We start from the raw sequence: 56,626 nt of genomic DNA, 5'->3' as shown, positions 1-56,626 counted from the left end.
GCGGCAGGCCGCCGCGTCCCAGGACCCGGCGTCCACGGACGCCCCCGGAACACCGGCCGGCACGACCGGATCCTCCGACTCCGAATCCCCCGCGGGGCCCGAGGACGCCTCGGGCGCTTCGGGCCCAGGGGGGCCCGAGGGCGCGCAGGGAGCCGGGCTTTCCGACGGTGAGGACGGGGAGACCGGGGAGGCCGGGGGCGGGCGGTGTGAGGACTCCGGGGCCATCGAGCGCGTCTCCGTGGACGAACCGCTGCTGCCCGCACGCGTGCACCGCCCCTCCGACCTGCTGCGGCTGCTCACCGGCGTCCTGGCGATCGCCGTCGTCCTCGCCATCGCCGCGTTCGCGCACGGCACCACGTCCGGCCTCGAGGACGACATCACCAAGGGCACCACCGGCACCCCCGACGTCCTGATCCGGCTCGCCGGGCTCGCCTCCAGCATCGCCGTCCTCGTGCTGCCCGTCGCCTTCGCGATCGAACGGCTGATCAAACGCGACGGGCTGCGGATCGCGGACGGTGTGCTCGCCGCCGTCCTCGCGCACGGCGTGGCGCTCGCCACCGACCTGTGGGTCGCCAAATCGGCGCCCGGCTCGATCACCGAGGCGCTGACCCAGCAGTCCGCGTCCGGCACCCTCACCGACCCCGTGCACGGCTACCTCGCCCCCGTCATCGCCTACATGACGGCCGTCGGCATGGCCCGCAGACCACGGTGGCGGGTGGCGCTGTGGGCGGTGCTGCTGCTCAACTCCTTCGCGGTTCTCGTCGGCGGCCAGACCACCCCGTTCTCGATCATGGTGACGATCCTCATCGGCTGGACCGTCGCGTACGGAACGCTCTACGCGGTCGGCTCGCCCAATGTGCGGCCCACCGGGCAGACCCTCCTCGCGGGCCTGCGCCACGTCGGCTTCAACCCGGTGACCGCGCTGCGCGCCGAGGACGTACCGGACTCGATGGAGCAGGGCGAGCGGGGCCGGCGCTATCTCGTCACCCTGGAGGACGGCCCGCCGCTCGACGTCACGGTCGTCGACCGCGAACAGCAGGCACAGGGCTTCTTCTACCGGGTCTGGCGCCGTCTGACGCTGCGCTCCATCACCACCCGCCGCTCGATCCAGTCGCTGCGGCAGGCCCTGGAGCAGGAGGCGCTGCTCGCGTACGCGGCCATCGCGGCCGGGGCCAACGCGCCCAAACTGATCGCCACCTCCGAACTCGGCCCGGACGCCGTGATGCTGGTCTACGAGCACACCGGCGGGCGCTCCCTGGACTCCCTTGACGACAAGGAGATCACCGACGACCTGCTGCGCGAGACGTGGCGGCAGGTCGAGGCGCTCCAGTCGCGGCGGATCGCGCACCGCAGGCTGGCCGGGGACGCGATCCTGGTGGATCGTTCCGGCAGTGTGATCGTGACGGATCTGCGCGGCGGCGAGATCGCGGCCGGCGACATCGTGCTCCGGATGGACGTCGCCCAGCTGCTCACCACGCTCGGCCTGCGGGTCGGCGCCGAGCGTTCGGTCGCGTCCGCGCTCGATGTGCTCGGCCCCGACGCGGTCGCCGACAGCCTTCCGCTGCTCCAGCCCATCGCGCTGAGCCGCTCCACCCGCGCGACGCTGCGCAGGCTCGGGCGCGAGCAGGCGCAGCGCGAGCGCGAGGCGGTGCTCGACGCGTCGGACGCGGCGCGCGAGGCGAAGGCCGCGGAGGCCGCCGCGGCGAAGGAGGCGGCGGCGCACCCCGAGGCCGTGGCCGCCCCGGAGGACCGCAAGGCGGTCAAGGCCGAGAAGAAGGCCGAGAAGGTGGCCATCGACGAGGCGCTCGACGAGGCGCACGAGGACGATCTGCTCACCCAGATCCGCCACCAGGTGCTGCTGATCCGGCCGCTGGCCCCGGTGGAGCCGGTGCGTCTTGAACGCATCAAGGTGAAGACGCTGATCAGTTTCGTGGCGGGCGCCTTCGCGGCGTACTTCCTGCTGGTGCAGCTCACCAACATCAAGTTCGGCGAGCTGGTCGCGAACGCCCAGTGGGGCTGGGTCGCGGCCGCCGCGCTGTTCTCGGCGCTGTCCTATCCGGCCGCCGCGGCCAGCCTGCTCGGCTTCGTACCGGAGCGGGTGCCGTTCTGGCGGGCGGTGGTCGCGCAGGTCGCGGGGTCGTTCGTGAAGCTGGTGGCGCCGGCCGCGGTCGGCGGTGTCGCCCTCAACACGCGCTTCCTGCAGCGTGCGGGGGTGCGGCCGGGGCTCGCGGTGGCGAGTGTGGGCGCGTCGCAGCTCTTCGGGCTGGCCTCGCACATCTCGCTGCTGCTGATCTTCGGGTACGTGACCGGTACCGAGCAGACCTCGGAGCTGTCGCCGTCCCGCACGGTGATCGCGGGGCTGCTCACGGCGGCCGTCCTGATCCTGGTCGTGACCGCGGTGCCGTTCCTGCGCAAGTTCGTGGTGAGCCGGGTCCGCTCGCTGTTCGCGGGGGTGGTGCCGCGCATGCTGGACGTGCTCCAGCGTCCGCAGAAGCTGGTCACGGGGATCGGCGGCATGCTGCTCCTGACCGGCGTGTTCGTGATGTGCCTCGACGCGTCGATCCGGGCGTTCGGTACGGGCAGTGACCACACGCTGAGCTACGCGAGCGTGGCGGTGGTCTTCCTGACGGCCAACGCGCTCGGCTCGGCGGCGCCGACGCCGGGCGGTGTCGGCGCGGTCGAGCTGGCGCTGTCCACCGCGCTCACGATCGCCGGCATGACGGCCGAGACCGCGACGTCGGCGGTGCTGCTGTACCGCCTCCTCACCTTCTGGCTGCCGGTGCTGCCGGGGTGGCTGTGCTTCAACTACTTGACGAGGAAGGGCCAGCTGTAGCACCCCGGGCGCGGAGGGTCGCTTGCACGGGGGCCACCCGCGCGGGCGCGGGCTTCCTCAGAACGCCCCCACCACAACCCCGAGCAACATCACCGACCCCGCCACCTCGACCGCCCCCACAACCCCCACCCGTACCCCCCGCCCCGGCAGGGCGACGGCTCGCGTCAGGTACAGGGTGAACGGGATCGCCAGCCAGGGGCTGAGCAGGAGGGCCAGGGGCAGCGCCGTCGCGTGGTACGCGACCGAACCCCGGTAGTACGCCCGGGAGTTCCGCTCGCGGATCATCGTCTTCACGTACGGCACCGTCCCCGCGAAGTACAGCAGGCAGGCGAGCGCGGGAGCGACTCCCGAGCCCCATGACCCGCCGCCCAGACGCAGAGCGACCAGCAGCATCGCGCACGCCGGGACGACCGCCGCGAGCCCGTTCCACAGGGAACGCTCCCGATTGCGGTACGCGTAAAGGAAGTTGACCGCGACGAACGGCACCGCGCACGCCGCCGCGAGCAGCAGCCAGGAGTGGCGGGCCGCGAGCGGGACTCCGCACACCGCCGCGCCCGCGCCGAAGCACAGCGCGGGCCGGACATGGCGGCGCGGCGCCCGCGGGTTGCGGGATATCCGGGTCAGCCGCAGCCACTGCTGGCCGTGATGGACCGCGAGGTACCCGAGCAGCCATGTCGCGAAGAGCGGCAGCTGCGCCCAGCGCGGGTCCCCGAGGAACGTACCCGCGAGGAACGGCACGGCGAGCATCGCCCACGCCCCGTGCTGGTTCGGCAGCCACCGGCTCCGCCCGGCGCCACCACCCCGGCCGAATCCCACGGCATCCTCCGCTGTCCCGAAATGGCCAAAAGTACTGGACGCCGTACGGACCCGGCGCGTTTCCCAGTTTCTCAGCCCGCACCCGGGACATTTGCGGAATTAGGTCACCGCCGGGTGGGACCAAAGACCCCGAGTTCCAAGAAACCCCGGGCGTAGTGTCGTTGGTGGCCGTCCGGAGGCGTCCGCTTTTCCCGACAGTCCGTCCGGAAAGGCCCGCTCAAATTCTTTTCTCCGGGCCACAGGAGTTTCCGTTGCAACAGAAGGCGAAGGCGCAGCAGAAAGCGCACCAGAAGGCGCAGCACCGGCACGACGCCGCCGACGCGCTGGTGCGCGCGGGCAGCTTCTTCACCCGCGCCGAGGTCTCCGACGACCTGCGCACCGTGCACCGTACGGGCGGCCGGCACGCGGAGTCCTTCTACCGGGACCGCTGGAGCCACGACAAGGTCGTGTACTCGACGCACGGCGTGAACTGCACGGGCTCCTGCCGGTGGAAGGTGTACGTCAAGGACGGCATCATCACCTGGGAGACGCAGGCCACCGACTACCCCTCCGTCGGCCCCGACCGCCCCGAGTACGAGCCCCGCGGCTGCCCCCGCGGCGCCTCCTTCTCGTGGTACAGCTACTCCCCCACCCGCGTCCGGTACCCGCATGTGCGCGGCGAGCTCCTGAAGATGTACCGCGAGGCCAAGGCGCGCCTCGGCGATCCGGTCCTGGCGTGGGCCGACATCCAGGGCGATCCCGAGCGGCGCCGCCGCTACCAGAAGGCGCGCGGCAAGGGCGGTCTCGTACGCGCCAGTTGGGAGGAGGCCGTCGAGATCGTCGCGGCCGCCCACGTCCACACCATCAAGGAGCACGGCCCGGACCGGGTCGCGGGCTTCTCCCCCATCCCGGCGATGTCGATGGCCTCGCACGCGGCGGGCGCCCGCTTCCACTCGCTCATCGGCGCGCCGATGCTCTCCTTCTACGACTGGTACGCGGACCTGCCCGTCGCGTCCCCGCAGGTCTTCGGCGACCAGACGGACGTTCCGGAGTCCGGCGACTGGTGGGACGCGGCGTATCTGATGATGTGGGGCTCCAACGTCCCCGTCACCCGCACCCCCGACGCGCACTGGATGACCGAGGCGCGCTATCGCGGCCAGAAGGTCGTCACCGTCTCCCCGGATTACGCGGACAACACGAAATTCGCCGACGAGTGGATGCACCCGCACCCCGGGACGGACGGCGCACTGGCCCTCGCCATGGGCCATGTGATTCTCAAGGAATTCTTCGTGGAGCGGCAGACGCCTTTCTTCACGGATTACGTGCGGAAGTACACCGATCTTCCTTTCCTGGTCTCCCTGAAGGAGACCGAGGAAGGGCTCGTGCCGCACAAGTTCGTGACCGCCGCCGATCTCGGTGACGAGACGGAGAACGCTCAGTGGAAGACGGTGCTCGTCGACGACGCCACGGGTGAACCGACCGTGCCCAACGGCACGTTGGGACACCGCTGGGGCTCGACGCCCGAGTGGAACCTGGACCTGGGCGACACCGTGCCCCGGCTCACCCTCCTGGGCGAGAGCGGCGGCGAGAGCGCCGAGGTCGTGCTGCCCCGCTTCGAGGAGACCGGCGAGGGCGCCGAGGGTGTCGTACGCCGTGGCGTCCCGGTCCGTCGCGTCGGCGGGCGCCCCGTCACGACGGTGTTCGACCTGATGCTGGCGCAGTACGGGGTGGGCCGCGCGGGCCTGCCCGGCGTCTGGCCCACGTCGTACGAGGACGCGACGACGCCCGGCACGCCCGCCTGGCAGGAGACCCTCACCTCCGTACCGGCGGCCCAAGCGGCGCGCGTGGCACGGGAGTTCGCGGACACCGCCGAGAGGTCCGGGGGCCGCTGCATGATCCTGATGGGGGCCGGCACCAACCACTGGTTCCACTCCGAGACCATCTACCGCGCCTTCCTCGCCCTGCTCACCCTGACCGGCTGCCAGGGCCGCAACGGGGGCGGCTGGGGGCATTACGTCGGGCAGGAGAAGTGCCGCCCGGTCACCGGCTGGGCCACCCTGGCGAGCGCATCGGACTGGACCCGGCCGCCCCGCCACATGATCGGCGCGGGCTGGTTCTACCTCCACACCGACCAGTGGCGCTACGACACGCTGCCCACCGAGGCGCTGGCCTCGCCGCTGGGCGACGGGCGGTTCGAGGGCATGACCGGCGCCGACTGCCTGGCCGCCTCGGCCCGCATGGGCTGGATGCCGTCGTACCCGACCTTCGACCGCAACCCCCTGGAGCTCGGCGAGGCCGACGACCCCGTCCAGCACGTCGTGGACGAGCTGAAGGCGGGCCGGCTCGGCTTCGCCGGCGAGGACCCGGACGCACCGCGCAACTGGCCGCGCGTCCTGAACGTATGGCGCGCCAACCTGCTCGGCTCCAGCTCCAAGGGCAACGAGTACTTCCTCAAGCATCTGCTCGGCACCCACTCCAACCTGCCCGACGACGGCCCCCGTTGCGCCCCGCGCGACGTGGCCTGGCACCAGGACGACGTGGAGGGCAAGCTCGACCTGCTGCTCGCGATGGACTTCCGGATGACGTCGACGACGCTGCTCAGCGATGTCGTGCTGCCCGCCGCGACCTGGTACGAGAAGCACGACCTGTCCTCGACCGACATGCACCCCTTCCTGCACGCCTTCACCCCGGCCGTGGACCCGCCCTGGCAGGCCCGCTCCGACTACGACGCCTTCCACGCGCTGGCCGAGCGCTTCGGCGAGCTGGCCAAGGAGCACCTCGGGGTGCGCAAGGACGTGGTCGCCACCGCCCTTCAGCACGACACCCCCGGCGGTGAGATGGCGCAGCCCGGCGGGGTGGCGCTCGACTGGTCGAAGGGCGAGTGCGACCCGGTGCCGGGGCGCACCATGTACAACCTGGCCGTGGTCGAGCGGGACTACGGCGCCGTCGGCGAGAAGTTCGCCGCGCTCGGCCCCCTCGTCGACACGCTGGGTGTCACCACCAAGGCGATCACCTTCGACGTAGCCGAGGAGATCACGTACCTGGGCGAGAAGAACGGCCTGGTGCGGACGGGGGTCGCCGAGGGGCGGCCTCGTCTGGACACCGCGCAGCGCGCCTGCGAGGCGATCCTCTCGCTGTCCGGCACCTCCAACGGGCGCCTCGCGACGCAGGGGTTCGAGACCCTGGAGAAGAGGACCGGGCAGCACATGGCGCATCTGGCCGCCGAGGCCGAGGGCAAGCGCATCACGTTCGCGGACACCCAGGCGCGGCCGGTTCCGGTGATCACCTCGCCGGAGTGGTCGGGCAGCGAGTCCGGCGGGCGGCGCTACACCGCGTTCACCGTCAACACCGAACACCTCAAGCCCTGGCACACCTTGACGGGGCGTCAGCACTTCTTCCTCGACCACGACTGGATCCACGAGGTCGGCGAGGCGCTGCCCGTCTACAAGCCGCCGCTCGACATGCACCGCCTGTACGGGGAGCCGGAGCTGGGCTCCACCGACGGCACGCAGGTCGCGGTCCGCTACCTCACGCCGCACAACAAGTGGGCGATCCACAGCCAGTACCAGGACAACCTGTACATGATGACGCTCGGCCGGGGCGGCCAGACCATCTGGATGTCACCGCGGGACGCCGACGCGATCGGCGTGGCCGACAACGACTGGATCGAGGCCGTCAACCGCAACGGCGTGGTCACCGCCCGCGCGATCGTCTCGCACAAGATGCCCGCCGGCACCGTCTACATGAACCACGCGCAGGAGCGCACGGTCGGCGTGCCGAAGACGGAGAAGACCGGCAGGCGCGGCGGCATCCACAACTCGCTCACCCGGATCATGCTCAAGCCCACCCATCTCGTGGGCGGCTACGCCCAGTTGACGTGGGCGTTCAACTATCTCGGCCCGACCGGCAACCAGCGCGACGAGGTCACCGTCATCCGCCGCCGCACCCAGGAGGTCCAGTACTGATGCGTGTGATGGCCCAGATCGCCATGGTCATGAACCTCGACAAGTGCATCGGCTGCCACACCTGCTCGGTCACCTGCAAGCAGGCCTGGACCAACCGGCAGGGCACCGAGTACGTCTGGTTCAACAACGTCGAGACCCTCCCGGGCCAGGGCTATCCGCGCCGCTGGGAGGACCAGGAGAAGTGGAAGGGCGGCTGGGAGCGCACCCGCTCCGGCAAGCTGCGCCTGCGCGCGGGCAGCCGGCTCAAGCGGCTCGGGAACATCTTCGCCAACCCCCAGCTACCGGAGATCGACGACTACTACCAGCCGTGGACGTACGAGTACAAGAACCTCATCGATGCCCCGGCGGGCGACGACCTGCCGGTCGCACGGCCCGTGTCCAGCCTGACCGGTGAGCCCGTCGACACGATCGAGTGGGGCCCCAACTGGGACGACAACCTGGGCGGCGCGCCCCAGAACGCGCCGCTCGACCCGGTCGTGGAGAAGATCCGCGACGAGGTCGGCGAGAAGATCCGCTTCGAGTTCGAGCAGAGCTTCATGTTCTACCTGCCGCGCGTGTGCGAGCACTGCCTGAACCCGGCGTGCGTCTCGTCGTGCCCGTCGGGCGCGATGTACAAGCGCGAGGAGGACGGCATCGTCCTCGTCGACCAGGACCAGTGCCGCGGCTGGCGGATGTGCGTGACGGGCTGCCCGTACAAGAAGGTGTACTTCAACCACGCCACCGGCAAGGCCGAGAAGTGCACGTTCTGCTTCCCGCGGATCGAGGTCGGCCTGCCGACCGTCTGCTCGGAGACCTGCGTGGGCCGGATGCGCTACCTCGGCGTCATGCTGTACGACGCGGACAAGGTGGCCGAAGCCGCGGCCGTGGAGGACGAACACGACCTGTATCCGAGCCAGTTGGAGTGTTTCCTCGACCCGGACGACCCGGCGGTCGTCGCCGCGGCCCAGGCCTCGGGCATCACCCGCGAATGGATCGAGGCGGCCCGCCGCTCTCCGGTGTACGACCTGATCGCCACCTACCAGGTCGCGCTGCCGCTCCATCCGGAGTACCGCACGATGCCGATGGTCTGGTACGTGCCGCCGCTCTCCCCCGTCGTCGAGGCGGTCGCCGCGAGCGGCCACGACGGTGAGGACGCGGGGAACCTGTTCGGCGCGATCGATGCCCTGCGGATACCCGTGGAGTACCTGGCCGAGATCCTCACCGCGGGCGACCCCCACCCCGTGGAGGCGGTGCTGCACCGGATGGCCGCCATGCGCGCCTACATGCGCCGCGTCAACCTCGGCGAGGCGCGCGACGAGTCCATCGCCACGGCCGTCGGGCTCACCGGCACCGAGATGGAGGACCTGTTCCGGCTGCTCGCGATCGCCAAGTACGAGGACCGGTACGTGGTGCCCAGCGCGGCCCGCGCCGACGCCGACGCCCTCGCCGACTCCCACCCGCTCGACGCCGCCTGCCCGGTCGGCGACATCGCGCAGGACCGCGTCCTGCTGAACCTCTCCCCCACCCGGAGAATCGCATGAACCCCGAGACCTCAGCCGTCCTGCGTCTGGTCGCGGCCCGCTGCCTGCGCTACCCGGACGAGATGCTCCACGCCCAACTCCCGCTGCTGCGCGAGGCATTGCTCCGTTTCCCGGGGCCGGCCGCCGAGCGGCTCCAGGTGTTCGTGGAGACCGCGGCGGCCACCGATCCGCTGGACCTGGCCGCGCACTACACGTCGACGTTCGACACCCGCAACCGGCGCTGTCTGTATCTGACGTGGTGGACCGACGGCGACACCCGGCGCCGCGGCCTCTCGCTCGTCCGGCTCAAGCGGATCTACCGCGACCACGGCCTGGAGTTCAGCCACGAGGAGCTGCCCGACTTCCTGCCGGCCGCGCTCGAATTCGCCGGGCGGCACGAGGAGTCCGGCACCCGGCTGCTCCAGGAGCACCGGGCCGGCCTCGAACTGCTGCGGCTCGCCCTGACCGAGGCCGGCACCCCGTACGCCGATGTGCTCGAAGCGGTCTGCGCGACTCTGCCCGGCGCCTCACCCACGACGAAGGCCGAGGCGAAGGCGCTGGCCAAGGCGGGGCCGCCCCAGGAAACGGTCGGCCTCGAACCCCTCGGGCCCGGCGTCGAACTCCCCTGGCCCGGCTTCCCCGAGAGGAAGGCATCCTGATGGACCTGCTCCTGTGGGGCGTACTGCCCTATGTGTCGATCGCGCTGCTGGTCGCGGGTGTCCTGTGGCGGGCCCGCTACGACCGGTTCGGCTGGACCACCCACTCCAGCCAGGTCCACGAGTCGCGGCTGCTGCGCATCGGTTCGCCGCTCTTCCACTTCGGGATGGCCTTCGTCGTCCTCGGCCATGTGGTGGGCCTGGTGATCCCGCAGAGCTGGACCGACGCGGCCGGGGTCGACGACCACACCTACCATCTGCTCGCCGTGTCGACGGGCGCGGTCGCGGGGATCGCCGCGGCGGCCGGCATCGGCCTCCTCGTGTACCGCCGCCTGAAGGTCCCGGCGGTGCGCCGGGCGACCCTGCGCAGCGACCACCTGATGTACACGTTCCTGCTCGGCGCGATGGTGCTCGGCCTCACCGCGACGATCCTCAACTCGACGGGGGCGACCGGCGATTACAACTACCGCGGGGGCATTTCCCTCTGGTTCCGGTCGCTGTTCACCTTCCAACCGGACTACCACCTGATGGGCGCGGCCCCGCTCGCCTTCCAGCTGCACATCCTGTTCGGCTTCACCCTGTTCGCGCTGATCCCGTACTCGCGCCTCGTGCACATCTTCAGCGCACCCGTGCAGTATCTGTTCCGCCCGTACGTCGTCTACCGCCGCCGCGACCCCGCGCTGACCGCCAACCGGGCGGACCGGCGCGGCTGGGAGCGGGTGCGATGAGCGAGCGCCGCACCCTGGTGCGCAGGCCCCGGCACGCCCTGGCGGAGCGGCCCTTCATCGTGATCTGGGAGGCCACCCGCGCCTGTCCGCTGGCCTGTCTGCACTGCCGGGCCGAGGCGCAGCCGGACCGCGATCCGGGCGAGCTCGACGGGACGGACGCCCGGCGCCTCATGGACCAGATCGCCGCGTTCGGCAAGCCGAGTCCGCTGTTCGTCATCACCGGCGGCGACCCCTTCCAGCGCCCCGACCTCAACGACCTGGTGGCGTACGGGACGTCACTGGGGCTCAGGGTCGCGGTGTCGCCGTCCGGCACGCCGACCCTGACCCGCGCCCGTCTGACGGCGGTGCGGGACGCGGGCGCGGTGGCGCTCTCGCTCTCCCTCGACGGGTCGACGGCCGAACGGCACGACGCCTTCCGGGGCGTGGACGGCGTCTTCGACTGGACCCTGGACGGCTGGCGCACCGCCCGCGCGCTGGGCCTCAAGGTGCAGATCAACACCACCGTGACCCGCGCCGCCCTGCCGGACCTCGCCGACATCGCGGCCCTGGTCCGGCGCGAGGGCGCGATGCTCTGGTCCGGCTTCGTCCTGGTGCCGACCGGGCGCGGCGCCGACCTGGGGGCGCCCGCCCCGCACGAGATCGAGGACGTCCTGCACTTCCTGTACGACTGCGGCTCGGTCATCGCCACCAAGACGACGGAGGGCCACCACTTCCGGCGGGTCGCGCTGCAGCGCGCGATCCTGGCCCGCCACGAAGAGCAGCCGGAACTGGGCCCGCTCTATCGCCAACTGTCCGCCAGGGCACAGGAGTTGGGCTTCTTCGACGGTGCGCGGCGCCCGGTGCGCAGGCCACCGATGGACGTGTCGTCGGGCCGCGGCTTCGTCTTCGTTTCACACACCGGCGAGGTCCACCCCAGCGGTTTCCTGCCGGTCACCGCGGGCAATGTGAAGCACCATCCACTGGCCGAGATCTACCGCGGCTCGGCCCTCTTCACGACGCTCCGCGACCCCGCCCTGCTGCGCGGCGCGTGCGGGCGCTGCGAGTTCAACACCGTGTGCGGCGGCTCGCGTTCACGGGCGTACGGCCTGACCGGCGATGTGCTCGCCGCCGACCCGGGGTGCGCGTACGAGCCCGGCACCTTCCCCCATCAGGACGAACTCCGAGAGCTGGTTCCATGAGATCGACGCGATCGGTCATCGTCATCGGCGGCGGCATCAGCGGCCTCGCCGCCGCCTGGCAGCTGCGCGGCCGCGCCGACGTCACGGTCCTGGAGAGCGAGGCCCGCATCGGCGGCAAGCTCCGCACCGGCACGCTCGCCGGGGTGCCCGTCGACGAGGGCGCCGAGTCCGTGATGGCGCTGCGGCCGGAGGCCGTCGACCTCGCCACGGCGGTCGGGCTCGGCCCCGCGCTCACCGACCCGGCGCCCGCGCCGGTCACGGTGTGGACGCGCGGCGCGCTGCGCGCGATGCCCGCCGGGCACATGCTCGGCATCCCGTCCGACCCGGCGGCGCTCGCCGGTACGGGCCTGCTGTCGGACGAGGGCCTCGCGCGGCTGCGCGACGAGCCGGAGCGGCCGGCGGGGCCCATCACCGAGGATGTCGCCATCTCCGACTACCTCATCGGCCGGATCGGCCGGGAAGCGGTGGACCGGCTGGTCGAACCGCTGCTCGGCGGTGTGTACGCGGGCCGCACCGACCGGCTCTCCCTGCGCTCGGCGATGCCGGGCGTGGCCAGGGTCGCCGAGCGCGGCGAGCCGCTCCTCGCGGCCCTGCGCGGCCGCCCGCGCCCCCGGGGTTCCCTGGTGCGCGGCATCGCGGGCGGCACCGGGCGGCTGCCGCTCGCGGTCGCCGCGGAGAGCGGGGCCCGCGTCCTGACCGGCACGACCGTACGCGCCGTCGAACGCACCGCGTCCGGCGGCTGGCGGGTCCAGGCGGCCACCGCCGACGGTCCGCTGCTGCTCGGCGCCGACGCGGTGATCCTCGCCGTGCCCGCCTTCGCGGCGGCGACCCTGCTCCGCCCGTTGGCGCCGGACGCCCACATCGGGCTCTCGGCGATCCCCTACGCGAGCACGGCCGTGGTGACGATGGCCTTCGCGCGCGAACGGTCCGGGCTCGCGGGGCTGCCCACCGGCAACGGCTTCCTGGTGCCGCCGGTGGACGGCCACACCGTGAAGGCGGCCACCTTCCTCTCCAACAAATGGGACTGGCAGGCGAAGGCGGCGCCCGGCCACTTCCTGCTGCGCGCCTCGGTGGGCAGGGCCGGCGAGGAACACCTCCTGGAGCGCACGGACCGCCATCTCGTCCGCGCCGCCCTCCACGACCTGCACCACGCGGTGGGCGCGATCGGCGAGCCGGTCGCGGCCCGCGTCACCCGCTGGGATCGCGGCCTGCCGCAGTACACGGTCGGCCACGCCGAGCGCACGGCCCGGATCCGCGAGGACCTCGCCCGCCTGTCCGGCCTCGCCGTGTGCGGCGCCGCGTACGAGGGCGTCGGCATCGCGGCGTGCGTGGCGACGGGGCTGGCCGCGGCGCTGCGGGTCTCGGAGGGCTGACCCGGCGGCCCGGTGACGGCGCCACCCGCATGGCGCCCCGCTCGCGCACCCCGGGGGCCCGGCCCGCAGGATGGGGGAATGGAACACCACCGTGCCCCTCGCAAGCGGACGCGCGCGACCGCGTTCGGCGCCGCCGCCCTCCTGCTCGCCGCCGGCTGTTCCAGCGGCGACAAGGACGACAACGGGCTCAGCTCCAGCGCCGCCGACCCGGCCAAGCTCGCCTCGCAGAAGCTGAGCTGGAAGCCGTGCGCGGCGCCCACCGCGGCGGAGGGCACGGGCTCGGCCCCGTCGGCGCCGCCCGGCGGCGGCGAGTGGAAGTGCGCCACCATGAAGGTGCCGCTCGACTACGCCGACCCGAAGGCCGGCACCGTCGACCTGGCCCTGATCCGCGCCGAGGCCACCGACAAGGCCCACCGCATCGGCTCGCTCGTCTTCAACTTCGGCGGCCCCGGCGGCTCCGGCGTGACCACCCTGCCCGCCGCCGCGACCGACTACAAGGGGCTGCGTGCCCGTTACGACCTGGTGAGCTTCGACCCGCGCGGGGTGGGCGCGAGCGCGCCGGTGCGCTGCGAGAACGACTCCCAGCTCGACACCTACTTCGCGCAGGACGCCACGCCCGACACCCCCGCCCAGGAGAAGTCGTACGTCGAGAGCCTCAAGTCGTTCGCGACGGCCTGCCAGGACAACTCCGGCACGGTGCTCCCCCACGTCGGGACCACCAACGCGGCCCGCGACATGGACCTGATGCGCCAGGTGCTCGGCGACCAGAAGCTCCACTACATGGGCATCTCGTACGGCACCGAACTCGGCGGCGTCTACGCCCATCTGTTCCCCAAGAACGTGGGGCGGGCCGTCTTCGACGGCGTCGTCGACCCCACGAACGATGTCGAGCAGGGCGCCCTCGGCCAGGCCAAGGGGTTCCAGCTCGCCCTCGACAACTTCGCCCAGGACTGCGTGAACCGCGGTGACCAGTGCCTGCTGCGCGGCTCCACCGCCAAGGAGGTCGAGGGCACCATCGTCAAGCTGCTCGCCCAGCTCGGACAGAAGCCCATCCCGGCCGGCAACAGCGGGCGGCAGCTCACCCAGACCCAGGCCACCAACGGCATCGCGCAGGCCCTGTACTCCAAGGAGTACTGGCAGCTGCTCGAACAGGGCGTGGACGACGCGGAGGGCGGCGACGGCGCCCTGCTGCTCGTCCTGTCGGACTCCATGAACGGGCGCGCCAAGGACGGCTCGTACAGCAACATCCAGGCGGCCAACGCGGCCATCAACTGCGTTGACTTCAAACAGCGTTACACGGTGGACCAGGCGAAGGCGAAGCTTCCGGAGTTCCGCGCGGCGTCGCCCGTCTTCGGCGACTTCATGGCGTGGGGACTGCTCGGCTGCTCCGAGTGGCCGGTCGCCGGCCAGTGGACCACGCCGGACGTGAGCGCGCCGGGCGCACCGCCCATCGTGGTCGTCGGCAACACCGGGGACCCGGCGACGCCGTACGAGGGCGCCAAGAACATGGTGGACAAGCTGGGCCCGGGGGTCGGCGTGGAACTCACGTACAAGGGCCAGGGGCACGGGGCGTACGACAGCGGCAACAAGTGCGTGCAGAACGCGGTCAACGCGTACCTCCTGGAGGGGAGGGTGCCTTCTGCGGGGGCCGTCTGCGCGTGACCCGGCGCCGGTCATTGCGGGGGTGGGCAGCGCGTGACCGGGGTGCCCCCGGGGCGGGGGCCGTTCGCGCAGTTCCCCGCGCCCCTTATGGGCCCCCGGCGTCGTGCGCTCGGGTCGCCGGACATGCCGCTGGGGCCGGCCCCGCACAGGGAGTGCGGGCCGGCCCCAGGGGGAGCCGTAGGCGCCTCAGTAGATCGGCTTCTCCGGTTCGATCTGGTTGACCCAGCCGATCACGCCGCCGCCCACGTGGACCGCGTCCGAGAAGCCCGCCGACTTGAGGACCGCGAGGACCTCCGCGGAGCGGACGCCCGTCTTGCAGTGCAGGACGATGCGCTTGTCCTGGGGCATCGACTGGAGGGCCGTGCCCATCAGGAACTCGTTCTTCGGGATCAGCTTGGCGCCCGGGATCGAGACGATCTCGTACTCGTTCGGCTCGCGGACGTCGATGATCTCGATCTTCTCGTCCGCGTCGATCCACTCCTTGAGCTGCTTGGGAGTGATCGTCGAACCCATGGCCGCTTCCTGGGCCTCCTCGGACACGACGCCGCAGAAGGCCTCGTAGTCGATGAGTTCGGTGACGGTCGGGTTCTCGCCGCAGACCGCGCAGTTCGGGTCCTTGCGGACCTTGACCTGGCGGTACTGCATCTCCAGGGCGTCGTAGATCATCAGACGGCCGACCAGCGGCTCGCCGATGCCCGCGAGGAGCTTGATCGCCTCGTTGACCTGGATGGAACCGATGGACGCGCAGAGCACGCCCAGCACGCCGCCCTCGGCGCAGCTCGGAACCATGCCCGGCGGCGGGGGCTCCGGGTAGAGGCAGCGGTAGCAGGGGCCGTGCTCGGACCAGAACACCGAGGCCTGGCCGTCGAAGCGGTAGATCGAACCCCACACGTACGGCTTGTTGAGCAGCACGCACGCGTCGTTGACCAGGTAACGGGTCGCGAAGTTGTCCGTGCCGTCGACGATCAGGTCGTACTGGCTGAAGATGTCCATCACGTTCTCGGCTTCGAGCCGCTCTTCGTGCAGGACCACGTTCACGTACGGGTTGATGCCGAGCACGGAGTCACGCGCGGACTCCGCCTTGGAGCGGCCGATGTCGGCCTGGCTGTGGATGATCTGGCGCTGGAGGTTCGACTCGTCGACCTCGTCGAACTCCACGATGCCGAGCGTGCCGACACCGGCGGCGGCCAGGTACATCAGGGCCGGGGAGCCGAGACCGCCGGCGCCCACGGCGAGCACCTTCGCGTTCTTCAGCCGCTTCTGCCCGTCCATCCCGACGTCGGGGATGATCAGGTGGCGCGAATACCTGCGGACCTCGTCTACGGTGAGCTCAGCTGCTGGCTCGACCAGGGGTGGCAGCGACACGGAAACTCCGTCGGTCGGTATGTCAGTACGGTTGTTCTCTCCGTAACACTGCCACGCTCCCCCTCATTCCGAGATACCGGGTCCGATCCGCGAGACGATTTCGTCCCAGTAGCCGGGCAGTGTCTCAAATGGGTCGATACGCCCCTTTCCCCGCGGGGCCCGATCGGGGCGGTCCGTGAAGTAGATCGTGCCCGCGCCCTGCCAGCGGGCGATCCGCAGCGCCTCTTCCAGGTGGGTCCTCGGCACCCCGTGCACCAGGTGGCAGAAGCGCTCCGGCGGATGGTCGGCGGTCCATTCCGCCACCTGCGACCAGCGGTATTCGCTCCACGGTCCGGTGAAGGTGACCAGCTGGTCGGCGAGCTCGGCGTAACCGGGGCACGGGTGGGCGCCGTGGCCGAAGACCAGGTGGGCGCCCTCGCGCAGGGCGCGCAGGGTCTCCGCGGTGCGCCGCATGCCGAGAAGGTCGTCTCGATCCGTGGGACAGCGGTCCAGGTAGAAGCCGTCGACCCGGTACCAGTCGAGGTAGCGCTGGGCCTCGGAGATCTGGTCGCCGAAGGCCCGGGTGCCGTGCGCCGCGTCGAGGTGGCCGAGCACCCGGATCCCGGCGTTGCGGAGCTTGCCCGCCGCTTCGAGGCAGTGCGGGTCGGGACGGCTGCCGGGCCCGCCCCTGGCGCCGCCCGCCACGTTGAGCACGGCCCAGTGCAACGGCGTTCCCGGACGGGTGAGTTCGGCCCATTCGACGGGGGCGACGAGAGGATGGGCGTACCCGGGGACACCGAGGCCGAGCCGGTCGGCGCCGGTGGCCGCCTTCTGCCGGGCGGTCCGGGTCAGATTCGGCATGCCGCCTCCATCCAGATGTCGGCGAGGGATTCCTCCAGGTTGATCCGGGGCCGCCAGCCGAGCCGGTCGCGGGCGGTGCGCACATCGGCCTGCTGCCAGCTGCCGCAGCCGTCGGGGTACGGCGAGGGCGCGGCGAGGTGGTCGAGCACGGCCTCGCCGGAGCGCGGGGATCCGATGAGGCCGGGCCGCATGACTGGCGGGCCGTCCAGCTCGTGCAGGGCGCCCGCGTAACCGGCGACCCTGGCGAGGACGGCGGCGGCGTCGCGGAGCTTCACCGAGCGCCCGGTGCCGATGTTGACGACGCCCTGGGCTGCGGAGAGCGAGGCGGCGTGTACGGCCCGCGCCACATCGCGTACGTCCACGAAGTCCCGCTGCACGCCGAGGCCGCCGAGCTTCAGCTCGCCGTCGCCGGACTGCATGGCGCGGCGCATCGCCTCGGCGAGCCGGCCGAGCGGCGAGCCGGCCGGGGTGCCGGGCCCTACGGGCGAGAAGACGCGCAGGACGATCGCATCGAGCCCGGAGCCGAGGACCAGTTCGGTCGCGGCGAGCTTGGAGACGCCGTACGGGCCGCCGGGGCGCGGCACCGCGTCCTCGGCGGTCGAGGAGCCGGGCTGCGAGGGACCGTATTCGGAGGCGCAGCCGATCTGCACGAGGCGGGCGCCGCAGCCGCTGCGGCGCAGGGCCTCGCAGACGGTGGCGACGGCGACGGTGTTGTGCCGCGTCAGTTCGCGTGCGCCGCCGCGGATCGCTCCGGCGCAGTTGACGACGACCCCGGGGTGGACGGCGTCCAGGAAGCGGGTGAGGGCTCCCGGGCTGCCGGTGGCGAGGTCGAACCGTACGTCGGCGTCGTCGCCGCGTCCGAGCGCGGTGAGCTGGACGGCGGGGTCGGCGAGCAGGCGGTCGGCGACGAACCGGCCGAGGTATCCGTTGGCTCCGAGCAGCAGCACCCTCATCGCGCGGTCCTTCCGTGCGTGCGGCGGGAGGCCGGTGGCAGGGCGGTCATGTGTCGTTCTCCTTCAATGCCTCGTCGCCTGCTCCGTGGGGCGGTCAGGCGGGTTCGGCGCTTCGGTGGGGTGGGCGCGTCGGTCGACGGGCGCCTCACTGGTCGCAGTGGGCCGAGGCGCGGGCGAGTACCGCGGTGGCCCGGACGAGCAGGGCGAGGGCGGCGGCGCCGCACACGGCGGCGGGCAGCACGCCGGCGCCCCAGTTCTGGACGGCGGTCGCGACGGGCCGGCCGACGAGGGAGAGACCGGGCAGCCGCCCGGCGAACACGCTGCACAGCGCGAGGAGTTCGGCGCCGGCCGCGGCGGCGAGCACCTTGGCGGCGGCGCGGGCGAAACCGTGCGCGGCGAGCAGACGGGCGAGCCAGAGCAGCATGCCGAGCGCGAAGGCGCCGGTCACATAAGGCGCGCTGTAGGCGAGTTGAGCGCCTGCCAGACATACGCCCAGCCCGACGGCGAACAGCGCCGCGGTCGCCAGGAGCAGCGGTCTGGACCGTCCGGCGAACTCGGCGAGGCCCCGGCTCGACGCGAGCTTGCGGCGGGTCCGCACGGAGAAGAGGTGCGCGCACCAGATCCCGGGGGCGACGGCCAGCGCGAGGCCGGTGGCCGCCGCGGGGTTCAGTGGCCAGCCGCCGTCGGGGCCGCCGCGCACCGCGTCGGCGAGCAGTCCGTCACCGCCGATCGCGTACGCCGTCAGCCAGCCGGCGCAGAGCCGGACGGCGAGTCCGGCGCGGGGGGCGGTGCGCAGGGGGGCGCGGCGCAGCGCCAGGGTGAGGGCCGCGACGAAGGCCACGGCGCCGAGGGCGCCGACCGCGGGGCGGATGCCCGCGGGGGTGGCTTCGGTGCCGGTGACGGCGAGGACACCGAGGGCGCCGGGCAGCAGCGCCCAGACCGCCCAGCCGACGGGTGCGGTCGCCAACTCCGGTGTGGGCAGGGTGGTTTCGGTGTCGCGCGGCACACGGGCGTAGAGCTCTTCGGCGAGCGAGAAGACGTCGCGGTGCCGGAAGCGGGCGGCGGTGCGGTCGGTGACGCCGTGCGCTTCGAGGCCGGCCGCGATCTCCAACGGGTCGACGGCCCGCTCGCACAGCGCACGATGGCGGTGCATCAGCGCCTTGACCGGGTCGGCGGGGCCGCGCCGCGCGGGGGCGCCGCGTCCCGCGCCGCGCGGGGCGGGCTCGGGGGTGCGGGTCTCCTGCGGGGGGCGGGGCTTTTCGGCGGCGGCCCGCCGGTCCTCCGGAGCGGCGAGGGCGTCCTGCGGCGGGCCGTCCCAGGCGGTTCCGGTGGCCGGGGCCGAGGGGGTGTCGCTCACGCGCCCGCCCCTTCCGCCGCCGTGTCGAGACGTTCCTGCGCGAGCACGCCGAGGGGGCCGACCGCCCAGCCGGGCCCGTGGCCGCCGGGCGCGGCGGGGACGCGGGCCGCGGTCGGTGCCGCCCAGCGTCCCGGCACATGGGCTTCGGCCGGGTGCGCGAAGGGCTGGGGCGCGACGGCCTCGCGGGCGCTCTCGCGGTGGACCGGGTTGTGGGACATGAGCTCCAGGTAAATGCCGCGAAATGCCGCGAGGTTCTGCTCGACGGTGAACAGTTCGAGCGCGCGGGCTCGGGCGGCGGCGCCGAGACGCGCCCGCCGCTCGGGGTCGCGCAGCAGCGCGAGGCAGGCGTCGGCGAGGGCGCGGGGGTTGCGCGGGGGCACGACGAGGCCCGTGCCGCCGATCACTTCGACGACGGCGCCGCTGTCGGTGGAGACGGTGGCCCGGCCGCAGAACATCGCCTCGACGAGGCTCAGCGGGAATCCCTCGACGACGCTGGACAGGACGACGACGCTTCCCGTGGCGTACGCGTCGGCGAGTTCCGGCGCCTCGGGTCCGCCGATCTCCTCGAACGACACGGGGTTGTCGCCGACCGCGTGCGGGTCGGCGGCCTCGTCGGGGAAGAGCTGGGCGGCGAGCGCGCGGCAGTGGGCGAGGTAGCCGGCGGACCCGGCGTCCTGCGCGGGCGCCGAGAACAGCCTCAGGCGCGCGGCGGGTTCGGCCTTGCGGACCTCGGCGAAGGCGTGCAGCAGAGCGATGAGGTCCTTGGCGGGCTCGATCCGGCCGACCCAGACCAGGGTGTGCGGGTCTCCGCCGTACGCGCCCTCGCCGACCGCGTGGAACCGGTCGGCCGCCATGCCGGGGTAGACGGTCCGCAGCTTGGCGCGGTCGGCACCGCAGCGCTCCTGCCAGCGCCGGGCGTGGGTGTTTCCGGGGGTGATCAGCTCGGCCCGCGCGTACACCTCGACGGCGAGGCGGCGCTCGAATCCGGACTGCAACGCCCGGACAGGGGCGGAGAGTTGGGCACTCGCCAGGTACTGGGTGCGCAGCTGCACGCCGTACTCGGTGACCAGCAGCGGGATTCCGCAGAAGCGTTTGGCCAGGAGGCCGGGCAGCGCCGCACGGCCGCCGGACGCGGCATGGCTGAGGTCGACCGAGCCGAGGGCGTCCTCGCCGTACCAGTCGAGCGACAGCGGGCGCAGGGTGCGTTCGAGGAAGGCCGCGAAGGCGAGGTGGTCGGGGACCCGGGCGGCGCGCACGGCCCGGTTCGCGCCGGGCGCACGGCAGGCGGCCTCCAGCATGCGGACGGCCGTCTCGGAGCGCAGCTCGGCGCCGAGTCCGCCGTGTTCGCGGGCGAGGGCGGCGAGTCCGTAGAGCCCGTCGGCGAAGGCGCGGGCGGGGGTGTCGGCGGGGTCCGTCCCGGCGTCGCCGCCCCTCTCCTCGGTGCACACGGCGGCGGCGAGGCGGCCGAAGTGGGCGGCGAACGCCCGGCGTTCGCGCCGTCCGTAGGCGCGCTCGCTCCGGCCGCGGCCGGTGCGGGTCTCCGGTGCGGACCACAGCGGGGCGGTCCGCACCCGGCGCACCTGGGGCGGCAGCGCGACGAGGCCGCGCGTTTCCTGATCCCGGCTCCGGCTCAGCGCGAATATGTCGAACTCGTGCCGCGCGAGCCCGCGCACGAGCCGGTCGCACCACAGTCCGGACTCGCCGGTCGTGTACGGATAACCGCCGTCCGTGAGCAGTCCGATCCGCATGTGCGCACCCCCGATCTCCCTTGTGGGCGGCCACCGTTGGCAACGGCGACTCGCAGCGGGATGAACGTAAGCGGATATGCCGATGGCGCGACGGACGGTTGTCCATCGCGCCACCAGAAGGGGTGAATGCACGTAACTTTCCCGACCCGGTGGCGTTCAGTGGCGCTACGGGTCGTCCCGGTCACTCTGGGCTACGCCACGGGTACCTCCTCGCGCGGCGGCGTGCGGCGTGCGGCCCGGCGGGCGGCGGCCCTTGCGGGGTCGAGGGAGGGGACGGCGGCGAGCAGCTGCCGGGTGTACGGGTCCTTCGGCGCCCCGTACACCACGTCCGCCTCCCCCTCCTCCACGATCCGGCCCCGGCGCATCACGGCCACGCGGTCGCTGACCTGCCGCACGACGGCGAGGTCGTGGGCTATGAAGACCAGCGCGAGGCCGAGTTCCCGCTGCAACTCGCCGAGCAGCGCGATGACCTGGGCCTGGGTGGTGACGTCGAGCGCCGACACGGGTTCGTCGCAGACGATGAGCCGCGGCTCGGCGGCGAGGGCCCGCGCGATGCCCACGCGCTGGCGCTGGCCGCCGCTGAACTCGTGCGGGTAGCCGTCGTACCGGTCCGGGTCGAGCCCTACCCGGGTGAGGAGTTCGGCGACGCGGGCGCGGATGCGGGCCTCGTCGCGCCCGCCGGCGGCGCGCAGGGGGTCGGCGACGGATTCGCCGATCGAGCGGCGGGGGTTGAGGGAGGAGACGGGGTCCTGGAAGACCATCTGCACGGAGCCGGTACGGGTGACGCGCCCGGCGCTCGGTTCCAGGAGCCCGACGAGCATGCGGCCGAGGGTGGTCTTGCCGCTGCCGCTCTCGCCGACGATGCCGAGGGTCTGTCCGGGGTGGAGGGTGAGGGTGACGTCGTCGACCGCCCGGAACGCGGCCCGGCCCCGCCCGAACGCCCGGCTGACGCCGAGGGCTTCGATGACGGGTCTGCCTGCCGGAGCTCCGCCCCGGACCCCGTTCGCGCCTGACGGGCGCTCGTCCTCGAACGCCGGACGGGCCGGGGACGCCGGATGGCCGGGCCCCGCCGGGGGCTGGGCCGGGGGCTGAGCCGGGGACAGTTGCGGGACTGCCGCCAGGAGTGCCCGCGTGTACGGCTCTCTCGGCGCCGTCAGGACCGTCTCGACCGGTCCCCGCTCCACCTCCCTGCCCGCCCGCATCACCAGCACATCGGACACGCTCTCCGCCGCCACTCCCACGTCGTGGGTGACCAGGAGCAGGCCGAGGCCCGTCTCGCGGCGCAGGTCGTGCAGGAGGTCCAGGATCTGCGCCTGGACGGTCACGTCGAGCGCGGTCGTCGGTTCGTCGGCGATCAGCAGCCGCGGCTCGCACGCCAGCGCCATCGCGATGAGCGCCCGCTGCCGCATGCCGCCGCTGAACTCGTGCGGCCGCGCCCGGGACTTGCGGGCCGCGTCGGGGATCCCGACCCGGTCGAGGACCGAGACCGCGCGCGCTCGGGCCGCCCGCCGCGAGCCGCCCTTGTGCACCCGGTACACCTCGGCGATCTGGTCGCCGATCGTGTAGTAGGGGTCGAGCGAGGAGAGCGGGTCCTGGAAGACCATGGCCGCCAACCCGCCGCGCAGTGCGCGGAGTTCGGCGTCGGAGGCCGACCCGACATCCACCCCGGCCACCCGGACCGCGCCGGTGACCCGCGCCCCCGTGCCCCGGTGGAGGCCGAGCAGCGCGTACGCCGACGCGCTCTTGCCGGAGCCGGATTCACCGACGACCCCCAGCGCCGCGCCGGGCCGGAGTGTGAAGGAGAGGCCGTCGACGGCGCGTACCCCGCCGAAGGAGATGCCGAGGTCGGTCACTTCGACCAGCGGCTCCGCATCAGGAATCGGCGTCATGAGAGCACCACCCGTCGGTCCGCCATCGCGTACAGGACGTCCGCGACGGTATTGGCGAGCACCACGAAGAATCCGGTGGTCAGGACCACGCCGACCACCACCGGCAGGTCGACCGTGCGCACCGACTCCACGAGCTGGCGCCCGATGCCGGGGATGCCGAAGAGCGTTTCGGTGAGCACCGCGCTGCCGAACATCGTGCCCGCGTCGAGTGCGCTGAGCGCGATGACCGGGGCGACCGCGCCGCGCAGCGCGTGCCGCCCGACGATCGCCCGCTCGGTGAGCCCGTACGCCCGGAACGTGCGCACATGGTCCTCGGCGAGCGTCTCCAGCATCGAACTCCGCGTCAGGCGCGCGTACTTGGCCGATTCGATCAGTGCGAGCGAGAACCACGGCAGGAGCAGGCCCCAGAACCACTGCTCGGGGTTGTCGGTGAACGGCACGTACTGCGGGAACGGCAGCCACTGCAGGGTGGAGCAGAGGACGATGATCAGCAGCAGCCCGATGACGAACACCGGAGTGGAGGTGCCGGCCAGGGTCAGCCAGGTGAGCAGCCGCTCGACGGCTCCGCCGCGCTTCCACGCGGAGAGCACTCCCGTTCCGACCCCGATCAGCAGCCACAGCGCGAACGCGCCGACCACCAGCGAGCCGGTGACGGGGAGCTTGCCGAGGATGAGGTCGGTGACCTGTGCGTCGGTGCGGTAGGACTGCCCGAGGCAGGGTGCGGAGCAGTGCACCATCGCGGTGCCGGAGGAGAAGTCGCGGCCGGCGAAGATGCCCTGGATGAAGTGGGCGTACTGGAGGTACAGCGGGTCGCCGAGCCCCAACTTGTCGTGCACCAGGGCGACTTGCGCCGGTGAGCAGCGTTCGCCGCAGACGATCTGGGCGACGTTGCCGGGGGCGACGTAGAAGACCGCGTACACGATGACCGAGAGGGCGAGGAGCACGAAGACGGCTCCGGCGACCCGTTTCAGGAGGAAGGTCGCGAGTCCCGTGGAGTTCATCAACGTGCCGTTTCCTTGCGGGACTTGGGGGTTCCGGCCCGCAGGCGCGACGCGGCTCTCGGGTCGAGGGCCGTGCGCACTCCCTCGCCGATCACCGTCAGGGAGAGGACGGTGATGAAGAGGAGCCCGGCCGGCAGGAGCAGATAGGTCGGGGCGGCCTGGTACCAGGTGTTGGCGTCGGTGAGCATCTGGCCCCAGGACGGGGTGGGCGGCTTGATGCCCACCCCGAGGAAGGACAGGGCCGCCTCGGCCACCACGTTGCCGGGGACGAGCAGCACGGCGTAGGTGATCACGGGGGCCGCGAGCGCGGGGAGCAGCTCGCGGCGGGCGATCGCCCAGCTGCCCCAGCCGCTGAGCCGGGCCGCCGATACGTGGTCGAGGGTCTTGAGCGACAGGGCGGCGGCCCGCACGATCTTCGAGGTGCCGAACCAGCCGAGCCCGGCGATGATCAGCGTGATCAGGACGGGGCGCGGGACGGACGCGGGGGCCACGGCGAGCAGTCCGAGGGTGATGACGAGCATGGGCAGGGCGGCCGCGACGTCGGTGACGCGGCTGACGATCTGGTCGGCCCAGCTCCCGCCGAGCGCGGCGAACAGGCCGAGCCCGACGCCGAGCGCGACCTGGATGAGGGTGGCCACGAAGGCGACGCCGAGCGAGACGCGGGCGCCGTGGACGAGGCGGGCGAACAGGTCGCGGCCGGTCCCCGGTTCGACGCCGAGCCAGTGCGAGCCGCTGATCCCGCCGAACGGGCCGATGGGCACGCCGCCGCTCGCCGAGTCGACGAGGGCGGGGTGGTAGGCGTTGGGGTCCTGGCCTTCGAGCGCGGTGAGCAGGGGCGCGGCGAGCGCCACGAGGACGAGCAGGGCGAAGACGGCCGCCGCGGCGGTGACCGCGCGCTGGGCGCGCAGCCGCCGCCAGAAGAGACGGCCGCCGGGAGCGGGCGCGGCGACGCCCGCCCCGGTGGCCAACAGGGTTTCTGACATGGCTACTTGACCGCTGTCTGCGAGATGTCGAGCACGCCGGTCCAGTCGCTGATGACGACGTTCTTGACGTCCTTGCCGACGAGGCGCTTGTAGACGGGGTGGAACAGCGGCACGACCACGGCCCGGTCGCCGATCCTCTTGTCGAGCGCGCCCCAGCGGGGCGCCGCCGCGGCGAGGTCGGTGAGCTTGTTGATCTCGTCGATCTCGGTGTTGACGGACGGCTCGTTCAGGAAGCCGGTGTTGAAGTTGGCGCCGTCCTTGACGATCTGGCGGCCGTCGAAGATGGGCGCGAGGAAGGGGCCGCCGGAGGGCCAGTCGGCGCCCCAGCCGCGCAGGAAGAAGCCGGGCTCCTTGGTCACGCTCGCGACGGTGTCGTTGTAGTCGTTGCCTTCGAGGCCCTGGAGCTTGACGGTGATGCCCGCCTTCTTCAGGGCGTCCTGGAGGGCGGTGGCGACCTCGGGCCCCTTGGGGCCGCCCTTGGCGTTGGAGTGGGTGAGCGTGACGGTCAGGCCGTCGGCGTAACCGGCCTCCTTGAGCAGCTCCTTGGCCTTGTCCGCGTTGCCGGAGGGGCCCGCAGGGAAGGGGTCGTACGGGGTGTACCCGAAGGCCTTCTGGTCCGGCAGGAAGGTGGTCGCGGGCTCGGCGAGCGAGGAGCCGCCGACGGCGTTGACGACGGAGGTGCGGTCGACGGCGTACGCGATGGCCTGGCGGACCTTGGGGTTGTCGAACGGCTTCACGTTCGGGTTGAACGCGATGTAGTTGGTGTAGCCGAAGTGGCCGGTGCCGACGCGCGCGGCGAGCTGCTTGTCGCCGCCGACCTTGGCGAGTTCGGCGGGGCCGAGGTTGGTGTCGGTGGTGACGGCGGCGGCGTCCGGGCCCTGGGACGCGGAGAGCCGCTGGTTGATGACGGCCTGATCGAGCCCGGAGCGCACGTCGATGGTGTCGGGGTAGGCCTTGCGCTCGCTGTCGGTGGCCTCGGACCAGTGGGGGTTGCGGGCCAGGACGAGGTGCTCGCCGTCGTTCTCGTTCTTGACCACCTTGTAGGGGCCCGACGAGACGGGGTGCTCCTCGTACTTGGTGCCGTCGTCCTTGGCCTTGGGGACGGGTGCGAACTGGGTCTGGGTGGCGAGGAAGGGGAACTCGCCCTCGGGCTTGTTCAGATGGAACACGATGGTTCTGGCGTCGGGCGTCTCGATGGAGCCGAGGCCCTTGCCGCCGTCCTTGTAGGGGCCCGCGTAGGTGGCGCCGCCGACCAGCCAGTCCCTCAAGTACGGTGCGCCGCCGGAGAGTTCGGCCGCGAAGGAGCGCTCGATGCCGTACTTGATGTCGGCGGTGGTGATCGGGCTGCCGTCCTCGTAGGTGAGGCCGTCCTTGAGCGTGTACGTCCACACGGTGGCGTCGGCGTTGGGCCTGCCGGTGTCGGTGGCGAGGTCGGGGACGACCTTGGTGCCCTCGGCGCCGTTCTCGCGGTTGCGGGTGGTCAGGGTGCGGAAGACGAGCGAGGGCACGTTGCCGCCGCCCGAGGTGTAGAGCCTGGCCGGGTCGAAGTCGGTCTGCGCCTCGTTGTTGAGGACGCTGAGCGTGCCGCCATTGTGGGGCGTGCCGGACGCGCCGGACGCGGCACTGCCGACGCCGCCGCCCTCGGGGCCGCAGGCGACGGCGCCCACGGCGAGGACCACGGCTATCGCGGCCGCTCTGGCGACATTTCCTGGGGAAAGGGACGTGTGACGCATCGGAAGGAGACCTCTCGGTGGCTGCGGGGCAGGCGGCGGACGCGGGCGCCGCAGCGCCGGACCCGTACCGAAAGGGGGTGGCGGGGAGGGGGTGGCTGCGCCCGTGTGCGGAGGCCGTGCGGGAAGCACGGCGATACCCGGGCGCAAAAAGGGAAAAGGAAGGAGTCGAACGCGCTCGGGACTGCGTCAGCTACAGAGAACGTCGGCCACGCTGTGCCCGGTCACGCCGATGAGCGCCAGCTCGATGGCGGCGCGTTCGGTGGTGGCGTGACGGTGCGACATGCCGAGAAATATGAACGAACCGCTGTTCACTGTCAATCGGGAACGAGACGGCCGTCCCACATCGTGGACATGTCGCACCGCGTCGGCATCGGACAGCCGTCAACTCGTGGGATAGACCCAGGGGTTGGGCCGGCAGGCGATGCCGTCGATGTCGAGGGACTTGGTCTGCTGCTGCATCACCGGGGCGAGCGCGCCGGGCGTGCGGCAGCTCACGTGGTTGTGCCCGAGGCGGTGGCCCACCTCGTGGTTGATGAGCATCTGCCGGTACGCGACCATCGCCTTGCCCCAGCCGAAGGTCTCCGAGCCCTGCGCCCAGCGGAACGCGTTGATCATCACGCGGTCGGTGGCGGCGGAGTCGCAGGAGACGTTGTCCTCCGTGGTGTCCAGGCCCGACTTCTGGCACCACACGCCGGTGGTGCCGGGGCTCGCCAGGGTGACCACGAAGTCCGGCTTGCCCGACGAGATCCGCTCGAAGGTCATCGCCCCGTTGTGCGACCAGCTGCGGTCGTCGTTGAGCGTCTTCTGCACCGCCTCGGCGAACAGGGCGCCGTCGAGGCCGAGCCCCTTCTCCAGATCGACCCGGTAGCGGTACTTGCGCCCCTTGCCCGGGGCGGCGGCCGCGCCCGGCACCGTCTCGAAGTCGCCGGGGCCCTTGAGCTTGGCGTCGAGCGGGAACTGCTGGGCCATCTTCTGGTCGTACGTCAGGACCGCGGGGGCGGCCTGCGGGGTGGAGCGCCCGCTGCCGCGCGACGCGGAGCCGTCGTCGTCCCGCCCCTTGTCGGCCGCCGACTGTCCCGCGGCGTCGTGCCGGTTGTCGTCGGACGTGACCTGGCCCGCGACGACGACCGCGAGCACGGTGGTCACCGCGGCGGCCGCGATCCCGGTGAACGTCCTCCCCTTGGACACCTTGGAGGCCTTGGCCGCGCCGGTCTCCTGGGACCCCTTCGCCTTCGCGGCGGGCGCGTTCGGACCGTCGCGCAGGGGCACCGGGACCGTCGGGACGGCGACGGTGTTCGACGCCGCGGCGGACCGGGTGTCGGGGCCGTCGAAGGCCTCGGTGTAGGAGCGGCGCGGGCCCGGGATGCGCGGAGTTCCGCCGTCGCGGGAATCACGCTGGGCCGGGCGGGGCGTGCCGCGCCGGTCGCCGTAGCGGGCCGCCGCGCCGCCCGGACCGTCCTCGTGGTGCTGGGGGTGCCCGCCGCGCACCCGGGGGGTGCCGGAGGCGGGGGTGCCCGCCGTGTCGTGGTGTCCGTCGTGGGCGTCGTCCGCCCGTCGTCTGCGCCGGCCGCTGCCGGAGGCGCCGGCCGGCTCGGCCTCGGGGGCCTGGGGCGCCTGGGGTATCGGCGCCGCTTCGCCGGACTCCTTGGGTCGGCTGTGTCGTCCCACGCCCCGGATCAGCTCCTGTTTCCTCGGTCGTGGCGGCGTGCGCCGCCGCTGCTGTCGTCCATCAGCTCCCGCACGGCCTTCGCGACCGTCGCGGGGTACTCCATCATCGCCACGTGCCCGGCGTCGGGCAGGGTCAGCAGCCGCGCGTCACGGAAGGCGGCCGCCGCGCGACGGGCCATCCGGAACGAGACGAGCTGGTCACGCCTCCCGTACACGAGCAGCGTCGGCGCGAGCACGCGCTCGGCCTGCCGCCACAGGCTGTGCTGGCCGCCCAGGGTGTACGCGTCCACGATGCCACGCGCCGAGCGCGCCATCGCGTCCCAGAAGTACGGCAGTTGGAGGCGGCGCTCCATCTCCTTGACCGCCGCGTCGAACCCCTCGGGGCTCACCCGCTCCGGGTCTCCGTAGCAGAGCGCCATGACCCCGCGGGTACGGTCCTCCGCGGTCCAGTCCCGGCTCAGCTTCGCGAAGAGGGAGGCCACGCCGGGCAGCGCGACCAGCGCCGTCGGCCAGGCGCTGCGCTGGACGCGGATCTCGGGCAGCGCCGGCGAGACGAGCGTCAGGGTGCGCACCAGGTCGGGGCGGACGGCCGCGACCCGGGTCGAGACGGCGCCGCCGAGCGAGTTCCCGATGAGGTGGACGGGGCCGCGGCCGGAGGCGTCGAGCAGGCGGATCACGGCGCGGGCCTGCGCGGTGATCGAGTAGTTGCCGTCGTCGGGCGGCGGGGAGTCCCCGAAGCCGGGCAGATCGAGGGCCTCGCCGTCGACCCGGTCCGCGAGGAGCGGCATCAGCGCCGACCAGTTCTGCGAGGAGCCGCCGAGCCCGTGGACGTACAGCGCGGGTTCGAGGCCGGGGGTGGTGCCGGGCCGGGACCGGACGGTCAGGGAGAGGCCGGGCAGGCTCACGGAGCGCAGCTCCTCGCCCTCGGCGACCCCGACCGCGCTCACCCGTGGCGCCAGGGCGGCAGCGGCGGGGGTTTCCGGCAGCTCGGTCGAAGACATGCGGGCAATGTTACGAGACGATCACACCGTGGTTCATGTGTTCGCCGTCACAGGCCGTATAGCGGTGTGTCCGGGGAACTCCTAGGCTCGTAAGGAAGCCCCCGAATCACTCGAAGAGGACGAAAAGGGAGCAGTCATGCCGGTCGATCCCAGCGATCCGGAAACCTTCCAGGAAGAAGCCGACGCCCCCGCGGAGCTGTCCGGAGAGACCCCCGAGGCGGACGCGGCCGAGCAGCACACGGACGTACGGCAGAGCCACGACGACCCGCTGACCCGCCTCGACCCCGATGCCGCCAATGAGGCGGACGCCGTCGAACAGGCCCGCGTGGTCGCCCTCGACGAGGACGACTACCGGTGAATTGGCCGGGTTCCTCCCGATACCTCCGGCTACCCAGCGCGTCCGGTCCGTGAAATTCTGCGTTCGCACCGCGCACAGCCGGGTTACCCAAAAGTACGATGGCGACGCGCGTGCATCGCGCACCAGAACAACTTTGGGAGGCGGCGTGACAGCCATCGAGCAGACCGAGGCGGCGCGCCCGCGAGGCACGCGCCTGCCGCGCCGGGCCCGCCGCAATCAGCTTCTGGGCGCGGCCCAGGAAGTCTTCGTCGCGCAGGGTTACCACGCGGCCGCCATGGACGACATCGCGGAGCGCGCCGGCGTCTCCAAGCCGGTGCTCTACCAGCACTTTCCCGGCAAGCTTGAGCTGTACCTGGCCCTGTTGGACCAGCACTGCGAGTCGCTGCTCCACGCCGTACGCACCGCGCTCGCGTCGACCTCGGACAACAAGCTCAGGGTCGCCGCGACGATGGACGCCTACTTCGCGTACGTCGAGGACGAGGGCGGCGCGTTCCGGCTGGTCTTCGAGTCGGACCTGACCAACGAGCCGGCCGTGCGCGAGCGCGTGGACCGGGTCAGCCTCCAGTGCGCGGAGGCCATCTCGGACGTCATCGCCGAGGACACCGGCCTGTCCAAGGACGAGTCGATGCTGCTCGCCGTGGGGCTCGGCGGTGTCTCCCAGGTGGTGGCCCGTTACTGGCTCTCCAGCGAGTCGACCATCCCCCGCGACAAGGCGGTCGAACTGCTCACCTCGCTCGCCTGGCGCGGCATCGCGGGCTTCCCGCTGCACGGCATCGAGGGCCACTGAACCGGCCGCGGCGCGGTCATTCCTGAATTCTGTTCGCTCCTGGCGTTCAGGGGCGGGCCATTTCAGGCCCGCTCGCCGGGCTAATGTGTGCAGCGTACGGCGCGGCTGACCGCGCACCGCACGAGGTCGGAGGGACATAGCCGTGGAGGTCAAGATCGGCGTGCAGCACGCACCCCGGGAGATCGTTCTGGAGAGCGGGCAGTCCGCCGAAGAGGTCGAGAGCGCGGTTGCCGACGCCCTCGCCGGCAAGGCGCAGCTGCTCAGCCTCGCGGACGACAAGGGCCGCAGGGTCCTGGTGCCTGCCGACAAGATCGCTTATGTGGAGATCGGCGAACCGGCCGTCCGTCGGGTGGGCTTCGGCGCGCTGTAGTACACCGGACACCGCGGAAGGGGTGCCCCCAGTCGAGGACTGGGGGCACCCCTTCCGCATGCCCGCGCCCGTGCCTGGGCCGTTGCTTCCTCCCAGTGAGGGGAGGGTTGCGTTCCGCGAGCGTCGGGTAGGACGGGTGTGACCGGTTCCGCCCTGGCCACACCCCCTGGGAGGCGACGTACATGCTTCTGGAAGCCCTCGGCTCCGCACTGCTGGGATTCGCGCTCGCGTGGGCCGCCGCGACCCGCCTCGCCCACCGGCTGCCCGACCGCCGCACCGTCCTCGCCGTGGGGCCGCTCGCCGGTCTCTTCGGCGCTTTCCTGACCCACTCGGCGATCGGCCCCGGCCACGGCGTGACCACCGTGCTCGGCGCGGTCTTCGTCGCGACCGTCCTGCTGTCGCTGCTGCTGCGCCCCACGCGCCGCCTGCGCCGCTCGGCGGCGTAGGCGGCACCGGCCGGTTGACGGCGCGTCAGGGCTCAGGCGGCGAGGCCCAGGGCCGCCATCCGCTTGGTGTGGGCCTTGGTGATCCGCGTGAACATCTCGCCCACGGCCGCGAGGTCGAAGCCCGCGGCCACGCCGTCCACGCCGCCGACCAGCATCGTGGAGAGCGCGTCGCGCTCGGCCACCACCCGCTGGGCCTGCGAGAGCGCCTCGCCCATCAGACGGCGCGCCCACAGCGCGAGCCGGCCGCCGACCCTCGGGTCCGCCTCGATCGCGGCGCGCACCTTCTCCACGGCGAAGTTGCCGTGTCCGGTGTCGTCGAGCACCGCGAGCACCAGTGAGCGGGTGTCGGAGTCCAGGTGGTTGGCGACCTCGCGGTAGAAGTCGCTCGCGATCGAGTCCCCCACGTACGCCTTGACCAGGCCTTCGAGCCAGTCCGACGGGGCGGTCTGCTGGTGGAAGTCGTCGAGCGCCTTGGCGAAGGGCTCCATCGCGGCCGTCGGCTCCGCGTCGATCTGCGCGAGCCGGTTCCGCAGCCGCTCGAAGTGGAGGAACTCGGCGGAGGCCATCTTCGCCAGCTCCGCCTTGTCGGCGAGGGTGGGCGCCAGCTTCGCGTCGTCGGCGAGCCGCTCGAAGGCGGCGAGCTCGCCGTAGGCGAGGGCGCCGAGGAGGTCCACGACCGCCGCCCGGTACTGGGGAAGCGCGGAGGCCGTCGCCCAGTCCTGGGCGGCGATCCCGGTGCGCTCGGGTTCCGGGGTGGTTTCTTCGGCCGCAGTGGCGTTGTCAGACGTCTCCATAAGCCGCACAATAGCCCGCCCGGGGCACGCTGTAAGGGCCTACTCGATCACACCCGTCGCACCCGCCCCGTGAATTCTCCCGACACACATGCGCGAATCCGGGGTACAGTGGTAATGCGCCTGCCGAGTATGTCGACGGGCCGCACGAATGAGGATGCCCGGTCGGTTCCCCGGTCGGCTCCGACCCGACAGCCCTTCGCGGGGCACGTTTCCCCACGTGCCACCCAAGAGGGATCCCTCAGCGGCACGCGCGCTTGAGCGACGGCAGTGGTCCCGCGCCCCCCGGCAACCCGATCGAATCTGATCCCGCCGGACGACATGGGCACGGTACGACCCGCCGCGTTCGCCTCCGTGCCGCGTCTCACAGAAGAGGCAGCACCCTGACTACGTTCCGAGAGCTCGGGATCCTTCCCGAGACCGCCGAAGCCCTTGAAGCCGTCGGCATCGTGTCCCCGTTCCCCATCCAGGAGCTCACGCTCCCCGTCGCGCTCTCCGGCGCCGACATCATCGGGCAGGCCAAGACCGGCACCGGCAAGACGCTCGGCTTCGGCCTCCCGCTCCTGGAGCGCGTGACCGTGCCGGCCGACGTCGAGGCCGGCCGGGCCACCACCGCCCAGCTCACCAACACCCCGCAGGCCCTCGTCGTCGTCCCGACGCGCGAGCTGTGCCAGCAGGTGACCAACGACCTGTTGACCGCCGGCAAGGTGCGCAACGTGCGCGTGCTCGCCATCTACGGCGGCCGGGCGTACGAGCCCCAGGTCGAGGCGCTCAAGAAGGGCGTCGACGTGATCGTCGGCACCCCGGGCCGCCTGCTCGACCTCGCCGGGCAGAAGAAGCTCGACCTCTCCCACGTCAAGGCGCTCGTCCTCGACGAGGCCGACGAGATGCTCGACCTCGGCTTCCTGCCGGACGTCGAGAAGATCATCCAGCACCTGCCGCCGAAGCGTCAGACGATGCTGTTCTCGGCGACCATGCCGGGCGCCGTCATCGGCCTCGCCCGCCGCTACATGTCGCAGCCCACGCACATCCGCGCCACGTCGCCGGACGACGAGGGCACGACCGTCGCCAACACCGAGCAGTTCGTCTACCGCGCCCACTCCATGGACAAGCCGGAGATGGTCGCGCGCATCCTGCAGGCCGAGGGCCGCGGGCTCGCGATGATCTTCTGCCGCACCAAGCGCACCGCCGCCGACATCGCCGAGCAGCTCGCCAAGCGCGGCTTCGCCTCCGGCGCGGTCCACGGCGACCTCGGCCAGGGCGCCCGCGAGCAGGCGCTGCGCGCCTTCCGCAACGGCAAGGTCGACGTGCTGGTCTGCACCGACGTCGCCGCGCGCGGCATCGACGTCGAGGGCGTCACGCACGTCATCAACTACCAGTCGCCCGAGGAGGAGAAGACCTACCTCCACCGCATCGGCCGCACCGGCCGCGCGGGCAAGAAGGGCATCGCGATCACGCTGGTCGACTGGGACGACATCCCGCGCTGGCAGCTGATCAACAAGGCGCTCGACCTGAAGTTCCCGGACCCGCCGGAGACGTACTCCACGTCGCCGCACCTCTTCGAGGAGCTGAAGATCCCGGCGGGCACGAAGGGCGTGCTGCCCCGTGGCGCCCGCACCCGCGCCGGGCTCGCCGCCGAAGAGGTCGAGGACCTCGGCGAGACCGGTGGGCGCGGCCGCAAGTCCGCCGCTGCGGCCCCCGTCGTCACCGAGGAGCGCCCGGAGCGTACGCGGACGCCGCGTCAGCGTCGCCGCACCCGGGGCGGTTCGCAGGCCGAGGCCGTCGAGACCGTGCCCGCGCCCGCCGCGGCCCCGGCCGTCGACGCCGTCGAGACCGGTACGGAGCCGCGCACCCCGCGCCGCCGTCGCCGTACCCGTGTGGGCGCCCCGTCGTCCGCGCCGCAGGCCGCCGCCGCGCCGGTGGCCCAGGCCGCCGCTCCGGCCGCCCGGGTCGCCGTCGCCGAGCCGGTCGCAGCGCGGGCCAAGGCCGAGCCCGCCGCGGCTCCGGTCAAGGCGCAGTCGCGTCGCCGTTCCGCGCCGGTCGTCGAGCCCGTCGCCGCTTCCGTCGAGGCCAAGGCGCGCCGTCGTCGGGTCCGCAAGGCCGACCCGGCCTCCGAGGTCGGATTCATGACGCCCGAGTCGGCCGCGCTCGAACTGGCCAGGGCGGCGAAGGCCGCGACCACCGCCGCGATGACCGTCGTCGCGGAGGCCCCGGTCGCCGTGGCGCCGGTGGAGGAAGCGCCGGCGAAGACGCGGCGCACGCGGGCCAAGAAGGCCGCCGAGGCCGTCGTCGAGACGGTCGAGGCACCGGTGGCCGTCGAGGCCGAGGCCCCGGCTGCCAAGCCGCGCCGCACCCGCGCCAAAAAGGCCGTCGAGGCCGCTCCCGAGGCGGTCGTCGAAACGGCCGTCGAGGCCGAGGCTCCCGTGAAGCCGCGTCGCACGCGCAAGAAGGCCGCCGAGGCCGTCGTCGAGACGGTCGAAGCGCCGGTGGCCGTCGAGGCCGAGGCCCCGGCTGCCAAGCCGCGCCGCACCCGCGCCAAGAAGGTCGCGGAGGCCGCCCCCGAAGCGGTCGTCGAGGCGGCCGTCGAGGCCGAGGCCCCGGCTGCCAAGCCGCGCCGCACCCGCGCCAAGAAGGCCGTGGCGTCCGCCCCCGAGGCGGCCGTCGAGGCCGAGGAGGCTCCGGTGAAGCCGCGTCGCACGCGCAAGAAGGCCGCCGAGGCCGTCGTCGAGGCCGTCGAGGCGCCGGCGGACGCCGAAGCCCCGGCCAAGCCCCGTCGCAGCCGCGCCAAGAAGGCGGCGGTCGCGCCCGAGGCGTAACCCGCACCACCAGCACCACGCGAACGGCCCGGTTCCCCTCGATGGGGGCCGGGCCGTTCGCGTGCCGGGCTCACGCGGCGAGAGGGCTCCTGGGCAGGGCGGATACGCTCTACTCATGAGTAAGCCGCGCTCCCTCGACCTCCCGGCGCGTACGCGTGCGTACCGGCTTCGCACCCCGCGTCAGGAGTTCGCCGTACTCGATTCGCGGCCCGACGGGCAGCCGCGCGGGACCGTGCTCCTGGTGCCCGGGTACACCGGCAGCAAGGAGGACTTCCTCGCGCTGCTCGATCCGCTGGCGGACGCCGGGTACCGGGCGGTGGCGGTCGACGGGCGCGGGCAGTTCGAGAGCCCGGGGCCGCGGTGGCCCGCCGGGTACACGCCGCGCGCCCTCGGCGGCGACGTCCTCGCGCAGGCCGCGGCGCTGGGCGACGGCCCCGTCCATCTCGTGGGGCACTCCTTCGGCGGGTTCGTCGCCCGGTCGGCGGCCCGGCTCGATCCCTCCGCGTTCCGCTCGCTGACGCTGCTCGCGTCGGGGCCGGGGCGGGTCGCGCCCGAACAGCGCACCAAGATCCGGCTGTTGCAGGCGGCGCTGCCGGTACTGCCCGCGTCGTGGGTGTGGTCGGTGACGCAGTGGCTGGACGGCAGGGACCCGGCGTTCGTACCGGACCCGCCGGAGATCGTGGCGTTTCTCGGCCGCCGCTGGTTCAGCACTCAGCCCGCCCAACTCATCGCCACCGGACGGCAGTTGAGGATCGAACCGGACCGCACCGAGGGGCTCGCGAAGCTGCCGCTGCCGCTCCATGTGGCGTACGGGGACGGCGAAATGGTGTGGTCCCTCAGCGAGTTGGCCCACATGGCGCGCAGCACCGGCGCCCGGCACACCGTGATCCGCGGCGCCGACCACTCCCCCAACGTCTCCCATCCCCAGGAACTGACCGCCGCCCTCACCGAGTTCTGGGCCGGTGTCACGGCCGGCTCGGGTGCGGCCTAGCGACCCGGTTCAGCGCCCGGCCGCAGCCTGCCGCAGCAGCGCGACGGCCGTCTCGGAAGGGGAGCCGGCGGGCGTGGTGCACACGGTGAGCACCTGCTCCGGCGAGCGGGCGACCGACAGGGCCTGCTGGGTCACGGTCACCGTGCCGACGACGGGGTGGCGCAGTTCGTAGCAGGTGGCCTCGCACGGCGTCACCCGATGGTCGCGCCACAGCTTCACGAACGCCTCGCTCTTCATGGTCAGTTCGCCGATCAGCTCGGCGAGCAGCGCGTCGTCGGGGTACCGGCCGACGGCGACGCGCAGATTGCCGACCACCGCGCGCGCCTTGCGCTTCCAGTCGGCGTACAGCGCCCGGCAGTGCGGGTCGAGGAAGAGCATGCGGCTCATGTTCGGGCGGCGGGCCGGGTCGTCCGGGGCGCGGACGTCGAGGTGGCCGGCGAGCAGGGCGTGTCCGAGCGTGTTCCAGGCCAGGACGTCGGTGCGGCGGCCGAGCACGATCGCGGGGACGCCGTCGACCGCGCGGAGCAGGTCGCGCGTCTCGTCGGCGAGCTTCTCGGGCCGCGGGCGGCGCATCCGGGGCGTGTGGCGGGCGGCTTCGGCGAGCCGGTCGAGGTGTTCGCGTTCGTGGCCGTCGAGCAGGAGGGCGCGTCCGATCGCGTCGAGCACCTCGGCGGAGGCGCCGCGCGACAGGCCCTGTTCGAGCCGGGCGTAGTACGAGACGCTGACGCCGGCCAGCTGGGCCAGCTCCTCACGCCGCAGGCCCGCCACCCGTCTGCGGGGGCCGAAGTCGCGCAGGCCGACGTCCTCGGGGCGCAGCCGCGCCCGTCGGGCCAGGAGGAAGGTGCCGAGGGGGCCGGGTCCGTTCATCGCCCCAGTCTCGCCGGGCGCTCCGTCCGCAGCCACACCCTGCGAGGGGTAGGACGAGCCGGGTGTGGCACCCGCCCGCCGCCGCCTCCAGGCTCGGTTTTGTTCGACTGCCCGTACGGAACCGAGGACGTACCCATGATCCATCCCCCGGAGCAGCTCACCTTCGGCGACGTCGGTGTCACCCGCGTCAAGGAGTTCTACGGCTCGGCCGAGATGGCGCCCGGCGAGTTCTTCCCCGACAGCCCCGACGGCTCGTGGGACGAGCACCGTGCCTGGCTGGCGCCCGACTTCTGGGACCCGGCCACCGACGAGTGCCACACCGCGATCCAGTCCTGGCTGCTGCGCAGCGAGGGGCGCACCATCCTCGTCGACACGGGGGTGGGCAACCACAAGGACCGGCCCTACGCGCCGGTGTGGAACCGCCTGGACACGCCCTATCTCGACCACCTCGCCGCCGCCGGGGTGCGGCCCGAGGACGTCGACCTGGTGATCAACACCCATCTCCACATCGACCACGTCGGCTGGAACACCCGCCTCGAAGGCCGGAGTTGGGTGCCGACCTTCCCGAACGCCACCTATCTGATCAACCGGCGCGACTTCGCGTTCTGGGACCCGGCCAACGACCACCGGTCCGTGCTGGGCCGCGGGAACCAGAACGTGTTCGAGGACAGTGTGACGCCGGTCCACCGGGCCGGACTCATCCACCTGTGGGACGGCTCGTACCGGATCGACAAGAACCTGCGGCTCGATCTCGCCGCGGGGCACACGCCCGGCTCGTCCGTCCTCACCCTGGAGTCCGGTGGCGAGCGGGCCCTGTTCGTCGGAGATCTGGTGCACACCGCGCTGCAGATCGCGGAGCCGGGGACCAACTCCTGTTTCTGCGAGGACCCGGTGGAGTCCCGCGCGACCCGGCACCGGCTGCTCGGCCGTGCCGCCGACACCAACACGCTCGTCTTCCCCGCGCACTTCGGCGGCCGGGGCGCCGCCGAGGTCGTGCGCGACGGGTCGAAGTTCGCGATCAAGGAGTGGGCGCCCTTCACGCGCCTGTCCTGACGCCCGCACACCCCGCCCGCCCCTTGCAGAAAGGAAGGGCCCTCGTGCCCCACCCCACAGATCCGGTGGCCGAAACCCCGGCCGGCGCCGTGCGCGGCATCCGGGACGCCTCCGGCGAGCGCTACCTCGCCCTCCCCTACGCGGCCGCGCCCACCGGCGCCGCCCGCTTCGCGCCGCCCGTGCCGCACCCGCGCTGGCCCGGGGTACGGGACGCCACGCGGCCCGCGCCCACGGCGCCCCAGCCGGTCCGCGACTTCGGCCCGCTCGACATGAGCCCCTACTTCGGGCCGGGCTGGGTGCCCGCCGACGCGTATCTGACCGTCGATGTCCACACGCCCGCCGCCGACGGCGGGCGCCGCCCCGTCATGGTCTTCGTGCACGGGGGCGGGTTCGTCGCCGGGTCGAGCCGCGCCGCGCTCTACGACGGCGGTGCGTTCGTCCGCGACGGTGTGGTCCTCGTGACGGTCGCCTACCGGCTCGGCATCCCCGGGTTCCTCGACCTGCCGGACGCGGCGGCCAACCGCGGGCTGCTCGACGTGCTCGCCGCGCTCGGCTGGGTCCGGGACAGCGTCGCCGCGTTCGGCGGCGACCCCGGGAACGTCACGCTCTTCGGGCAGTCGGCGGGGGCCACGCTGGTGGGCGCGCTGCTCGCGACGCCGGCGGCGAGGGGGCTCTTCCGGCGGGCGATCGTGCAGAGCGGCAACGGCGCCGGCGCGTTCACCCCGGAGCAGGCGCGCCGGGTCACCGTCGCGGTGGCCGCCGCGCTGGGTGTCGAACCGGGTGCCGAGGCGTTCGCCCCGGTCCCGGACGAGCGTTTCCTCGCGGTGCTGCCCGCGCTGGCCGGCCTCGACCTCGCCACCGCCACCGCCGGGGACCCGCTGGCCGGGCTGAGCCCCTTCGCCCCGGTGCTCCCGGTGCAGCCCGTCGATGCCCTGGCCGAGGGCCCGGCCGCCGACGTCGATCTGCTCATCGGCACCACCACCGAGGAGGGCAGGCTGTACGTCGTGCCGCAGGGGGCGCTGGAGTCCACCACGGAGGCCGAGCTGACCGCCGTCGCGGCCCGGACCCACGCCGACCCGGCGGCCGTGCTCGCCGGGCTCCGTGCGGCGCGGCCGGAGGCGACACCGGGCGAGCTGCGGGCCGCGGTGCTCGGGCAGGCCCTGTTCTCGGAGGGTACGGCGCGCATGGCGCGGGCCCACGCGCGGATCTCGGGCGGTCGCACGCACCTGTACTCGTTCGGATACCGCTCGCCGGGGCTGGGCGGGCGGCTCGGCGCGGCCCACACCGTGGAGCTGCCCTTCGTCTTCGACGTCGCCGACGAACCCTGGCTGCACGGGGAGGCCGGGCTGCTGGGGTCCGGCCCGGCTCCGGTGGGCCTTGCGGCCCGGACCCACGGGGCGTGGGTGGCGTTCGCCCGCACCGGGGATCCGGGCTGGGCGCCCTTCGACCCCCTCCACCCGGCGCCCCACCCCCTCGCCGGCTGAGCCGGCCCTCCAGGGGCGCGGGGAACTGCGCGGGACGCGGGCACGGTCCGCGGACGTAGGCGGGGCTCCCAGGGCTTGGCGCTCTGCCGAGGGGCGGCCCCCCGCGGCGGAGCCCTCAGTACTGGCCCTGCAGGTGGTGCCAGAACCCGTCGCGCAGGGCCCGCCGCAGGTCGGCATGGCCGCGCAGGGAGTACTGGAGGAGGCGTTCCGCCTCGATGAGGAGGTCCTGGTCGACCGGGCCCGGGAGGTAGGGATGGCCGGGCAGGAGGTCGGCGAGCGCGGCGCGCCCCCGCTCGGAGAGCCACGTCGCGGCGATCCGCGCACCGACGAAGCGCACGTCCTCGCGGCTGGGCGCGGGGCCCTCCTGCTCGTACAGGGTGACGGGCCGGCGCGTCACGTACGGCTTGCAGAAGTCGAGGTCGAACGTGCGCTGGCTGTCGACCTCCCAGAGCAGGGGCTCCGCCTGGTTGCGGCCCTCGGCCGCCTCGATGCCCCAGAGGTGGACGCGGGCGCCGTAGCCCTGCGCCGCCTCGACGGCGGAGACGAGGTCCTCGTCGCCGCCGATCAGCGCGGCGTCACTGATCGCGCGGTGCCTGGCCAGGGACTCCAGGTCGGAACGGATCAGCGAGTCGACGCCCTTCTGCTGGTTGTTGGCGTTGAGGTTGCCGAGTCTGACTTTGACGTCGGGGAGTTCGGCGATCGACTGCTGCTCGGTGGTGTGGATGCGGCGGCGGGCGCCGTCGTACCAGTACACGCGGAGCAGCCGGCTGTCCGCGAAGATCGTGCGCGCCTTGTCGATGAGGGCCTCGATGAGTCCCTCTGCGTCGAGGTCGAAGGAGCGGCGGTCCTCGGTGCCGGTGACGAGGAGGCCCGCGGCCGCGTAGACATAGCCCGCGTCGACGAAGATCGCGTGCGTGGAGGGGGTCTTCGCGACCTCGGCGAGCATGCGCTGGAGCAGCTCGTTGGTGCGGTCCAGCTTGCGGTCGAGCCGGTCCGCGAGGCCGTGGAGCGCTGGGGGTTCCTGGGAGTCGTCCATACGCCGTCCATTGTCCGCGCCGTTACGGACGGGGCACAACCGGGCACAAGCAGTCCGACACGAGGCCGATCCTTAGCCACGCGAAAAATTTCCTTAGCGTAGGGAATGTTTGCTGGAGGCAACTCGTTGTCCCTTACGGAACGCGTTGCACAGCAGCCACGCAATCCACACGTAACGGGCGGGCAACCGCCCCGACGCCTCGCGGGAGCAGGCTGAGCATCAGCCCCCCGCACCAGTAGTTCTCCTAGCAGGAGGATCAGACGAAGGGAGAAGCCTTGCGCTTCGAAATCATGCGCCTGGACGACGTCGACGGTATCGCCGTTGACACCACCGTCGTGGACGCCGCCTCCGTCAACCGGATCGTGCAGCAGGCCGCCGCAATGGGCCAGCGCATCTACATCCGCCCGGCCGAATCCGCGGCCTCGTAACGCGTCCGAAGCAGTACGCGTCGAGGCAGTGCGCGTCAGAGGTAGCGCTCCCGCTCGCCCGGTGAAGACCGGCGGCGGGTGCCGTATGTGAAGAGCGCCCCCGTACACGGATGTACGGGGGCGCTTCCGCATGTACGGGGGCGTGGGCCTCAGGCGCCGTGGATGACCTGGGTGACGCCGTTGATGATCTGCTGCACCGCGAGGGCGGAGAGCATCATGCCGGCGAGCCGGGTCACCAGGACGACGCCGCCGTCCTTGATCACGCGGATGATCAGCAGCGAGTACCGCATGGTCACGTACAGCACGACGTGGATGGCGATGATCGCGGCCCAGACCGAGACCTGGCCGGAGAACGAGTCGTGGTTCTGCACCGCGAGGATCACCTGGACGATCGCGCCGGGGCCGGCGAGCAGCGGCATGCCGAGCGGCACGAGCGCGACGTTGACGTCCTTGGTCTGCTGGGGCTCGTCGGTCTTGCCGGTGAGCAGGTCGAGCGCGATCAGGAGCAGCAGCAGGCCGCCCGCGATCATCAGCGCGGGCACGTCGATGTGCAGATAGCTGAGGATCTGGTGCCCGACGAGGCCGAAGAGCGTGATCACTCCGAGTGCGACGGCGGCGGCCTGCCAGGCCATCCTGCGCTGGACCTTGGCGGCCCGGCCCGCGGTGAGCGCGAGGAAGATCGGCGTGATCCCGGGGGGATCCATGATGACGAACAGGGTGAGGAAGAGGGAGCCGAAAACGGCAGCGTCGAACACGGTGAGCCTTGCAGGATGAGGGGTGTACGGAGGGAGGGCCGGGCGCCGCGTGGCGCGCGGGACGGCCGGGCACGGCCCCCGGGGTCGCACGGCGGCGGCCGGGGGTGAGTGAAGGGGGGGTGCGGGGTGATACCCCGCGGGCGGGAGGGCGGCTCCCGCTACGGGCGGTCGCTTCCGCCCGCGCCGGGCACGGGGAAGGCCCCGGTGGCGCGGCGGGTGATCTCGCCGTAGATCTCGGGGTCGGTGGTGCACTGGCCGAGCCGTACGGTCTTGCGGCTGCCGTGGTAGTCGCTGGAGCCGGTGGTCAGCAGCCCCAGGTCGCCCGCGAGGGCGCGCAGCCGGGTCCGGGTGGGGGCGTCGTGGTCGGTGTGGTCGACCTCGATGCCGTCGAGCCCGGCGGCGGCCAGTTCCGCTATGACCGACTCGGGCACGACCTGGCCGCGCTTGTGGGCGAGCGGGTGCGCGAAGACGGTGACGCCGCCCGCGGCCTTGACGAGGCGGATCGCGTCGAACGGGTCGAGCTCGTGCTTGCCGACGTAGGCGCGGCCACCGTCGGCGAGCCACTCCGGCACGAACGCGTCGGAGACGGAGGCGACCACGCCGAGTTCGACGAGCGCCTCCGCGACGTGCGGGCGGCCGACCGAGCCGTCGCCCGCGATCCGCGCGACCCGCTCCCAGGTGAGGGGCACGCCGAGTTCCTGGAGCTTGGCGACCATGCCCTGGGCGCGCGGCACCCGGTCGTCGCGCACGAGCTCGCGCTCGCGGGAGAGCTCGGGCTCCTCGGGGTCGAAGAGGTAGGCCAGCATGTGCAGGCCGATGCCGTCGACGCGGCAGGAGAGTTCGGCGCCGGTGACGAGGGTGAGGTCGAGGTCGGGGAGGGCGGCGATGGCCTCGGCGTATCCCCGGGTGGTGTCGTGGTCGGTCAGCGCGACGACGTCGAGCCCCGCGGCCGCCGCGTTGCGGACCAGTTCGGCGGGGGTGTCCGTGCCGTCCGACGCCGTGGAGTGGGTGTGCAGATCGATGCGCACGACGCGTACTCCAGGGCATAAGGGCGGATCAGGGGACAGTCAAGGATAACCGCCCGCCCGCGCCCCGCCGCCCGCGTGGGCGCGCCGCCGGGACGGGGCGCGCGGGGCGCGGGCGGGGCCGGACGCGCCGGGGAGGTGGCGCGCGGGGACGTCAGGACAGGATGCGCGGGGTGAGGGCCCCGCACGGCACGAGTTCGACTTCGGCGCCCGCGTCGCGCAGGTCGGTCAGGACGAGTTCGTCGTACATCAGCAGACCCGACTGCTCGGGCCACACGATCGCCCACAGCCACAGGCCGCACGCCTCGCCCGCGAAGACCGCGCGGTCGTCCGGGGTCCGGGTGACGTGCCACAGCGGGGTGGGGCGGCCGGCCGCGAGGACCTTGGTGTGCGGGGGCTTGTCGACGTTCATGTACGGGCCGGGGTCGGGTCCCTCGATGCCCGCGAAACGGGCGCCGAGCCCGACGCCCAGCTCCTCCGCGACCAGGATCAGCTCCCCCAGACCGCCGAGGGGCCCCGGGCCCGAGCACGCGACGGCGGTGGCGCGGCCTCCGCTGCGGTCGTCACCCGCGTACCCGACGCCGGTGAACAGCCAGCCGACCGGGAGCGGCCAGGGCATCCACACCGGCACCTGTGATCTGCGGACGACGACTTCGAGGCCCTCGACGCTCGGCGGCAGGATCGGCTGGAGCGGCTGGACCGGGCCGTGGACATCGCACTGCCAGGTGTCGGCGAAGAGACCGGGCGCCCTGACCCGGCCTCCGCACTTCGGGCAACTGGGTTCGCCCCTCATAAGGCCCCACGCTCCTCCCCGGCCGTCGCCCCGTCAAGGACGATCACCCGTCCGGAGGCCGCCGGGTTCGTCGCACGGAGGCACGAAAAAGTAGTTTCACGTTGCAGTCATTAGCCTTGCTAAGTTATCGTGTGTATTGCACAACGATCTTGTGATCACCCCTCAAGGGAACTCAAGGGAAGCGGGAGCGGCCATGCGGCAAGTAAAGGACCCACTCGACGAAGGCGCGGGCGCGGGAGCCGGCAGTCTGCTGCGTCAGCCCAAGGCGGTCTGGGCGACCGCGGGCGCCTCCGTCGTCGCCTTCATGGGCATCGGACTGGTCGACCCGATTCTGCCCTCCATCGCCAAGGGCCTGGACGCCACGCCGAGCCAGGTGTCCCTGCTCTTCACCTCGTACTTCCTGATCACCGCCGTCGCGATGCTGGTCACGGGGTTCGTGTCCAGCCGGATCGGCGGCAAGAAGACCCTGCTTGTGGGGCTCGCCCTGGTGGTCGTCTTCGCGGCGCTCGCCGGCACGTCGAACTCGGTGGGCGAACTCGTCGGCTTCCGGGCCGGCTGGGGGCTGGGCAACGCGCTGTTCGTCTCCACGGCGCTCGCCGTCATCGTGGGCGCGGCGGCCGGCGGCAGCGCGGCGGCGATCCTGCTCTACGAGTCCGCGCTCGGACTCGGCATGGCGTGCGGGCCGCTGCTCGGCGCGATCCTCGGCGACATGAAGTGGCGCTACCCCTTCTTCGGCACCGCGGCGCTCATGGCGATCGGCTTCATCGCGATCACGGCGTTCCTGAAGGAGCAGCCGAAGCCGGCGCGCAAGACCTCGCTGCTCGACCCGATCAAGGCGCTCGGCCACGGCGGGCTCGCCTCGGCGGCCGCGTCCGCCTTCTTCTACAACTACGCGTTCTTCACGGTCCTCGCCTTCACCCCGTTCGTCCTGAACATGTCGCCGTACAAGTCGGGTGGCGTCTTCTTCGCCTGGGGCGTGCTGCTCGCGGTGTTCTCGGTGCTCGTCGCGCCGCGGCTCCAGGAGCGGTTCGGCTCCCTGAAGGTGCTCGGCGGATCGCTGGTGCTGCTCGCGGCGGACCTGGTCGTGCTCGGCTATGGCAGCCACACGACGGCGGTGGCGGCGACGGTCGCCTCCGGCGCGTTCATCGGCCTCAACAACACCGTCTACACGGAGTTGGCGCTCGGCGTCTCGGACGCGCCCCGGCCGGTGGCGAGCGCGGGCTACAACTTCGTCCGCTGGTTCGCGGCGGCCGCGGCGCCGTACTTCGCACCGAAGATCGAGGAGTGGAGCGACATCCACGTCCCGTTCGTGGTGGCGGCGGTGGCGGCGGTCGTCGGCGCGGTGATCGTGTGGGTGCGGCGGGCGTCGCTCACGCACGAGGCGGAGGAGCTGCGGCCGGCGCATGCGGCCGAGGACGGGGTCTCGGCGTTCGCGAACTGAGCCCCCGGCCCGGCTGCCCGACCCCGGCCTGTGGAGGCCACCCCAGCTTGTCCGGCCGCCCGACCCCGGCCTACGGAGCCACCCCAGCTTGTCCGGCTGCCCGACCCCGGCCCAGCAGAGGCCACCCCAGCCCGTCCGGCGATTGAGGACGAGGGCCGTTCAGGCCCGAACCGGGGTCTGGGGCGGAGCCCCAGGCAACCCCGCCTTCGGATGCGGACCGTGCCCGCTTCTCGCGCAGTTCCCCGCGCCCCTGGCGGCATGGGTGCCGGGCAGCATGCCCATCCTCAGCCCGCCCGACTGCTCGACCCCGGCCCATGCGGGCCACCTCAGCCCGTCCGGCGATTGAGGACGAGCGCCTTTCGGGCGCGAACAGGGTCTGGGGCGGAGCCCCGGGCAACCCCGCTTCCGTCTGCGGACCGTGCCTGCGTCTCGCGCAGTTCCCCGCGCCCCTAGGTGGGTCGGCCTGGGCGGCATGCCCACCCCGGGCAACCCCAGCCCGTCCGGCGATTGAGGACGAGCGCCCTCAAGGCGCGACACGGGGTCTGGGGCGGAGCCCCAGGTGTGGCGGGGTCAGGTCAGGGGGACCGACGGGCGGAGCGGGTCGCGGAGGTCCGTGCCCTGGGCGAGCCAGCGCTCCTGCAGCTCCTCCGCCCCCCGCACCCGCTTCCACGCCGCCTCATTCGCAGTCATCGGCAACAACGGCAGGAACCGGACCGGATCCATCGGCTCGTCCAGCTCCAGGTCTTCGACGAGGCCGCCCGGCTCGGCCACCAGGACCGAGGTGAAGGGGGCGCCGGGCCACAGCGCCTCGCCGGTGTCGAGCGAGGCGCCCGGGGCCACCACCACACCCTCCACCTGGGGCGACGCGGCGAGCACGGCGAGCGCGCGGAGCACCTTGTCGGTATCGGCGAGCCCGGCCCGCACGGACAGGATCAGCTCGGCCCGCGGGCCCTTGACCGGGTCGGCGAGCGCGGCGGTCGGATCGGCCATCGGCTGGGCGGACATGCCGAGGGTCGCGTACCGGACGATGTCGCCCTCGGTGAACCGCAGCACCTCGATCCGGTCCGTACCGAGAAAGGTGACCGCGGCGCGCGCGTCCGGCTCGCCCAGCGCGGTGCGCAGCCGGGCCTCAACCAGAGCAAGAACATCAACCATGGGCCGAGCATAGAAGGCGTATGCAAGCGGCAAAGAGGGGGCTTGCGCAACGGTGGGCTGATAGTCTTGGCCGCTGTTCGGGACAGCAGGAAGTTCCCCACGGGGGACCGGCTGGAGGAGGTGGGGCTGCGATGGATCGAAGTCGGCCTGGCAGTACCAACCGCTCTTCCGCACGGCTGCGTTGTTCCCGGTGATCTGAATCTCTCGGTGATCCGAGAGCCTCTTTACCCGGCCTCCGCGCCCGGAAACACCTGAGTCTCATGGCGTTTCGCCCAACGGAAGAGCACATCGCCTCGCCTTGTCCGTTTCAGTAGCGAACGCCGTCCGCGCGTGCCCCTGTGGTGCCGCCCGCTTTGCGAACGTGTGCAATTGACGCCTTACGGGGCCCTTCGCCCCTCGGTCTCCTTCGCCGCAGCACGTCCTCATTCCGGGCAGTTCCAGAGCGTCACGCCCTGCGACGGCCCTCCGTGAAGGAGTCCTGCCATGTCGATGATCCGTGACCTGCGCGCCGTGGTCCGCCCCGCACTGCGCAAGACCAGCACCCCGTACAACGGCTACGACACCACCCGCGACCCGTCGGCGAGCAGCGCCGTCGTGGACTGCGCGGTCTACCGCGACGGGCGGCGCGTGCAGTCCCCGCAGTGCGTCCCGGCGCCGGCCGGCGCGTCCACGCAAGAGCCGGTGTGCCTGACGCCGCGTGAGGCGATGCGCCGGGTGCGCGAGGACGGGGGCTTCGCGTGGATCGGCCTGCACGAGCCGACCGAGGCCGAATTCGCCGGTATCGCGGCCGAGTTCGGGCTCCACCCGCTCGCCGTGGAGGACGCGGTCCACGCGCACCAGCGGCCGAAGCTGGAGCGGTACGACGACACCCTGTTCACCGTCTTCAAGACGATCCACTACGTGGAGCACGCCGAGCTCACCGCGACCAGCGAGGTCGTCGAGACCGGCGAGGTGATGTGCTTCACCGGCCGGGACTTCGTCATCACCGTGCGGCACGGCGGCCAGGGCTCGCTGCGCGCGCTGCGCAACCGGCTCCAGAGCGACCCCGAACTCCTCGCCAAGGGCCCCTCCGCCGTCCTCCACGCCATCGCCGACCAGGTGGTCGACGGATATCTGGCGGTCGTGGACGCGGTGCAGGACGACATCGACGAGGTCGAGATCGAGGTGTTCTCGGCCCCGGCCAAGGGCAGCCCGCGCGGCGTGGACGCCGGCCGGATCTACCAACTCAAGCGCGAGGTGCTGGAGTTCAAGCGCGCGGTCTCGCCGCTGCTCCGTCCCATGCAGCTCCTGAGCGAGCGCCCGATGCGCCTGGTCGACCCGGACATCCAGAAGTACTTCCGTGACGTGGCCGACCACCTCGCCCGCGTACAGGAACAGGTCGTCGGCTTCGACGAACTGCTCAACTCGATCCTCCAGGCCAACCTCGCCCAGGCCTCCGTCGCGCAGAACGAGGACATGCGCAAGATCACGTCCTGGGCCGCCATCATCGCCGTCCCGACGATGGTCTGCGGCGTGTACGGCATGAACTTCGACCACATGCCGGAGCTGCACTGGAAGTACGGCTACCCGATCTCGATGGGCCTGGTGGCCGTGGCCTGCCTCGTCATCCACCGCACCCTGAAGCGCAACGGCTGGCTCTGAGAGGTCAGTTGGCGCGGCCCGCCCGGACGACGAGGGCGAGTCCGGCCATGATCACCAGCAGCGCCGGGTAGGCGAGCGCCGGGGGCTGCTGGCCGAGCCAGAGCGCGGCGATGAGGGCGGCGCCGGGGGTCTCCAGCAGGATCGCCGTGGAGGTGACGGACGCGCCCAGGTTCGCCACCACGCGGTTGAGCAGCGAGTGCCCGATCAGCTGGGCGGCGAGCGTGAGCACGGCGAGCTTCACCCAGGTCGCACCGGAGTACGAGGTGAGGTCGGCGCCGCTGAGGAGGGACGCGGCCAGGAGCCCGGCGGCGGCCGTGCCGTAACAGAGGTAGGTGTACGGCACGGTGTCCACGCTCCTGCGGACCTCGGCGCCGAGCAGCACGTACCCGGCGGCCGCGATGCCCCCGCCGAGGGCGAGCGCGTCCCCGGCGAGGGCGCGCGGCGACAGGCTGAGGTCGACGCCGGTGAGCATCATGACGCCCACGCAGGCGGCCAGCGTGCCGCTCCACACCAGGGCCGGGGGCCGGTGTCCGCGCAGCCGCAGCGCGAGGGTCGTCCAGATCGGCGTGGTGGTGCACAGCGCGGTCGAGGAGGCGACGGACGTCATGCTCAGGCTCGGCAGCCACAGCGCGAAGTGCAGCGCGAGGAGGGCGCCCGCGCCGACCGTCAGGCTCACCTCGCGCCGGGTCAGGGCGCGCAGCCGCGCCCGGTACCTGAACCAGGCCACCGGCGTCAGGGCGCCCACCGCGAAGGCGTTGCGCCAGAACGCGACGGCGAGCGCGGGCGCGGCGGTCGCGGCGATCAGCGGCGCGGACAGGGAGACGCCGGCGATGGCGACTCCGAGCAGTACGAAGTCGGTGCGGGGCGCGGCGAGCTGCGGCGCGGGGGTGGTGGCAGTGGTCACGGGCGCAGCGTAAGGGCCATGGCGGGATTACGGAACTGACTATTCTGCGGGGCCTCTACTGTGGTGCCCATGACGCAGACGTTGCTCGACCAGGCCCTTGTCGAGGAGGCCACCAAGAAGTCGGGGCTCATCTGGGTGCGCGGCACCGGGGTGGCCGAGCGGGCCCTGTGGCACGCGTGGATCGACGGGGCCGCGTACGTCGTGGGCGGCGGACCGGGCGAGCAGCCGCTCGACGGCCTCGCGGACGGCGGCACGGCGCAGGTGCTCGTCCGCTCCAAGGACAAGGGCGGGCGCCTGGTGACCTGGGAGGCCCGCGTCCGCGAGATCCCGTCGGGCTCCCCCGCGTGGGACACGGCGGTGGCGGAGCTGAAGGGCAAGCGGCTCAACGCGCCCGACGGCGAGGCGATGCCGGCGCGCTGGGCGGCCGAGTGCCGCCTGCTGAGCCTGACGCCGCAGGGCCCCCTGGCGCCGGCCCCGGAGGGCTCGCTCGCGGCGGCCCCGGTGGCGTCCCCCGCCACGACCCGGCACCCGGTGCCGGCCGCGCTGCCCAAGCTGCTGTTCAAGCGCAAGCGGCGCTGAGCCCCGGTTCAGGTTCCGCGGGCCTAGGTCGTCGGGAGCTGTTTGCCGTAGTCCACGGTGGCGTCCTTGGCCGGCGGCGCCAGCGTGAAGTCCTTGTTCCAGTCGGCCAGTTCGAGGACGCCCGCCCCGCCGGCCCGCTCGAAGCGCAGGGGGTAGGGCGTGCCCTTGAGGGAGACGTCGAGGGTGCCGCCCTCGCCGTCCTTGCCCGCCTCGATCCGTACGGTACGGACCGCGCCGACCTCGGAGCGGTCGCCCTTGGAGAGCGTGCCCTCAAGGCCGAGCACACCCTTGAGCAGCACCGTCTTCTCGGTGAACCCGCGCAGTTGCAGATAGGCCGGGTCGCGCGACGGCACCTTGACGTACTTGTCGTCGAGCTTGCCCGCGGCCGCGCTCGCGCCGCCGGAGTCGCCCCGCGCCCAGAACCCGGCGTCCGCCTTCAGGAACAGGTCCTCGCCCACCCGCAGCAGCCCGAACGTGCTCTTCTGCGAGGTGACCGTGCCCGTGGCGCCGCTGCTCTTCAGCTTCATGTCGATCTTGTACGAGCCGCCCTTGCTGACCAGCGTGCCCGACAGGCGCACCGCGTCCGCGCCGTCGGCCGCGGCCCGCGCCTTGTCCTCGATCTCGGGGGCGGACAGCTTGCCGACTCCGTTGGTCCCTTCGTCCGGATCCGAGCCGCACGCGGTGAGGCCCGCGGCGAGCCCCGCGCACAGCACGAGGGACAGGGCGGCCCGGCGGGCCCGTACCCGCGGGGACCGGGGGGATGGCGAGGTCACCTGCGCACTGCCTCTCGCATGGATGTGGGGGTCGGCAGACCGCACCCTACCCGCACGGTCGCCGCCGCCCGCCGGGGCGCCGTACGGACGACCCGCAAGGGCGTACCGTGCGACCACCGGCTAGCCTGAAGCCCTTGTCGCGCGGTGCATCGCGGCACGTGGGACACGCGCGGGACACCCGGAACAGAAGGAGGCGCTCACATGGCGGCAGGCGCCCCCCGGGTCTTCGTCTCCCACCTCTCCGGTGTCGCCGTCTTCGACCCCAACGGCGACCAGGTCGGCCGGGTGCGCGACCTGGTGGCGATGCTGCGGGTCGGCCGCCGGCCCCCGAGGCTGCTCGGCATCGTCGTCGAGGTGGTGAGCCGCCGGCTCATCTTCCTGCCGATGACCCGGGTCACCGGCGTGGAGTCCGGTCAGGTCATCACCACGGGCGTGGTCAACCTGCGCCGGTTCGAGCAGCGTCCCACCGAGCGGCTGGTGCTGGGCGAACTCCTGGACCGGCGGGTCACGCTGGTCGAGAGCGGCGAGCAGGTCACCGTGCTCGACGTGGCGATCCAGCAGCTCCCGGCCCGTCGCGACTGGGAGATCGACAAGGTCTTCGTACGCCGCGGCAAGTCGGGCGCGCTGCGGCGCAAGGGCGAGACGCTCACCGTGGAGTGGTCGGCCGTCACCGGGTTCTCGCTGGAGGAGCACGGGCAGGGCGCCGAGAACCTCGTCGCCACGTTCGAGCAGCTGCGCCCCGCGGACCTCGCCAACGTCATGCACCACCTCTCCCCCAAGCGGCGCGCCGAGGTGGCCGCCGCCCTCGATGACGACCGGCTCGCCGACGTCCTGGAGGAGCTGCCCGACGACGACCAGGTCGAGATCCTCGGCAAGCTGAAGGACGAGCGGGCCGCCGACGTCCTGGAGGCGATGGACCCGGACGACGCCGCCGACCTGCTCTCGGAGCTGCCCGAGGAGGACAAGGAGCGCCTCCTCACCCTGATGCAGCCCGACGACGCGGCGGACGTGCGCCGGCTGCTGTCGTACGAGGAGCGCACGGCGGGCGGTCTGATGACGACCGAGCCGATCGTGCTGCGCCCCGACGCCACGGTCGCCGACGCGCTGGCCCGGGTGCGCCAGCAGGACCTCTCGCCGGCGCTCGCCGCACAGGTCTACGTCTGCCGGCCGCCGGACGAGACGCCGACCGGCAAGTACCTCGGCATGGTGCACTTCCAGCGGCTGCTGCGGGAGCCGCCGTTCACGCTGGTCAGCTCGGTGGTGGACAGCGACCTGAAACCGCTGCCGCCGAACGCCTCGCTGCCGTCGGTGACCAGCTTCCTCGCCGCGTACAACATGGTGGCCGCGCCCGTGGTGGACGACAGCGGCTCCCTGCTCGGCGCGGTCACCGTCGACGACGTACTCGACCACCTGCTGCCCGACGACTGGCGCGAGACGGAGTTCCACGGTCCCGAGGGGGTGCCGGATGGGCGGCACTGACCGCACGGACGAGCGCACCCGGGCGAGCGGCGCGAGCGCCGTGACGCGCGGCCGCGCCCGGCTCGACCAGCCGCGCTCGGGGCGGGGGCGGCTGCTGCCGGAGTGGGACCCGGAGGCGTTCGGCCGGTTCAGCGAGCGGATCGCGCGCTTCCTCGGCACCGGACGGTTCATCGTCTGGATGACCCTGATCATCATCCTGTGGGTCGCCTGGAACATCTTCGCGCCGGGCAGCCTGCGCTTCGACAACTACCCGTTCATCTTCCTCACGCTCGCCCTCTCCCTCCAGGCCTCGTACGCGGCCCCGCTGATCCTGCTCGCGCAGAACCGGCAGGACGACCGCGACCGGGTCACCCACGAGCAGGACCGCAAGCAGAACGAGCGGTCCATCGCCGACACCGAGTACCTCACCCGGGAAATCGCGGCGCTGCGCATGGGCCTCGGCGAGGTGGCCACCCGCGACTGGATCCGCTCCGAACTCCAGGACCTGGTCAAGGAGATGGACGAGCGCCGGAACGTATTCCCGCACGAGCGCGCCCACGGACGTGACGAAGGCGACCGCTGACAGGGCTTTCCGTACCGTGCGGTAAGCGCCGTACCATCACCGTATGGCTACGGAAGACGCGGTGCTTGAGGCACTGGCGACGGTGAACGACCCCGAGATCCACCGACCGATCACTGAGCTCGGCATGGTCAAATCGGTGGAGATCGGGACGGACGGGGCGGTTGCCGTCACGGTGTACCTGACCGTCTCCGGCTGCCCGATGCGCGAGACCATCACGAAGAACGTGACGGAGGCGGTCGAGCGGGTCGAGGGCGTCAGCCGCGTCGACGTGACGCTCGACGTGATGAGCGACGAGCAGCGCAAGGACCTGGCGTCCGCGCTGCGCGGCGGCACCGCCGAGCGCGAGGTGCCCTTCGCCCAGCCCGGCTCGCTGACCCGCGTGTACGCGGTCGCCTCCGGCAAGGGCGGCGTGGGCAAGTCCTCGGTGACGGTCAACCTGGCGGCCGCGATGGCGGCGGACGGCCTGAAGGTCGGCGTCGTGGACGCGGACATCTACGGTCACTCCGTGCCCCGCATGCTGGGCGCCGACGGGAAGCCCACCCAGGTCGAGAACATGATCATGCCGCCGTCCGCGCACGGCGTGAAGGTCATCTCCATCGGCATGTTCACGCCGGGCAACGCCCCGGTCGTGTGGCGCGGCCCGATGCTGCACCGCGCGCTCCAGCAGTTCCTCGCGGACGTGTACTGGGGCGACCTGGACGTGCTCCTGCTCGACCTGCCGCCGGGCACCGGTGACATCGCGATCTCGGTGGCCCAGCTGGTGCCCAACGCCGAGATCCTCGTGGTGACCACCCCGCAGCAGGCCGCCGCCGAGGTCGCCGAGCGGGCCGGATCCATCGCCGTGCAGACCCACCAGAAGATCGTCGGCGTCGTCGAGAACATGGCGGGTCTGCCCTGCCCGCACTGCGACGAGATGGTCGACGTGTTCGGCACGGGCGGCGGCCAGAAGGTCGCCGACGGCCTGACCAAGACGACCGGCGCCACCGTGCCGGTGCTCGGCTCCATCCCGATCGACGTGCGGCTGCGCGAGGGCGGCGACGACGGCAGGCCCGTCGTCCTGTCCAACCCCGACTCCCCCGCCGGCGCCGCGCTGCGCGCCATCGCGGGCAAGCTGGGCGGCCGCGCCCGCGGCCTGTCGGGCATGTCGCTCGGGATCACCCCGCGCAACAAGTTCTAGGCCGCGTACGGCCGCGGTGGCCGGTATCGGCAGCGGTAAGGGGCGCCCGCCATTGCGGGCGCCCCTCACGCGTGCCTGGATGCGGTCACCGGGCGACCCTCACGCGTGAGGGTGCCGGGCCGGCCTCACGCGTACGAGGCGAGGTCCTCGATCACCGAGAATCCGAGCCCGTACGCGCTCAGGCCACGCCCGTAGGCGCCCAGGTGCACACCGCTGCGCGCGGAGCCCGCGAGGACCCAGCCGAACTCGGACTCGCGGTAGTGGAACTCGGTCGGCTCGCCGTCGACGGGCAGCGAGAGCGTCGACCAGTCGGACCCCGCCAGGTCGTCGGCGAGCTCCCAGGCCGTCTCGGTCTGCTGGTCGAGCCAGTCGCCGCGCAGCACGTGGTCCATCTGCGCGGGCCAGGTGAAGGACAGCAGCCCCGACCCGGCGAGCCAGGCCGCCGAGGAGACCGAGGTGGCCTCCAGGACGCCCGTACCGTCCCCGCTGCGGCGCACGGGGGTGGCGGGGATGCTCACGACCACCGCGAACCGCTCACGGTCGCTCACGGCCGCCGCCTCGGGCCGTATCGACGGCTCGTCGCCGTGCCCGATCGAGCCGTGCTGGACCGTGCCGTCGGCGGCCGCGGTCACCTGCATCAGCCAGCGCGGCCCGGTGAACGCCTCGTCGAGGCCGTACCAGGGGAAGGGCGCGCGCAGATAGCCGTCGACCATACGCCGGGCCGCCGGCACTCCCTCCGGTGTGGACTGGGCGCCCTGGGGCGCCCCTTGAGCGGACTGCCCCGCTGCCCGGCTTGTCGTCTCCATCTGCCCGGCCGCCTCCTAGATCAGTAGCGTCCGGAGCGGCCCGCCCCCCTCGGGCGTCCTGGCTTCCGGACAGATGGAGGATAGCCACCTGATCGCGGCTCGCCGGAAAAGCCCATGTGGGATTGGCGTGTATCGGCGCGGAGCGGCGTCCGTCAGGTGGCGTCCGCGTCGAACGGGGGACGCTCGCCCGGGTCGAGCTGAGCACGCTTCTTGACCAGGTCGGGGCCGCCGCCCGAGCCGTTCACCGACCCGTTGACCGCCGCGGCGGCCGGGGCGGACTCGCGGCCGTTCACGGCGTCCGCGACCTCTTCCATGTCCTTGCGGAGGTCGAAGCTGTTGCGGATCTCCTTCAGGCCCAGGTCGTCGTTCTCCATCAGCTGCTTGCGGACGAACGTCTTGGGGTTCAGGTCCTCGAACTCGAAGTCCTTGAACTCGGGGCCGAGCTCGGCCCGGATGTCCTGCTTGGCGCTCTCCGAGAAGGAGCGCACCTTGCGGATCACGTTCGAGACGTCCTGAATCAGCTTGGGCAGCTTGTCCGGGCCGAAGATGAGCACGGCGAGGATTACGAGGGTGCCCAGCTCCATGGGCCCTATGTCAGTGAACACCCGCTGCTCCTCGTGTTCTCATTGCTCGCGATCCCGGCGCCCGGTCTCAGCTCCGCGTCCCGTCATGGACCGCTCCACGGTACCCGGCCGAACTGTCGACGCGGTACCTCCGGGGTGACCATTGGACGTCGGAACAGGGCCGGACGGGCGGGGACCGCCCGTACGGCGGTGTCCCGCGCTCAGGACGCCGAGCCGAGGGTCAGGGTCAGCTCCCGCTCCGTGCCGCCCCGCAGCACGGTCAGAACCAGCCGGTCCCCGGGGCGGTGGGCGCGGATCTTGACGATCAACTCCTCGCCGCCGTGCACCCGCTGACCGTCCACCTTGGTGATCACGTCCTGCGCCTTGACGCCGGCCTTGTCGCCGGGGCCGCCCGGGACGACGGCCGGCTTGCCGTCGCTCGCCTTGTCGCCGACGCGCGCGCCGTCGCCGCTGTACTTCATGTCGAGCGTGACGCCGATCACCGGGTGGGTGGCCCGGCCCGTGTTGATCAGCTCCTCGGCGACGCGCTTGGCCTGGTTGACCGGTATGGCGAAGCCGAGCCCGATCGATCCGGCCTGGCCGCCGGCCTCGGTGCTGCCGCTGCCCGCGGACCGGATCGCGCTGTTGATGCCGATGACGCGCGCCTTGGAGTCGACGAGCGGGCCGCCGGAGTTGCCCGGGTTTATCGGGGCGTCGGTCTGGAGCGCGTCCACATAGCTGACGTCGCTGCCGTCCCCGCTCTCGCCGCCCGCGGTGATGGGGCGCTCCTTGGCGCTGATGATGCCGGACGTCACGGTGTTGGAGAGGTCGAAGGGCGCCCCGATCGCCACCACCGGGTCGCCGACCATCACGTTGTCGGAGTTGCCGAGCGCCAGGGGCTTCATCCCCGATACGCCGTCGACCCGGACGACCGCGAGGTCGTACCCGGCGTCGCGCCCGACCACCTGCGCGGACGCGCTCTCGCCGCCGCTGAACGTCACGGAGATCTTGCCCGAGGTGCCGGCGGGCTGCACGACGTGGTTGTTGGTCAGGATGTGCCCGGCGTTGTCGAGCACGAAGCCGGTACCGGTGCCGGACTCGGTGGCCCCGGTGACATGGATGGTGACCACGCTCGGCAGCGCGCTCGCGGCGATCCCGGCGACGCTGTCCGGCGCGCGGCCCTGCGGCTCCTTGTCGGCCTGCGGCAGGTGCACGCTGGTGAGCCTGCCGTTGCGCTCCACGTACGCCCCTACGCCGCCGCCGATGCCTCCCGCGACCAGCGCGAGCAGCACCGCCCCGGCGAGCAGCGCCCCGCGCCGCCGCCTCCTCGGCTCCGGCACCGGCCCGGCGGCGCTGAACGGCTCGTGTGGCGCACCCCACGGGTCGTACGCGCCCCACTGCGGGGCGGGACCCGCCGGGCCCTGCGGGCCGGGTCCGGGTACGGCGGGTGCGGCCTCCGCCGGGGCGGGTCCCGGGTACGGCGGCGCCGGGGTGGCTGGTGCCTGAGCTGCGGCATAGGTGCCCTGAGGCGGCAGCACCGTCCCCCCGGGCGGCGTCGGCACCGGCCGCTGCACGGGCGGCGCGGGCGCCCACGGTCCGGGCCCGCCGTAGGGCGGGGTGCCATAGGGATCCGGCGCGTGCAGCGGCCCAATCCGCTCGGCGCGGGGGGCGTCGACGGCAGGGAGGTGTGCGCTCTCGGTGCCGGGCGCGGCGGCGGTCCCGGCGGCCGCGGGGGCCGCGGCGCCCTCGTCCACGGGGGCGGGGCGGGTCGGGGCCGGCGGCGCCAAGTCGTAGGTGTCGACCGGGGCTTCGGCCGGACCGGGTGACTCGATGGAGTCGGCGGCGGCCGGCGCGGGGCGTGCCTCGTCGAGGGGCTCGGCGGGGCCGGTCGCCGGAGCGGGCTCGGTGGCGCGGGGGTGGCCCGTCGACGGACGGTTCCACCACCTGGGCTTCGGTCCGGTGGGCTGCTGCTCGTTCATGCTCTCCCCGCGACTGACCCGCGTGCTCCGGCGAGCACCCCTCCCCGGATTCAACCAGGTCGCCCGCGGCGGCGGCAGAGCGCGGCCCCTGGACCCGGCTCGGGCTGGGCGTGGCGCCTACGGGCGACCCCTGCCGGGGCCGGCCCCGGCAGGGGTCGCGGCGCGGTCAGCGCCGGGCGTAGAGGGGGAGCCCCGACGCCACCGGCGCAGCCGACCGCACCGGCGCCGCCGGGGTCACGGTCGGGGTGGCGGCGAGCACGCTCTGGGTGAGGTCGGTCGTGGTGAGCGGGAGCGTCGCCACGGCCGGCCGTATCAACGGCGGCAAGGACGAGCCGTTCAG

At 72.7% G+C, this 56,626-nt stretch carries 49 protein-coding genes (2 of these 49 only partly in view); 23 read left to right on the top strand and 26 right to left on the bottom strand.

The features are described from left to right. Positions 1–2,833 carry the 3' portion of a lysylphosphatidylglycerol synthase domain-containing protein gene (locus OOJ98_RS19750; protein WP_267056253.1) on the top strand. The gene continues 44 nt to the left of window position 1, outside the view, so the window shows 2,833 of its 2,877 coding nt (coding positions 45–2,877); its start codon lies off the left edge, out of view; the stop codon is at positions 2,831–2,833. A gap of 57 nt (positions 2,834–2,890) precedes the next feature. Here the strand turns inward: OOJ98_RS19750 and OOJ98_RS19745 are convergent, their stop codons facing one another. Beyond that, entirely contained in the window at positions 2,891–3,649 is a 759-nt protein-coding gene (locus tag OOJ98_RS19745; RefSeq protein WP_267056252.1) for a YwiC-like family protein, read from the bottom strand. A 326-nt stretch (positions 3,650–3,975) separates the two neighbouring features. On the opposite strand from OOJ98_RS19745, the gene OOJ98_RS19740 reads away from it, so the two are divergent. The 7 genes from OOJ98_RS19740 (at position 3,976) to OOJ98_RS19710 (ending at position 14,689) form a co-directional block, all read left to right on the top strand. Continuing rightward, complete coding sequence (locus tag OOJ98_RS19740) at positions 3,976–7,593, top strand: nitrate reductase subunit alpha (protein ID WP_267057032.1); 3,618 nt, start codon at positions 3,976–3,978, stop codon at positions 7,591–7,593. Next, positions 7,593–9,113: a nitrate reductase subunit beta gene (narH, locus tag OOJ98_RS19735; protein ID WP_267056251.1), complete on the top strand. Its 1,521-nt coding sequence runs from the start codon at positions 7,593–7,595 to the stop codon at positions 9,111–9,113. The genes OOJ98_RS19740 and narH overlap by 1 nt, the downstream gene beginning before the upstream one ends. After that, positions 9,110–9,751: a nitrate reductase molybdenum cofactor assembly chaperone gene (narJ, locus tag OOJ98_RS19730; protein WP_267056250.1), complete on the top strand. Its 642-nt coding sequence runs from the start codon at positions 9,110–9,112 to the stop codon at positions 9,749–9,751. Before narH ends, narJ begins: the two co-directional genes overlap by 4 nt. Beyond that, a complete protein-coding gene (narI, locus tag OOJ98_RS19725; RefSeq protein WP_267056249.1) occupies positions 9,751–10,476 on the top strand; it encodes a respiratory nitrate reductase subunit gamma in 726 nt (241 codons plus the stop codon). Before narJ ends, narI begins: the two co-directional genes overlap by 1 nt. Next, positions 10,473–11,654, top strand: coding sequence for a TIGR04053 family radical SAM/SPASM domain-containing protein (locus OOJ98_RS19720; RefSeq protein ID WP_267056248.1), 1,182 nt, complete (start codon positions 10,473–10,475; stop codon positions 11,652–11,654). The genes narI and OOJ98_RS19720 overlap by 4 nt, the downstream gene beginning before the upstream one ends. Beyond that, entirely contained in the window at positions 11,651–13,027 is a 1,377-nt protein-coding gene (gene hemG / locus OOJ98_RS19715; protein ID WP_267056247.1) for a protoporphyrinogen oxidase, read from the top strand. The genes OOJ98_RS19720 and hemG overlap by 4 nt, the downstream gene beginning before the upstream one ends. 78 nt (positions 13,028–13,105) lie before the next feature. Continuing rightward, positions 13,106–14,689, top strand: coding sequence for an alpha/beta hydrolase (locus OOJ98_RS19710; protein ID WP_267056246.1), 1,584 nt, complete (start codon positions 13,106–13,108; stop codon positions 14,687–14,689). 186 nt (positions 14,690–14,875) lie between these two features. On the opposite strand, the gene moeZ is transcribed toward OOJ98_RS19710, so the two are convergent. The 12 genes from moeZ to OOJ98_RS19655 form a co-directional block, all read right to left on the bottom strand. Then, the gene (moeZ, locus tag OOJ98_RS19705; protein WP_267056245.1) at positions 14,876–16,054 is read right to left on the bottom strand and encodes an adenylyltransferase/sulfurtransferase MoeZ; all 1,179 of its coding nucleotides are present in this window, start codon (positions 16,052–16,054) and stop codon (positions 14,876–14,878) included. A 63-nt stretch (positions 16,055–16,117) separates the two neighbouring features. Next, on the bottom strand, positions 16,118–16,894 hold the full coding sequence (locus OOJ98_RS19700) for a spherulation-specific family 4 protein (protein WP_267056244.1): 777 nt from the start codon (positions 16,892–16,894) through the stop codon (positions 16,118–16,120). Beyond that, positions 16,882–17,847 carry an NAD(P)-dependent oxidoreductase gene (locus OOJ98_RS19695; RefSeq protein WP_267056243.1) on the bottom strand — a complete coding sequence of 322 codons (966 nt, stop codon included), beginning with the start codon at positions 17,845–17,847 and terminating at the stop codon, positions 16,882–16,884. Before OOJ98_RS19695 ends, OOJ98_RS19700 begins: the two co-directional genes overlap by 13 nt. Positions 17,848–17,992: 145 nt before the next feature. Beyond that, entirely contained in the window at positions 17,993–19,204 is a 1,212-nt protein-coding gene (locus tag OOJ98_RS19690) for a hypothetical protein (protein WP_267056242.1), read from the bottom strand. Beyond that, positions 19,201–20,952: a DUF3492 domain-containing protein gene (locus OOJ98_RS19685; RefSeq protein WP_267056241.1), complete on the bottom strand. Its 1,752-nt coding sequence runs from the start codon at positions 20,950–20,952 to the stop codon at positions 19,201–19,203. Before OOJ98_RS19685 ends, OOJ98_RS19690 begins: the two co-directional genes overlap by 4 nt. A 191-nt stretch (positions 20,953–21,143) precedes the next feature. Continuing rightward, a complete protein-coding gene (locus tag OOJ98_RS19680; protein WP_267056240.1) occupies positions 21,144–22,841 on the bottom strand; it encodes an ABC transporter ATP-binding protein in 1,698 nt (565 codons plus the stop codon). Beyond that, positions 22,838–23,842, bottom strand: a complete 1,005-nt coding sequence (locus OOJ98_RS19675; protein WP_267056239.1) for an ABC transporter permease — start codon at positions 23,840–23,842, stop codon at positions 22,838–22,840. Before OOJ98_RS19675 ends, OOJ98_RS19680 begins: the two co-directional genes overlap by 4 nt. Beyond that, positions 23,842–24,825 carry an ABC transporter permease gene (locus OOJ98_RS19670; RefSeq protein ID WP_267056238.1) on the bottom strand — a complete coding sequence of 328 codons (984 nt, stop codon included), beginning with the start codon at positions 24,823–24,825 and terminating at the stop codon, positions 23,842–23,844. Before OOJ98_RS19670 ends, OOJ98_RS19675 begins: the two co-directional genes overlap by 1 nt. 2 nt (positions 24,826–24,827) lie before the next feature. After that, positions 24,828–26,558 carry an ABC transporter substrate-binding protein gene (locus OOJ98_RS19665; RefSeq protein ID WP_267056237.1) on the bottom strand — a complete coding sequence of 577 codons (1,731 nt, stop codon included), beginning with the start codon at positions 26,556–26,558 and terminating at the stop codon, positions 24,828–24,830. Positions 26,559–26,744: 186 nt separating this feature from the next. Further along, positions 26,745–26,840 carry an Ms4533A family Cys-rich leader peptide gene (locus tag OOJ98_RS34840; RefSeq protein ID WP_323177914.1) on the bottom strand — a complete coding sequence of 32 codons (96 nt, stop codon included), beginning with the start codon at positions 26,838–26,840 and terminating at the stop codon, positions 26,745–26,747. Positions 26,841–26,939: 99 nt separating this feature from the next. After that, positions 26,940–28,226 (bottom strand): DUF3152 domain-containing protein, encoded by a 1,287-nt coding sequence (locus OOJ98_RS19660; RefSeq protein ID WP_267056236.1) that lies wholly within the window; start codon positions 28,224–28,226, stop codon positions 26,940–26,942. Positions 28,227–28,234: 8 nt separating this feature from the next. Next, on the bottom strand, positions 28,235–29,227 hold the full coding sequence (locus tag OOJ98_RS19655; protein WP_267056235.1) for an alpha/beta fold hydrolase: 993 nt from the start codon (positions 29,225–29,227) through the stop codon (positions 28,235–28,237). Between the two features lie 136 nt (positions 29,228–29,363). On the opposite strand from OOJ98_RS19655, the gene OOJ98_RS19650 reads away from it, so the two are divergent. The 4 genes from OOJ98_RS19650 (at position 29,364) to OOJ98_RS19635 (ending at position 31,188) form a co-directional block, all read left to right on the top strand. Beyond that, positions 29,364–29,585, top strand: a complete 222-nt coding sequence (locus tag OOJ98_RS19650; RefSeq protein ID WP_267056234.1) for a hypothetical protein — start codon at positions 29,364–29,366, stop codon at positions 29,583–29,585. Positions 29,586–29,730: 145 nt separating this feature from the next. Beyond that, positions 29,731–30,372 (top strand): TetR/AcrR family transcriptional regulator, encoded by a 642-nt coding sequence (locus OOJ98_RS19645; RefSeq protein ID WP_267056233.1) that lies wholly within the window; start codon positions 29,731–29,733, stop codon positions 30,370–30,372. Positions 30,373–30,514: 142 nt separating this feature from the next. Beyond that, the gene (locus tag OOJ98_RS19640; protein WP_267056232.1) at positions 30,515–30,742 is read left to right on the top strand and encodes a DUF3107 domain-containing protein; all 228 of its coding nucleotides are present in this window, start codon (positions 30,515–30,517) and stop codon (positions 30,740–30,742) included. 182 nt (positions 30,743–30,924) lie between these two features. Continuing rightward, positions 30,925–31,188 carry a hypothetical protein gene (locus OOJ98_RS19635; RefSeq protein WP_267056231.1) on the top strand — a complete coding sequence of 88 codons (264 nt, stop codon included), beginning with the start codon at positions 30,925–30,927 and terminating at the stop codon, positions 31,186–31,188. 32 nt (positions 31,189–31,220) lie between these two features. Here the strand turns inward: OOJ98_RS19635 and OOJ98_RS19630 are convergent, their stop codons facing one another. Beyond that, positions 31,221–31,982 (bottom strand): ferritin-like fold-containing protein, encoded by a 762-nt coding sequence (locus OOJ98_RS19630; protein ID WP_267056230.1) that lies wholly within the window; start codon positions 31,980–31,982, stop codon positions 31,221–31,223. Between the two features lie 380 nt (positions 31,983–32,362). Between OOJ98_RS19630 and OOJ98_RS19625 the strand changes: the two genes are divergently transcribed. Together OOJ98_RS19625 and OOJ98_RS19620 are read left to right on the top strand one after the other, a co-directional pair. After that, positions 32,363–34,795: a DEAD/DEAH box helicase gene (locus tag OOJ98_RS19625; protein ID WP_267057031.1), complete on the top strand. Its 2,433-nt coding sequence runs from the start codon at positions 32,363–32,365 to the stop codon at positions 34,793–34,795. 115 nt (positions 34,796–34,910) lie between these two features. Next, complete coding sequence (locus OOJ98_RS19620; protein WP_267056229.1) at positions 34,911–35,786, top strand: alpha/beta fold hydrolase; 876 nt, start codon at positions 34,911–34,913, stop codon at positions 35,784–35,786. A gap of 9 nt (positions 35,787–35,795) precedes the next feature. On the opposite strand, the gene OOJ98_RS19615 is transcribed toward OOJ98_RS19620, so the two are convergent. Continuing rightward, entirely contained in the window at positions 35,796–36,653 is an 858-nt protein-coding gene (locus tag OOJ98_RS19615) for a helix-turn-helix domain-containing protein (RefSeq protein ID WP_267056228.1), read from the bottom strand. Between the two features lie 135 nt (positions 36,654–36,788). On the opposite strand from OOJ98_RS19615, the gene OOJ98_RS19610 reads away from it, so the two are divergent. Both OOJ98_RS19610 and OOJ98_RS19605 read left to right on the top strand, forming a co-directional pair. Continuing rightward, positions 36,789–37,706 (top strand): MBL fold metallo-hydrolase, encoded by a 918-nt coding sequence (locus tag OOJ98_RS19610; RefSeq protein WP_267056227.1) that lies wholly within the window; start codon positions 36,789–36,791, stop codon positions 37,704–37,706. Between the two features lie 44 nt (positions 37,707–37,750). Then, positions 37,751–39,190, top strand: a complete 1,440-nt coding sequence (locus OOJ98_RS19605; RefSeq protein WP_267056226.1) for a carboxylesterase/lipase family protein — start codon at positions 37,751–37,753, stop codon at positions 39,188–39,190. 115 nt (positions 39,191–39,305) lie between these two features. Here OOJ98_RS19605 and OOJ98_RS19600 read toward each other — a convergent pair whose 3' ends face one another. Further along, complete coding sequence (locus tag OOJ98_RS19600; protein ID WP_267056225.1) at positions 39,306–40,226, bottom strand: NYN domain-containing protein; 921 nt, start codon at positions 40,224–40,226, stop codon at positions 39,306–39,308. A 275-nt stretch (positions 40,227–40,501) separates the two neighbouring features. On the opposite strand from OOJ98_RS19600, the gene OOJ98_RS19595 reads away from it, so the two are divergent. Beyond that, complete coding sequence (locus OOJ98_RS19595; RefSeq protein ID WP_267056224.1) at positions 40,502–40,654, top strand: hypothetical protein; 153 nt, start codon at positions 40,502–40,504, stop codon at positions 40,652–40,654. A gap of 149 nt (positions 40,655–40,803) precedes the next feature. On the opposite strand, the gene OOJ98_RS19590 is transcribed toward OOJ98_RS19595, so the two are convergent. The 3 genes from OOJ98_RS19590 to OOJ98_RS19580 all read right to left on the bottom strand — a co-directional run bounded on the left by OOJ98_RS19590 (position 40,804) and on the right by OOJ98_RS19580 (position 43,227). Then, positions 40,804–41,409, bottom strand: coding sequence for a MarC family protein (locus tag OOJ98_RS19590; protein WP_267056223.1), 606 nt, complete (start codon positions 41,407–41,409; stop codon positions 40,804–40,806). A 158-nt stretch (positions 41,410–41,567) separates the two neighbouring features. After that, positions 41,568–42,437 carry a PHP domain-containing protein gene (locus tag OOJ98_RS19585; protein ID WP_267056222.1) on the bottom strand — a complete coding sequence of 290 codons (870 nt, stop codon included), beginning with the start codon at positions 42,435–42,437 and terminating at the stop codon, positions 41,568–41,570. A gap of 151 nt (positions 42,438–42,588) precedes the next feature. Next, positions 42,589–43,227, bottom strand: coding sequence for a DUF6758 family protein (locus OOJ98_RS19580; RefSeq protein ID WP_267056221.1), 639 nt, complete (start codon positions 43,225–43,227; stop codon positions 42,589–42,591). Positions 43,228–43,420: 193 nt separating this feature from the next. On the opposite strand from OOJ98_RS19580, the gene OOJ98_RS19575 reads away from it, so the two are divergent. Continuing rightward, complete coding sequence (locus OOJ98_RS19575) at positions 43,421–44,668, top strand: MFS transporter (protein WP_267056220.1); 1,248 nt, start codon at positions 43,421–43,423, stop codon at positions 44,666–44,668. Positions 44,669–45,238: 570 nt separating this feature from the next. Here OOJ98_RS19575 and OOJ98_RS19570 read toward each other — a convergent pair. Next, a complete protein-coding gene (locus tag OOJ98_RS19570) occupies positions 45,239–45,823 on the bottom strand; it encodes a suppressor of fused domain protein (RefSeq protein WP_267056219.1) in 585 nt (194 codons plus the stop codon). Positions 45,824–46,306: 483 nt separating this feature from the next. On the opposite strand from OOJ98_RS19570, the gene OOJ98_RS19565 reads away from it, so the two are divergent. After that, positions 46,307–47,464 (top strand): magnesium and cobalt transport protein CorA, encoded by a 1,158-nt coding sequence (locus OOJ98_RS19565; protein WP_267056218.1) that lies wholly within the window; start codon positions 46,307–46,309, stop codon positions 47,462–47,464. 4 nt (positions 47,465–47,468) lie between these two features. Here the strand turns inward: OOJ98_RS19565 and OOJ98_RS19560 are convergent, their stop codons facing one another. Then, positions 47,469–48,368 carry a DMT family transporter gene (locus tag OOJ98_RS19560; RefSeq protein ID WP_267056217.1) on the bottom strand — a complete coding sequence of 300 codons (900 nt, stop codon included), beginning with the start codon at positions 48,366–48,368 and terminating at the stop codon, positions 47,469–47,471. 69 nt (positions 48,369–48,437) lie between these two features. Between OOJ98_RS19560 and OOJ98_RS19555 the strand changes: the two genes are divergently transcribed. Next, positions 48,438–48,947: a hypothetical protein gene (locus OOJ98_RS19555; protein ID WP_267056216.1), complete on the top strand. Its 510-nt coding sequence runs from the start codon at positions 48,438–48,440 to the stop codon at positions 48,945–48,947. 23 nt (positions 48,948–48,970) lie between these two features. Here the strand turns inward: OOJ98_RS19555 and OOJ98_RS19550 are convergent, their stop codons facing one another. After that, on the bottom strand, positions 48,971–49,720 hold the full coding sequence (locus tag OOJ98_RS19550) for a hypothetical protein (protein WP_267056215.1): 750 nt from the start codon (positions 49,718–49,720) through the stop codon (positions 48,971–48,973). A 201-nt stretch (positions 49,721–49,921) separates the two neighbouring features. Here OOJ98_RS19550 and OOJ98_RS19545 point away from each other — a divergent pair, with 201 nt between their 5' ends. Genes OOJ98_RS19545 through OOJ98_RS19535 form a run of 3 tightly spaced genes read left to right on the top strand, consistent with a single transcriptional unit; the run spans position 49,922 to position 52,938 of the window. Beyond that, a complete protein-coding gene (locus tag OOJ98_RS19545) occupies positions 49,922–51,199 on the top strand; it encodes a CBS domain-containing protein (RefSeq protein ID WP_267056214.1) in 1,278 nt (425 codons plus the stop codon). Then, the gene (locus OOJ98_RS19540) at positions 51,186–51,761 is read left to right on the top strand and encodes a DUF1003 domain-containing protein (RefSeq protein ID WP_267056213.1); all 576 of its coding nucleotides are present in this window, start codon (positions 51,186–51,188) and stop codon (positions 51,759–51,761) included. Before OOJ98_RS19545 ends, OOJ98_RS19540 begins: the two co-directional genes overlap by 14 nt. 43 nt (positions 51,762–51,804) lie before the next feature. Further along, positions 51,805–52,938: an Mrp/NBP35 family ATP-binding protein gene (locus tag OOJ98_RS19535; RefSeq protein ID WP_267056212.1), complete on the top strand. Its 1,134-nt coding sequence runs from the start codon at positions 51,805–51,807 to the stop codon at positions 52,936–52,938. A 125-nt stretch (positions 52,939–53,063) separates the two neighbouring features. Here the strand turns inward: OOJ98_RS19535 and OOJ98_RS19530 are convergent, their stop codons facing one another. The 4 genes from OOJ98_RS19530 to OOJ98_RS19515 all read right to left on the bottom strand — a co-directional run. Next, positions 53,064–53,744 carry a hypothetical protein gene (locus OOJ98_RS19530; protein WP_267056211.1) on the bottom strand — a complete coding sequence of 227 codons (681 nt, stop codon included), beginning with the start codon at positions 53,742–53,744 and terminating at the stop codon, positions 53,064–53,066. 152 nt (positions 53,745–53,896) lie between these two features. Then, the gene (locus tag OOJ98_RS19525; RefSeq protein WP_267056210.1) at positions 53,897–54,349 is read right to left on the bottom strand and encodes a sec-independent translocase; all 453 of its coding nucleotides are present in this window, start codon (positions 54,347–54,349) and stop codon (positions 53,897–53,899) included. Positions 54,350–54,528: 179 nt separating this feature from the next. Then, entirely contained in the window at positions 54,529–56,286 is a 1,758-nt protein-coding gene (locus OOJ98_RS19520) for a S1C family serine protease (protein WP_267056209.1), read from the bottom strand. 166 nt (positions 56,287–56,452) lie between these two features. Continuing rightward, a protein-coding gene (locus OOJ98_RS19515) for an anti-sigma factor (RefSeq protein WP_267056208.1) crosses the window boundary here: on the bottom strand, positions 56,453–56,626 show its end. Its footprint extends 819 nt past the window's final position; 174 of the gene's 993 nt are visible here — the last part of the coding sequence; its start codon lies off the right edge, out of view — the gene reads right to left on this strand; its stop codon occupies positions 56,453–56,455.

The sequence above is a fragment of the Streptomyces sp. NBC_00083 genome (assembly GCF_026343295.1).
In the GTDB taxonomy this organism is placed as follows: Bacteria; Actinomycetota; Actinomycetes; order Streptomycetales; family Streptomycetaceae; genus Streptomyces.
The sequence above is the reverse complement of the archived record's forward strand: the minus strand, read 5'-3'. Positions and strand labels throughout refer to the sequence as shown.

Excerpts from the sequence above, each read along its gene's own strand:
- narH (WP_267056251.1), top strand. The coding sequence starts at position 7,593 with ATGCGTGTGATGGCCCAGATCGCCATGGTCATGAACCTCGACAAGTGC.
- narJ (WP_267056250.1), top strand. The coding sequence starts at position 9,110 with ATGAACCCCGAGACCTCAGCCGTCCTGCGTCTGGTCGCGGCCCGCTGC.
- narI (WP_267056249.1), top strand. The coding sequence starts at position 9,751 with ATGGACCTGCTCCTGTGGGGCGTACTGCCCTATGTGTCGATCGCGCTG.
- OOJ98_RS19720 (WP_267056248.1), top strand. The coding sequence starts at position 10,473 with ATGAGCGAGCGCCGCACCCTGGTGCGCAGGCCCCGGCACGCCCTGGCG.
- hemG (WP_267056247.1), top strand. The coding sequence starts at position 11,651 with ATGAGATCGACGCGATCGGTCATCGTCATCGGCGGCGGCATCAGCGGC.
- OOJ98_RS19710 (WP_267056246.1), top strand. The coding sequence starts at position 13,106 with ATGGAACACCACCGTGCCCCTCGCAAGCGGACGCGCGCGACCGCGTTC.
- OOJ98_RS19700 (WP_267056244.1), bottom strand. The coding sequence starts at position 16,894 with ATGCCGAATCTGACCCGGACCGCCCGGCAGAAGGCGGCCACCGGCGCC.
- OOJ98_RS19695 (WP_267056243.1), bottom strand. The coding sequence starts at position 17,847 with ATGAGGGTGCTGCTGCTCGGAGCCAACGGATACCTCGGCCGGTTCGTC.
- OOJ98_RS19685 (WP_267056241.1), bottom strand. The coding sequence starts at position 20,952 with ATGCGGATCGGACTGCTCACGGACGGCGGTTATCCGTACACGACCGGC.
- OOJ98_RS19680 (WP_267056240.1), bottom strand. The coding sequence starts at position 22,841 with ATGACGCCGATTCCTGATGCGGAGCCGCTGGTCGAAGTGACCGACCTC.
- OOJ98_RS19675 (WP_267056239.1), bottom strand. The coding sequence starts at position 23,842 with ATGAACTCCACGGGACTCGCGACCTTCCTCCTGAAACGGGTCGCCGGA.
- OOJ98_RS19670 (WP_267056238.1), bottom strand. The coding sequence starts at position 24,825 with ATGTCAGAAACCCTGTTGGCCACCGGGGCGGGCGTCGCCGCGCCCGCT.
- OOJ98_RS19665 (WP_267056237.1), bottom strand. The coding sequence starts at position 26,558 with ATGCGTCACACGTCCCTTTCCCCAGGAAATGTCGCCAGAGCGGCCGCG.
- OOJ98_RS34840 (WP_323177914.1), bottom strand. The coding sequence starts at position 26,840 with ATGTCGCACCGTCACGCCACCACCGAACGCGCCGCCATCGAGCTGGCG.
- OOJ98_RS19655 (WP_267056235.1), bottom strand. The coding sequence starts at position 29,227 with ATGTCTTCGACCGAGCTGCCGGAAACCCCCGCCGCTGCCGCCCTGGCG.
- OOJ98_RS19650 (WP_267056234.1), top strand. The coding sequence starts at position 29,364 with ATGCCGGTCGATCCCAGCGATCCGGAAACCTTCCAGGAAGAAGCCGAC.
- OOJ98_RS19635 (WP_267056231.1), top strand. The coding sequence starts at position 30,925 with ATGCTTCTGGAAGCCCTCGGCTCCGCACTGCTGGGATTCGCGCTCGCG.
- OOJ98_RS19630 (WP_267056230.1), bottom strand. The coding sequence starts at position 31,982 with ATGGAGACGTCTGACAACGCCACTGCGGCCGAAGAAACCACCCCGGAA.
- OOJ98_RS19620 (WP_267056229.1), top strand. The coding sequence starts at position 34,911 with ATGAGTAAGCCGCGCTCCCTCGACCTCCCGGCGCGTACGCGTGCGTAC.
- OOJ98_RS19615 (WP_267056228.1), bottom strand. The coding sequence starts at position 36,653 with ATGAACGGACCCGGCCCCCTCGGCACCTTCCTCCTGGCCCGACGGGCG.
- OOJ98_RS19610 (WP_267056227.1), top strand. The coding sequence starts at position 36,789 with ATGATCCATCCCCCGGAGCAGCTCACCTTCGGCGACGTCGGTGTCACC.
- OOJ98_RS19600 (WP_267056225.1), bottom strand. The coding sequence starts at position 40,226 with ATGGACGACTCCCAGGAACCCCCAGCGCTCCACGGCCTCGCGGACCGG.
- OOJ98_RS19580 (WP_267056221.1), bottom strand. The coding sequence starts at position 43,227 with ATGAGGGGCGAACCCAGTTGCCCGAAGTGCGGAGGCCGGGTCAGGGCG.
- OOJ98_RS19575 (WP_267056220.1), top strand. The coding sequence starts at position 43,421 with ATGCGGCAAGTAAAGGACCCACTCGACGAAGGCGCGGGCGCGGGAGCC.
- OOJ98_RS19570 (WP_267056219.1), bottom strand. The coding sequence starts at position 45,823 with ATGGTTGATGTTCTTGCTCTGGTTGAGGCCCGGCTGCGCACCGCGCTG.
- OOJ98_RS19565 (WP_267056218.1), top strand. The coding sequence starts at position 46,307 with ATGTCGATGATCCGTGACCTGCGCGCCGTGGTCCGCCCCGCACTGCGC.
- OOJ98_RS19555 (WP_267056216.1), top strand. The coding sequence starts at position 48,438 with ATGACGCAGACGTTGCTCGACCAGGCCCTTGTCGAGGAGGCCACCAAG.
- OOJ98_RS19545 (WP_267056214.1), top strand. The coding sequence starts at position 49,922 with ATGGCGGCAGGCGCCCCCCGGGTCTTCGTCTCCCACCTCTCCGGTGTC.
- OOJ98_RS19540 (WP_267056213.1), top strand. The coding sequence starts at position 51,186 with ATGGGCGGCACTGACCGCACGGACGAGCGCACCCGGGCGAGCGGCGCG.
- OOJ98_RS19535 (WP_267056212.1), top strand. The coding sequence starts at position 51,805 with ATGGCTACGGAAGACGCGGTGCTTGAGGCACTGGCGACGGTGAACGAC.
- OOJ98_RS19530 (WP_267056211.1), bottom strand. The coding sequence starts at position 53,744 with ATGGAGACGACAAGCCGGGCAGCGGGGCAGTCCGCTCAAGGGGCGCCC.
- OOJ98_RS19520 (WP_267056209.1), bottom strand. The coding sequence starts at position 56,286 with ATGAACGAGCAGCAGCCCACCGGACCGAAGCCCAGGTGGTGGAACCGT.